The sequence below is a fragment of the Corynebacterium sp. KPL2895 genome (genome assembly GCF_040225815.1).
In the GTDB taxonomy this organism is placed as follows: domain Bacteria; phylum Actinomycetota; class Actinomycetes; order Mycobacteriales; family Mycobacteriaceae; genus Corynebacterium; species Corynebacterium rhinophilum.
This window is the reverse complement of the sequence record NZ_JBEHFY010000016.1, coordinates 1-57,671: the sequence shown is the minus strand read 5'-3', so window position 1 is coordinate 57,671 and position 57,671 is coordinate 1. Positions and strand designations below refer to the sequence as shown.

The window sequence follows — 57,671 nt, the reverse complement described above, 5'->3', positions numbered from 1 at the left end:
CATAGTGTCCATAATAGAGGGCATGTGCGGAAGATTCGTTCTTTTTACTGAGTCCCTCCTCGATGAGGTGGGTAATCTCCCGGGAATCCAGGACGTCCACGCCCCACAGGGCACGCCCGGGCCGCGATATAACATTGCCCCGACCCAGCCCATTCCCATCGTGCGCGTGCGCGAAGAACTGGCGGAAGTCGATCCCGCGCGGTGGGCGCTCTTGCCGCAGTGGAAGAAAGACCTAGATGGCCCGCCGCTTTTTAATGCCCGGGCAGAAACGGTGGCGAGCAAGCCATCTTTTCGCACCGCCTTTAAAATCCAGCGCTGCCTTATCCCCATGAACGGCTATTACGAGTGGCACAAGGATGGCTCCACCAAGACGCCGTACTACGTCCACCCAGACCAGGGACTGCTGTGGGCCGCGGGGCTCTGGGATACCGGGTTGGATCGGCTCTCTGCCACCGTCGTGACCACCGCGGCTACCGAAGAGATGGAGTGGCTGCACCACAGGTTGCCGCGATTTTTGGCGCCGGAGGAGATGCACACCTGGCTCGAGGGTAGCGCCGAGGAGGCCAAGGAGCTGCTAGCGCCCACGGGCCTGCGAGGGTTTGAGTACCACGCTGTGGACAAGGCCGTGGGGACTGTCTCTAATGACTATCCGGAGCTACTCATCCGCCAGTAGATCGGTAAAGTCAGCCCCGCACAAGCGCGCGAGGTCTTCTGCGTTGAGCTCAATATCTAGGCCGCGGCGGCCGCCGGAGATAAAGACAGTATCGAAAAGCACCGCGGATTCCTCGATCACCGTGGGCAGCGGGTTCTTTTGTCCGAGCGGGGAAATACCGCCATGCACGTAGCCTGAGGATTTCTCGGCATCGTGCACCTGCGCCATGGCGGCCTTAGATACGCCAAGGGCAGCGGCGGCCTTCTTGAGGCTTAAATGGTGCGTGGTGGGAATCACGCACACCGCCAACTCGCGGCGCGGACCTTTGCCCGCGGTGAGATCAATGATGAGCGTTTTCAGCACGCGTTCGGGTTCTACGTCTAAGGCCGCCGCGGCGTGATCACCAAAGTGATCCTTGCCCGCCTCGAAGGTGGATATGGAGTGTTTGACTCCGGCATCTTCGATGACTTTCAGCGCCGGGGTAGCGGCATGCGGGGACTTTTTGGCCATATAGGAATTTTAGCGTGAGACGTTAGGATAGATTGTGTGGTTAAAGAAACAGTGAGCGAGAAGGAGCTGCAGCGCCGCTTTGAAAAGGAAGCGCTCCCGCTGCTCGATCAGCTCTATGGCGGCGCGCTGCGCATGACGCGAAACCCGCAAGACGCGGAAGACTTGGTGCAAGAGACCTATCTGAAGGCCTATAAGTCCTTTCATTCCTTTAAGCAGGGAACGAACCTGAAGGCATGGCTTTATCGCATCATGACCAATAACTACATCAACTCCTATCGCAAGGCGAAGCGGCGTCCTACCGAGTCTTCTGCCGATGATCTGAGTGATTTTCAGCTCTATACCACCGCAGGGCACGATTCCACCGGGTTGGAATCCGCTGAGGTGGCAGCGCTTAAAGAGATGCCAGATAGGTCCATCTCGCAGGCCATTAATGACCTGCCGGAGGATTACCGGATGGTGGTCTACTACTCCGATGTGGAGGGCTTAGCGTACAAGGAAATCGCCGAAATCATGGATACTCCATTGGGAACGGTGATGTCTCGCCTGCACCGTGGAAGAAAAATGCTCCGGAAGGCGTTGAAGGACGTAGCACGTGAACAAGGAATTGGATTAGAACACCCGGACATGGAGGAGAAGTAATGGAAGGCGCAACCGGAAAGAACTGTGGTGCGTGTAGCTCCACTGAGGTACACAACCTATTTTGCGAGCTTCTCGATGAATCCACGACCTACGCCCGCGCTTTAGCCATCCGCGAGCACATCGCCCAATGTGATTTTTGCCAGCAACGACTAGAGCGCGAAGAGCTCGTCCGCTCCCTCGTGCGCAATTGCTGTGCCGGCCAAGCTAAGGCACCGCAATCGCTGCGCCGCCGCATCTCGATAGAAATTACGGAGATCGAATCCCGCTGGTAAAAGTGTCATTTAGAACTGAGAACGCCTCGCAACAAGAGTCGAGGCATTTCGTACTGCTGTATTTCCTCTTCCAGTTCAGAAGCATACATACCGTCAGGCGCCCTCTGCCGAAGCGGTGCTGTAGAAAAAATTTCCATAGGATCTCACTCGCAGCGGTCAACCCGCGAGTCAAACCCTACCCACACGCCCTGGGGCGTAATGCGAGTGGATAGGCAAATAGTAGGGGCCTAACACTGACGTGTCCATTTTCTGGGGTCATGTCCAGCCCTGACTGGTAAATACGCATCCTGCGAATAGTTGAAGAACGGGTTCTGTTTTTGGGCTGGTACCTCTCTGGTGGTACCAGCGCTAGTTTTTCTGAATTCGCTGGCGGTAGTAATCACGATTGTCTTCTTGCATGTGAGCAAATTCCATGAGTACGCCCGGCCAGATGGGATACGTATCGATAAGGTTTTCTGCGATGTTTAGCAACGGTGAAAAAGCGATCTCGCCCCATCTGATGCCTATGCCGACTCTTTCGGAGTAGGCCGTGCTATTTAAAGGGCCAAGTGCCCACTGACTCCCTGACATCGCATTCATCCATGTGCCGTTGATAGCGAGGATGCGGGATACTTTCTCTTCATAGCTGTGTTTAGAGTTTAAGATTTCGAGTACGATCTCGAAGGGAAACTCTTTTGTGCCATCGGTGACCTGCTTGCGCTGAAGAGGCGTCAACTCTGCAAGTGTCGTGGGGACTGTTGTTGAAAGGAAGTCTTCCAGCCTATTTCCGAATTGTTGATGATATCCGTCAAGCCACATTAGGTTCCTTTCGGGCTATGCAGGGCGTATAACCCAAGCCCCTGAATATTGATTTAAAGTCTTGTCGAAAAGCAGGTTGCGGATATAGCCCAGTCCCCAGTTTTGCTGTCTTCTTAGACGATTGAGTGTATTCCAGCATTCACTTTTCTACAAGGAAGATTTGGCTGTTGTGTCCTGAGGATTCAAGATTCGGCTCTGTGGGGTGCAGCAGAGACGTTGTCGAAGTGCAGAAGGCGAGAATCGCTGCCCCGAGGATAATTATGCGCCTAAATCGGTTTCTGGTGTCAGCAAGATTTAGCATGTCTCTATTCCATCAATTTGGGCGTAGTGAGGAGCGATGTTTGTGCGGGTTCCGGCTACTACCAGTTTGCACGGTGAGTCTCGGGCTAGTCCGGCATACTCGTCGTCGTCAAGTGTCTTTCGCCTTGAGGAGGTAGTTGAGGCGAACAGCTTACGGACGATGGGCACCCATATGTAACAGGGGCCACCATCGCCGATCGCTATACCTGCTAACGGAAGCCGGCAAAAGGAAACCACGAAATGAGTTCAATTAGTGCACTTCGGGGAAGCTATGACCGATGTCCCGATATGGACCAGTAGTATCAACCCAAAATGAGCGCCCTGGTCGCTACTGCTCCGAGAGTCGGATTTCTAATAGAAAGATTAAAAACCCGGCCGTACGAGTTCTTAAGGTGAACTGGTACGAAACCGGGCTTTATAATATGTGCTGTACGTTATGCGCCAGGACGCTTGCCGTGATTAGCGGCCTTCTTGCGGCGATCCTTGCGCTTGCGACCACGCTTGCTCATTGCGCACTCCTTCGTTGAGGGTTTCTGAACTTTATTCAACTGTAGCGGCTAAGGGCGCCGAAACGAAAATTGGGGCGGGGGTTAGGTTCCCCGGGTCCGCGCTTTTAGGCGGAAACGCGGGAACGGCCGCGGCCGCGGTTGCGGCGACGCTTGAGGGCGCGGCGCTCCTCTTCAGACAGGCCGCCCCAGACGCCGGCGTCGAGGCCAGACTCGAGTGCCCAGTTGAGGCAGGAAGAAGCGACGGGGCAGCGGTTGCAGACCAGCTTGGCCTTAGCGATCTGGGTAAGGGCAGGGCCGGAGTTACCTACTGGGAAGAACAGCTCTGGGTCTTCGTCGCGGCAAACGGCTTCGTGGCGCCAATCCATGATTGATATCTCCTAACAAATTTTTGACAGCAGTAAATACGAGCGCAATCCGTGCGGGACAGGAAAGCACCTTGATTTTTAGGTGGTGTGTGAACTGGTCTGCTAGCAGTGGGGCCCGGTCTCGAGGTCGGGCCAGCGTCGCCGCCGCCTATGGTTCACGGTGTTGTTACCTGAAGTTTCCTCCAGGTTAAGAAGAGGTTTACGCCCTCTTTCTTTTTGCTACTAGAGAATCATGACATGTTTACCCGATCGCCGCTAGGGGTACAGGCTAAATTGTGGTTAACATCACGTTAATAGGCGCGGTGTGGGGGCCATAAATGCCAAAATCAAATTTTAAAGAATCCTGTGAGAATCGCTGTGAGCTGCAGCTATAGGTGCTATGTGGTGAGTGTGGTGAGGGAGAGACCGTCAAATCTCCCAGTTCAGCCCTCTGCCCCCGCGCTACTGCAGGCAACATCGAGGCCCCGCCGTGGGTGGCACAGAAAAAATCCGCGCCGCATTAGTAGACTGGGGATTTGTGTCTAAGCAGAACAAACGCCACGTAAATAAGCAGCAGCGAGATAAGTCGGCAGCGCCAGCGGCAGCACCGGATAGTGCCCCGCAGTCGGTGCTTATAGGCGCAGGCATTGCCACGGTGCAATCCATCGCGGTTATTTGTTTTGGCATATTCCTCATCGTGCGCGAAGCGGTGGGCGCGGAAAATGACTCGATGGTTTCTGATTCCGGTTCGGGAAGCTTTGTGGGGCTTGGCACCGCCATCTTTATCTTCATTGTCTTTGGGTTTGTCATCGCAGGCTCCTGGGCCATGGTGAAAGGAAAGCGATGGGGAAGAGGCGCCGTGGTCCTCGTAGAGCTCATCTTGGGTGCGAGCGCGTTTCAAATGTATAGCGGTGGATCACCGGTACTGGGGACTATCACCCTGTTAAGCGCGGTCGCGGTGCTTTATCTCTTGATGTTTAGACGCGAGTCCTCAGAGTGGGCCGCCTCGAATTTCTAAGGGCCACTCGCGTTTGGGCCACTCGCGCGGGGCCCACGAGTGGCACTCGCTTAGTCGCTGCTGAGGCCAACGACGGTATCGCCGCGGGTTTCTACAATGGTCTCGCCCGCCAACGTGAGGTGGACAGGACCGCAGTAATCTCCGCGGTCGACGGCAATTTCGCGCAGTACCTTACCGGTAGACCAGTCCACGACAGCTATGCCCTTTTCGGTGGGCATCAGCATGCGCCCAGCCACTGAAATCGGGGTGCCGATGGCGCCGTCGATAACGTGATCGACGCGCAAATCACTGGGGGTTAGGAGGTAGAGGCGCTGCCCATCAAACCACGTCATATGGTGCGGGAGATCCGCAACGGCCGGGGCGAAAGGGCTTGTGCCGGAATCGATGGCGTCGGAAGGCTTTACGGGGGTAGAAGAAAGCTTTTCGCCTTGGTTGTTATAAGACTCAATGCGGGGTTCTGGGCCAGGGATATAGACCGCGGCGGCGTCTTGGCCCACCGCGATAAGCCGAGCTCCATCGCGATCGATGGAGACATCGGCGTCCATTTCTGGTTCCCGGGAGTCCTCCGGGGTGGTGGTTTGAAACCTTAACCAGGTGGTGTGAGGTTCCTCAGGGCACGATTCCGTCAGTGCGAGGTTCTCGGTACGCGTGAGCGCCGAAGAAATGGTGCACTCCTCGTGCGGTTGCTTCTGCGCCTCCTGCTTGGCCTCTATGTCGCCGTATTCCACGGTACGCACGAGATCTGAGCGCCATAGATCGATTCGCCCGGCAGAAACGGTCCCTGCCCGGTCATTGGATTGCACAGGTATAACGTCCGGGGAATTGATAGCGCTGCGGGTGGAGTCATATTCGCCCGTCGCGGCGTTGATGGCCACCGTATCCCCGCAGCCCACGCCCGTGCGATAGGTGGCAACCACCTTGCCCCAGGCAGTCGATAGCGAGCAGAGTTCGGCATCGCTGCGGGTATAGGTCCAGGCCGTGGAGCCATCGGCATTGGTGGCAGTGAGCACATCGCCATCGTGGCTAATGCTCAACCCGTAGGCGGAAATGGCGCGGTATTGGCCGGGTACGGGCTGGTTGGGAAGGCTGTAGGCAGTGGTGAGGGTGGAGGGGACATCGGCAAGCACAGCGGCATCGCCTTCCCCAGGAACCGCCTCTTGGTGCAGGTCCGCCTGGTGGATATTGGCGGTGGCGACCGCGCCGCCCACCGCGATGGCGCAGATAGCGCCGATGATGCCGGTGGCCTTCCAATCCGCCGCGGTTGCCCGCAAGATGGGGGCCTTAGTCATCGGCGCCCTCCTCGGGGCGTGCCATTACCGCGCCGAGACCCGCCCCGGGACCGCGATTGGGCTTGTCCCGCGGACCGCTTATGCGCCGGAAGTTGGCCAATCACGCTGGTGGCAGGCCCCACCTTTTCCTGCACGCCAGCGGGGATGGACAGCGCCTGGGCAAGCTCCGGGGAGGTGGAAAACCACTGCGGCGGCGTGGCCGAATCTAGGCCTAGCTCATCGTTGATGACCTGCCATTTGGCCAGCTCATCGTAGCCCACGAGGGTAACGGCGGTGCCGGTATGCCCAGCGCGGCCAGTGCGCCCGATGCGGTGGATAAACGTCATGGGATCATCGGGAACTTGGTAGTTGATGACGTGGGTGACATCGTCGACGTCGATGCCACGCGCGGCGATATCGGTGGCGACGAGGATGTCCACCTCGCCCGAGCGGAAGGCCTGCAGGGACTTTTCCCGGGACTTTTGCCCCAAGTCACCGTGCACGGCGCCGACGCGGAAGCCGCGCTCAGCAAGGTCATCGGCCAATTGCGCCGCCGAGCGTTTGGAGCGGGTAAAGATTATGCTGCGACCCCGGCCCTGGGCCTGCAGGATATGTGCGATGACCGGCACCTTATCCATGCGGTGGGCTTGGAAGGTGACCTTGCGGGTGGTTTCGTGCGTGACTTCATCCGCCTCCGATTCGGCCCGGATGTGTACGGGCTTATTCATGAACTGCCGCGATAAGTTCAAAATGGCGCCCGGCATGGTGGCAGAAAACAGCATTGTTTGGTGCGCATTGCCATCGAGCGCTTCCAAAATGGCCTCTATGGAGGGCAAAAAGCCCAGGTCCAGCATCTCATCGGCCTCATCGAGCACCACGATAGCGACGTGGCGCAGAACCAGATCGCCGCGCTCGTGCAGATCGAGCAGGCGGCCTGGCGTGCCGATGACCACATCAACGCCGCGCTGGAGGAGCTTAATCTGCTCCTCGTAGGGGCGCCCGCCGTAGATGGAGGCGAGGCGGACAGGCAGGTGCGCGGCCGCGTCCTGCAGATCCGCGGTGACCTGCTGGGCGAGCTCGCGGGTGGGCACGACGATAAGTGCCCGCGGCGTCCCATCCAGTGGGGCAATATCCGCGTCATCAAAAACGCGATCGAGCAGCGGCACACCAAAGCCAAAGGTCTTGCCCATGCCGGTGCGTGCCTGGCCAATGAGGTCTTGGCCATTGAGCGCAATGGGCAGGGTTAATTCCTGGATTGCAAAGGTTCGCGCGATGCCACGGTCAGCGAGCCCATCGCAGATTTCGGCGGCGACGCCGAGTTCCGCGAAGGTCGGTGGCTGGGGTTTTATGACAGACACACCTTGATAGTAGCCGGGATGGTTATAGTGGGGCCATTGGCATGTAAAACTCTCGTTAAAGGAGGATACTTTTTATGGATATCAAGTTTGGTTTTGCAGATACCCCGCGCGAGCTGATTATTAGCACCAGTGGCGAGCAGGCGGAGCTGACGCAAAAGATTAATAGCGCCCTGGCGGAAAACTCCACGTTGGAGCTAGAAGATGACAAGGGTCGCAAGTACCTCGTGCGCACGGACCGCGTGGTGTACGTCGAGGTTGGCGCCGCTAAGAAGCAGTCCGTCGGATTCGCCGGCGCCTAAGCTTGGGGCTTTCTGAAGGTTTGCTAATTCAGTTTTTGAATAGGCAACCGGGTACCCTCAATGCCTATGGAAAGTAGGCAGAATCGCAAGGCTCACCAGAGCCATGGGCGAATCCCGGATCACCCGAACCCGGTGGTCCGGTTCGCCCGCCGCTACGGCTGGTGGCGTGTAGTGGCTATCCCCGTGATGGTGCTGCTTACCATCTGGGTGATTGTGGATATCGCGTCCGGCTCTTCGACCGATGATAACGGCGATGCATCCAGCGCGGAGACCACCGCAGCCGCCACCCCTACCCACGAGGATCTCACCGGCCCCGACCCCGCGAATGCGGAGGCGGTAGAGCGCGAGATTAGTGAGATGCCCCCAGGAAGTGACTTCACCAAAAAAGGAAAGGGCACGTTCCACGCAATCGGCCGCCCCGGCGCCGTAGCCGGCGAGGGTGGCGAGAAGAAGGTGCGCTACTCCATCGAGGTGGAAGATGGGCTCAATACCGCTCCCTACGGCGGTGATGATGCCTTTGCCGCAATGGTGGAGGCAACCCTTGCGGATCCACGCGGGTGGACTGCCCAAGGTGATTTCGAATTCGAGCACGTTGCCTCCGCTGATAATCCCGATACCCGCATCCAGCTGACCTCATTAGGTACGGCCGCGGAGCGGTGTGGCGAGAAGATCGAAACGGAAACCTCTTGCCACACAAAGTTCACCGGCGAATCCACCACCATCATTAATGAAGCGCGGTGGGTGCGCGGGGCCACACCCTTTGAGGGCGATTTGGGCAATTACCGCCAGTACGTCATCAACCACGAATTGGGCCACGCCATTGGCTATGCCTCCCACCAGCAGTGCGGCGGCGAGGGCAAATTGGCCCCGGTAATGATGCAGCAGACGCTGAGTTTGAACAATAAAAAATTGCATGACCGCAATCCCAAGGAGGTCTATCCTGATGAGGATGTGACCTGCGAGCCTAACCCGTGGCCATATCCCAATCCGGAGCAAAAGGATCCCCACCAACCCCAATAAGGAGTACTGGATGCCGCTTCCCCCAGAGCATGTTTTAAGCGCCTTCCACGCAGAAACCGGTGCGACAGGGTCGCGCCGGGCCCAAGGCGATCAGCTGGGCCCAGTATGGGATAACGGCATCAAGGTGGGCGATGTGGTCTACTCCCAGGCCGGCCCCTTCGCGGCGTGGTCTGCCAAGGTGCGCGAAAAGCTCAGCGTACCGGGCGCGCGGGTATCGCGGCCGGTTCTCGCGAGCGACGGGCGCCATACCGCGGCCGGGTGGAAGGCGACGCAGTTCCTTCCCGGCGAGGTCACCGGGCGTATCGATGAAGCGGCGCAGACGGCCTTGCGCTTGGACGATGCCATGGCTAATGCACCAGCACCTCCGGGTACGCACCGCGATGATGCCTTCGCCCGCGCGGAGCGCACCGCCTGGGCGGAGACGGGGGAGGCCTACGATAAGGCCGCGCTTGCCGGTGTCCCCATGGTCACCGCCCATACCGCCCTGCTGACCACCACGGTCTTTTATGGCGCGCACCCACCGGGAATCGTGGATCTCGTGCCGAGTCAATCCGCGCGCCCAGCCGGGTGGAGCGCTGCGCTCGTGATCGTGGATGGGTTGATCGCGCAAGTGGTAGATGATCATATCTGCCAGCGGTTTGGTCACGTGCCGGGTATGCAGGAGCTTTTGCTGCGGGCTGTGTCCTACCGCCGGCATATCAATGATTTGAATCCGCGGTCACGCTCGAATGTGCGTTCTAATATTGAGCGGGTGGAACAGTTTCTTGTGTCTAGGGCATCTGCGATACTGGGGCGGTGACTTACAATCCCCATTCCACCGCCCGCGCGGGAGTGGTCCTACCGCCGTCGCCAGAGGTACGACTCATCGCCCGCACCCCGTCCGCACACGCTCGTTCCTGGCCCGTTGAGCTGCCGGAAACCGGTACCTGGAAGGTAACCGGCACCGCCGGAACCGGCGTATCCAGTTTTCTTATCGATACCGTCATTCATGCCCTCGACCGCGCCCAGGAGACGGGGGCAGATCCCTCCGGCATCCTCGTTGTTGCCGCCTCCAAGGAATCCGGCGCCCGCCTGCGCCGTGAGCTTTCAGAGCGCCTCGAAGATTATGCGGCGCAATCCTCCATGGTCCGCTCCATCCACTCCTTGGCCTTTGCCCTCCTGCGCAGTGCAAGCGACGAGGAATTGCGCCTTATCACCGGCGCGGAACAAGATGCCGTTATCCGGGAATTGCTCGAAGGCCACGCTGAATCCGGCCACGGCGAATGGCCGGAGGAAGTTCGCCCCGCCCTAGAGTATGTAGGCTTTGCCCGCCAATTGCGCGATTTTCTTTTGCGCTCCATCGAACGTGGCTTAAGCCCCGCGGATTTGGAGAGCCTCGGGGCTAAGTACGGCCGTGGAATGTGGGTTGCCGCCGGTATGTTCCTGCGCGAATACGAACGCGTCCAAGCACTTTCCGGTGCGCATTCTTATTCCGCGGCCGAGCTAGTCAACCAAGTCTTGCTGCGCCCAGAACTTACGAATTCACACCCGTGGCACACCATCGTGGTTGATGACGCCCAGCTATTGGATCCCACCGCGGGCAAGCTCATCTCCCGCTTGGCCCCCGATGCACAATTGCTGGTCATCGGCGGTGATGCGGACCAATCCGTCTTTGCCTTCCGCGGTGCTAATTCGCAATTCCTTGAAGAATTTCCCGCGGAACACTCCGTGGAGCTTTCGCAGCCGCACCGCAACGGATCCCCGGCCTGCGTTTCCATCGTGGATTCTGAGGGCCGCCTGCGCGATGTGGTGGCCGATACCGTGCGTCGCCGCCATTTGGACGATGGCGTGCAGTGGCGCGATATCGCCGTCATCGTCCGCTCGACGGCGGATATAGGCCAGATGCGCCGCACCTTGCTGGCCGCCGGCGTACCCGTACACATCAGCCCGACCGACGTGATTTTGGCAGAACAACGCCTAGTATCTGCCATGCTCCTCGCCCTGCGCGCCTTGGAAGAAGACCTCAGCAATGTGGAGCTCGAGGAATTGCTGACCGGTCCAGTGGGAGGGGCGGATCCCGTCACCCTGCGCCGCCTGATTCGCGGTCTGCGCCGGTGGGCGCCCGATGCGCGCGGCATGGATAGCCTGCGCGAGCTCTTGCAGGGCGAGCTGCCGGACTTCAATGGCCAACTCACCGAACGCGAATTTTCCATCCTAGAGCGCGTGCGCGCAGTACTTTCCGCGGGCAGGCAGGCCGTGCAAGCCCAGGCTTCTGTGGAAGAAATCCTGTGGGAGGTATGGAGCGCTACCGAGCTGGATATGCGCCTGCAGGCATCCGCCTTGCGCGGCGGCGCCACCGGCTCGCAGGCGGATCGTGACCTCGATGCCATGATGGCGCTTTTTGATGCTGCCGGTGATTACTCCGAGCGCCGACCCGGCTCCTCGCTGCAGTCCTTTTTAACTCACATCACCGAACAAGAACTGCCCACCGGCGTGCGCGACCGCCGTACCGCCATCCCGCAGGCCGTGGAGATCATCACCGCCCACGGCGCCGTCGGCCGCGAATGGGATACCGTCATCGTCGTAGGAGCACAAGAAGGCGCGTGGCCCTCGCTGGGGGAGACCGGGTCCATTTTTGGCCAAGAAGATCTCATCGATCTCCTGGACCGCGATATTGAGCCTGATACCCCTGTTAGCCACATTGCCTCCCGTCTGGCCGAAGAGCGCCGGCTCTTCCACGTCGCCACCACGCGCCACCGGAACCGGTTACTCATCGCTGCGGTGGAAAATCCCAACGAGGATGCCTTTGCAGAACCTTCCCGCTTCATCGCGGAATTTACCGGGCGCGGGGTAGATGTGCCCGGGACAATGGCGCGCCGGGAAGCCAGCCGCGCCTTGCGCGCCACCCAATTCCCCCGCGAGCTGGGCTTGGACGTTCCCGAGCCGGCACCGGTGTCCCTGCGCGATGGACTCGAGGTCGATCCCCTCGACGTGGCGGTACTGTCCGTTCCTTCCTTTGTGGCGCAATTGCGCCGCGTGGTCACGAATCCAGATTCTGGCGAGGCGGAGCGGCGCCAAGCGGCCCGGCAGCTGGCGCGCTTAGCGCAGGCGGAAATCCCAGGCGCCCATCCAGACCAGTGGTTTTCCGCGCGCTCTGTGGCATCGCATACGCAGCTGCGCGGTAGCAAGAGCCTATCGCCATCCCGGGTCGAAGCCCTGCTCAACTGCCCGCTCAAGGCGATTGTGGGAAACTTGGCCGAAGATTCCAGCGGCGCCGAGCACCTTTTGCGCGGCACCATGGCACACGCCTTCTTGGAGGCCATCGGCCGCGGCATGGATGCGGAAAAGGCCCGCCTGCTCGTCATGGAAGCCTATGAGCTCATCCTGGATGTTCCGCAGTGGCAACTACAGAGCAAGTTGGAAGAATTCTCCCGCCTGCTGGAGCGCACGCAGCAATGGGCACAGCAATCCGAGGTCAAAAATGAACTCGCCGGGGTAGAAGTACCCGTCTACGTCGAGGTCGCCCCGGATATCCGGGTTGGCGGCTTCATGGACCGCTTGATGCAGGATGGAGACGGAAATTACCTGGTCGTGGATCTCAAGACCGGTAAATCTGCAGCGACGCAGGCAGAGGCGGAAGAAAACCGCCAGCTAATGACCTACCAATTGGCCTTGTCCCGGGGAAGCTTTGACGGGCAGCGCGTGCGCGATGGCGAAGGGATGCCGCGCGCAGGCGGAGTTCTTGTCTATCCCGGAAAAGATTCCAGCAAAATCACCACGCGCACACAAAGCCAGCTCACCGCAGAGGCGCTGGAAGAATTTTCCGCACTTTTGCCACCACTGGCAGCGGAACTGCGTGGTCCGCAACTTACCGCGCGCACCAATAAAGATTGCGATAAGTGCCCCATTCGTACCATCTGCCCGGTGCAGGAGGAAGGAAAGATGACCATCCATGCCTAAGCAGAATTTTTCCCCGGAAGAAATAGCCCAAGCACTGGGCAAGGATTACCCACCTACTGAGGAACAAGCCCACGTCATCGAGGGTCCTTTTGGCCCCAAGCTCGTGGTGGCCGGCGCGGGTGCAGGTAAGACGGAAACCATGGCCTCCCGCGTGGTCTATTTGGTGGCCAATGGCTACGTGCGCCCAGAAGAAGTACTGGGGCTAACCTTTACGCGCAAGGCGGCCCAGCAACTAGAACAGCGCATTCGCCGCCAACTGATTCAGCTGCGCGATTCCGGCCTCATCGTCCCCGGTAGCCCTGCCGCAGAGGCGCTTAACAATATCGCACCCACCGTGGCCACCTATGACTCGTATGCCGGCGAGCTCGTGCGCGAATACGGCCTTTTGGTCCCGGTCGAGCCCTCGGCGCGAATTATCACGGAGGCGGAGCGCTTTGCCATTGCCTATGACGTGGTGAAAAATTACGGCGGTAAATTATCGGATGAAAAGACCTTGGGTTCCATCACGGAAACCCTGCTCAAGATCACTTCCGATATGGACAATTCCTTGAAGGATCCGGATGATATTGCCGAGTTCGCACGGGATTTCCGCGCTGATATTGACAACCTGGAAAAGGCGCCGAGGACGAAGGGCGAGTATTCCAAGAAACTGCAGGACCACATCAATGTCCAGGATCTGCGCGTGCAGTACGTGCCATTGATCGAGGAACTCAAGCGCGCGCAGGCAGAACAGCAGGTCATCACTTTTGGCGAGCAGATGTCTGTGGCAGCGCGCCTCGCGCAATCGCACCCAGCGGTGGGCAAGCAACAGGCGCAGCGCTACCGCGTGGTCATGCTGGATGAATATCAGGACACGTCTTATGCCCAGCGAGTATTATTGCGCAGCCTTTTTGGCGGGGAGCAGAAAGACATTTCCGTGACAGCGGTGGGCGATCCCATGCAGGCCATCTATGGCTGGCGTGGGGCTACCTCAGAAAACCTCACCGCATTCGTGGAGGATTTCCCGCAAGCAGATGGCGCCCCTGCTCCCAAGGATCAGCTGACTACCTCGTGGCGCAACCCGTCGGGTGCCTTGGAGCTGGCTAACTCGGTGGCGGCCGGGGTCTTTGCGGGCGGCCCGCGCCCCGTCGATGAGCTGCATGCGGCCCCGCACAAGGGAGAAGGCGAGATTGAGCTGGGCTATTTCGCCAGCGAGGACGAGGAACACGATTTTATTGCCCAGAAAGTAAGGCAGCAGTGGGAAGCGCGCGAGGGAGATGGTTTTCGCGCAGCGGTATTGGTGCGCACCAACCGGCAAACCGCAGCCATTGCAGCTGCCCTGGATGCCGTCGATGTGCCCAATGAAATCAATGGTCTAGGTGGATTGCTGTGGCAACCGGAAATCCAGGACCTCGTAGCGCTGGCAACCATGTTGGTGCGGCCGGAAGATGCTCAAGCGGCCCTCCGCATTTTCGCCGGGCCCATTTGCGGGCTGGGCATGGGCGATATCCAAGCCCTTGCCGCGCGGCAAAACAACTTGGCGGGGGCGAAGCAAGAGCGCCTGCAATGGGAAGAGGGCATGGATCCAGAGGAGTATCTGCGCGCCCAATTGGCGCAGCTTACGGCCGAGGGCCCAGATCAGACGGTGGGGCTTGCCGATGCCCTGGCAGACCTCGGCGAGCGCGATCGCTATACTCCGGAGGGCTTAGCGCGCATGGAAGAGGTATCTGCCAAGCTGCGCTACCTGCGCACTTACTCGCTGTCCAAGCCTTTAAGCGATCTCTTCGCTGACATCGAGGCCATCTTCAATATCCGTACCGAGGTTCTTGCCCGCGGCAGCGCCGGGGGAGCCACCCACCTGGATAAATTCGCCGATATCGTCGCCGGATTCCATGGGGATTCCCTGTATGCGCTCCTAGATTATTTGGAGCTCGCTCGCGAACATGAAGATGGCCTTGGGCTTGGGGAAGTTCCTGCTTCCACGGATCGCGTACAAATCATGACCGTGCATAAAGCCAAGGGCCTGGAGTGGGAGCACGTCTATGTCGTGCGCGCGGATTCTTCAAGCTATAAGGCACAGGCAGAGACCTTTTTGTCCAAGATTGAAAAGGTACCCGGTGAAGATGACTACATTGAGGTATCACCAGATGCGGTCACTCGCTCCGAATTCGAAAAGGCCTGCAAGGCATTCTTGGATGATGACCGCGCGCATAATGCGGAGGAAGCGGCTCGCCTGTTTTATGTGGCCTTGACCAGAACCGAGTCCACGTTGACTGTTACCGGCTCCGGTACTAATAACCGGTCGGGCAAGGCCAAGAAGGGCCCGTATGAGTACCTCGAAAGGCTAAAAGAATCTTTCCCCCAGTACGTGGGGGAGTGGACTGTGCCCGAAGAGCCGGTGGAAACGTCGGCTAATGCGGCAGAAAGCGGGCTCTTCCCCGCCCTTGAAGCCGATCCGGATTCCCTGGCTGGCGCGGATGCGGTGCTAGCGGCCATGGAGGACCTTCCTGAGTTAAGCCACGGCGAGACCTTCGAGTTGTGGGAACAGGATGCGGGCGCGCTCATTGAGGAATACAAGTCTCTGCAACAACCGGTAGTGGATGTGGAACTTCCCAGCGAGCTTACCGCCTCTGACATGGTGGCCTTGGGCAGTGATCCGCTACAGTTTGCGCGCCGGCAACGCCGCCCGGTGCCGTTTAAGCCCAATTCTTATGCCAAGCGGGGCACCGCCTTCCACGCATGGCTGGAAGAGCGCTTTGGCAGCCCCGCGCTGCTAGGAGAAGAGGAATTGCCGGGCATCGATGAGCCGGAGGACTTCGACCTGGAAGAACTCAAGGAATCCTTCCTGAACTCCGAATGGGCGGAGCGCCAGCCGGACTTTGTGGAGGCGCCGTTCGAAATCACCATCGGCAGCGCTGTGGTGCGCGGGCGAATGGATGCCGTCTTCCGCTTGGCAGATGGCGCGTGGATGGTGGTGGACTGGAAGACTGGCCGGCCACCGAAGGGGGCGGCTATGGAAGCGGCGAAGATCCAGTTGGCGGTCTATGCCGAAGCCTGGCGGCGCATCCACGGCGGCGATAAAATCCGCGCCGCTTTCCATTACGTTCACGATGGTTATACTTTTGAGCCAGATACTTTAGCCCAAGGTGAGGAGCTGCGTAGCCTGCTTGAATCGTCAGTAGCAGGCCACTAGGGCTAAGGTATGGGGACGGAATGCGGACGATGAATGGATAGTTGCGTCCCCGTATAACCGGCGGAATGAAAAATCGATCCAGAAAAGAAGGCTGGGCCAGTGGCCAGAAAACGTGCGAAGGTGTTCAAAGGGCGTATTAAACAGCGCTTTTTGCCCCAAGTCGAGTTGTCCTCGCAACCTGATCACGCGCTCCTTGATGTCATCACTGTGCCCAAGGATCAAAATGCCAGCCCGTGGCGCCAGTTGGCCAAACGCGCGCTGTGGGCATTTGGCATACTCATCTTCGTCACCGTCGTGGTGTACTTGGACGGCGAGGGCTATAGCGAGGACATGTCGCTTTTGGATTCCTCCTACTATGCCGCCGTCACGCTGACCACAGTGGGGTATGGCGATATCGTTCCCGTTACGGAGCAATCGCGGTTTATTAACCTCGTACTTATCACCCCGGCCCGCCTCGTCTTCCTTGTGCTGTTGGTTGGTGCGACGCTCTCCGTGCTGACGGACAAGGCCCGCCGCACCTTTGAAATCCAGAACTGGAGAAAACAATTGCGTAACCACACCGTCGTTATTGGCTATGGAACGAAGGGCGCCGGGGCAGTCGCCGCGCTCTTGGCAGATGACGTACCCACCTCCCAGATCGTGGTCATCGATAATAACCGCGCGTCGCTGGCGCATGCGGAGCACCACGGCCTGGTCACCATCTTTGGTTCGGGAACCAAGCAGGACGTGCTTAAGGTGGCCGGGGTGGAGCACGCGAGCTCCATAGTGGTCACCCCGTCCTCGGACGATACCGCGGTGCTGTGCTGCCTATCGGTGCGCGAGCTTGCCCCCAAGGCCAAGATTGTGGCCTCGGTGCGCGAGTCCGAAAACCGCCACCTTCTGCGCCAATCTGGTGCCGATTCCGTGGTGACGTCCGCAGAGACCGCCGGCCGCCTGCTGGGGCTTGCCACCGTGACCCCCACCGTGGTGGAAATGATGGAAGACCTGCTTTCTCCTAATGAGGGCTTTTCGGTATCTGAGCGCGCCGTGCGCGAGTTCGAGGTCGGGTCCAACCCGCGCCACCTGGCGGATATCGTGCTCGCGGTGCTGCGCAATAACGAACTCCACCGCGTCGATACTGCTGATGCCTCCGCACTGAAACCGGGCGACCGCCTGCTGTATATCAAGCACGATCTGGAACAACCCGTGGAAGTGCAAGATGATGACGAGGAGGATTAATTGTATTTGCCCGTAACGCACACGGGACTAGTGCCCGCCACCGCGAGTGGGGACGCGGCGTTGGTGGAGGAATTGCCGGAAGGTGTGGGAACTCCGGAGATGGTGGACATCGGCACGCTGCACGTTTTTGCCTGCCCGGAAGCAATTGCACGGGGGATAGGGCAGCTGCAACCTGCGACCTTTTTCGCCGATAATTCCCTTATCATGCAGGCGATTGCCTTGATCCGCAACAGGTTGGAGCAACGCTTCGATCCACGCACAGGCCAACCGTTGGACTATCCAACGCCGGGTATCGTTGGCCGCGATCCGCAGGATTCGCGCCGCATGGTATTCCCGCGCTTGGACCCCGCGGTCATTGGCCTTATTGAGCTCAAGGGCGAGGAGAAGATTTTGCTGGCGCGCAATCGCGGGCGCAATAACTTCTTTTCTTTGATTGCTGGATACGTGGAGCCGGGCGAGACCATTGAGGACGCCTTTGCCCGCGAAACCATGGAGGAAACTGGGCGGCGCATTGAGAATCTTCGTTACTGGGGATCCCAGCCGTGGCCGCCGAGTGGCTCGCTTATGCTGGGCTTTCACGCAGAGACATCGGATGTCCAGGCCACCTGCCATACTGATGGGGAACTGGAAGAAATTCGTTGGGTGACCCGCGCCGAGCTGCCTAAGCTTCCGCTGGCCACCGCGGGTTCTATCGCACACACGATGATTATGGAGTGGTATCACGGTGAGTAAGCCGGATTTGTCCCTGCTGGATGAGGATCAGCGCCGCGCGGCCACCGCCCCGCGCGGACCGGTGTGCATTTTGGCGGGCGCGGGCACCGGTAAGACCCGCACCATTACCTATCGCATCGCCAACATGGTGGATCAAGGGTTCGTAAACCCCCAGCGAGTTTTGGCCGTGACCTTTACCGCGCGTGCGGCGGGAGAAATGCGGGATCGCCTGCGCATGATGGGTGTTGCTGGCGTGCAGGCCCAAACCTTTCACGCGGCCGCGCGGCGGCAGCTGAAGTATTTCTGGCCGCAGGTCGCAGGCGATCTGCCATGGACGCTTTTGGATAATAAATTCCCGTTGGTAGCCCGCGCGGTGCGCTCGGTGGGGCTGGATAATTCCAAAGACATGATCCGTGACGTGCTGGCGGAAATCGAATGGGCGAAATCCGCACTGGTCAGCGCGGAGGACTATGAGAGCGTCATCGCGGAAACGGATCGCACCGCCCCGGCTGATGCCGCCAAGGTGGCCGAGGCCTTCCGGCGTTACGAAAAGGCCAAAGCCACGCCGGATATGATGCATCTGGACTTCGATGACCTGCTCATGCACATCGCGGGCGCCATCGAAAACGTCCCAGCCATTGCGGAGACCTTCCGCGAGCAATACCGCACCTTCGTCGTTGACGAGTACCAGGACGTCACGCCCCTGCAGCAGCGCGTGCTGAACGCCTGGCTGGGTGATCGCGATGATCTCACCGTGGTGGGCGATGCCAACCAGACCATCTATTCCTTCAATGGCGCATCTCCGGAGTACCTGCTGAATTTTTCGCGCAGCTATCCGGACGGGACCATCGTCAAGCTGCAGCGCGACTATCGTTCCACGCCGCAGGTAACGGATTTGGCGAACCGGGTCATCGGCAAGGCTACGGGGCGCGCGGCGGGCACCCGCTTGGAGCTGCAGGGCATGCGCGAGCCCGGGCCGGAGCCGACGTTCAAGGCCTACGAGTCCGAGGAAAATGAGGCGCAGGAGGTGGCTGGGCAGGTGCTGACACTGCTCAATCAGGGTGTGCCGGCTTCAGAAATTGCCATCTTGTACCGCATTAACGCCCAGTCGGAACAGTTCGAGCAGGCGCTTGCCGATGCCGGAGTGGTCTACCAAGTCCGCGGCGGTGAAGGTTTCTTCCGCCGCCCGGAGATTCTGGAGGCCATTCGCGTGCTCATCGCCGCCACGCGCCGCGATGATTTGCCGGAGGACCCCGTGGCGATTGCGCGGGCCGCCTTCGTGGAGCTTGGGCTCAGCGCCACCGAACCGCAGGGTGCGCAGGCCCGCGAGCGGTGGCAATCGCTGAACGCGCTGGTGGGCTTGATCGAAAAGATCGTGGAATCCACCCCGGGTATCGATCTCAATGGGGTGCTGGGTGAGCTGCGGCGCCGCTCCACCGATAAGCAAGCCCCCGCCATGGAGGGCGTGACCCTCGCTACGGTGCACGCGGCGAAGGGCTTGGAATGGGACGCCGTCTTCCTCGTCGGGCTGAGCGAAAAACTCATGCCCATCAACCACGCCATTAAGGCGGGCGATGAGCAGATTGAGGAAGAACGCCGCCTGTTTTATGTAGGCATTACCCGCGCCCGCGAGCACCTGGCCCTGTCGTGGGCATTGGCGAAGACCGCCGGTTCGCGAGCCTCCCGGGAACGCACCCGGTTCCTCGACGGCATCGCGCCCGGCGTGGAATCTTCTGCAGGGAGTGGCCGCTCCCGCCGCCCGAAACGCTGCCGCGTATGCAGCGGGGTTTTAGAGACCCCGGCGGAAAAGGTCATTGGCCGGCATGAAGACTGTGAGGGCAATGGCGATGACGAGGTCTTTTCCGCCCTGCGCTCGTGGCGCGCGCAGGTGGCCCGTGAGGAAAAGGTTCCGGCCTATGTCATCTTTACGGATGCCACGCTGCAAGCCATCTCGGAAGAGCTGCCGGCAGATGAGGCGGAGCTGCTGTCCATTTCCGGAATAGGGCCCAATAAGTTGGAGCGCTACGGCGAGCAAATCCTGGAGGTCATTCGCTCTGTGCGGCTGTAGCCAGGTTGACCTTGCCGCCGAAGCACACCGGGCATCGCGGATGGGCGATCGCCGTGCGTTGCTGGTGGCGGCCGTAGACGTCTACCTCCCATTGCTGCCCAGGCCGTGGGAAGGCCGTGGGCGCGCCTGGTGGTAAGGGGCGCTTGCTTAAGCGGCGAATCACCACCTGTGCTTGGGCCGCTACAGCATCGATGACTAGTTTTTCTGGCTGCCTGCGCACGCTGGTGAGCTGGGAGGCAATGGTGCTCCACTGTGGATCCGCATCCACGCGGAATAAGTGAATGCACAGTGGGCAGGGGCCTTGCCCTTTTACGCGCAGGGGCCCGATGATGCCGCGGTTATCCAGTAAAGAAATGGGCAGCCAGGTCGTCGGCGTGCCGGCAAGCGCATTGGCGCAATCGATGGGGCAGTGGAGCTGGTCGATGCCAAGGACCGTAAAAAGCCCATCGAGGTCGTGGATATAGGAAAAGATATTGTCCTCATCCAGGGGGATGCGCACCGTGTATCCATCTGCCGTCAAACGGGCGCGTAGCTCCACAGCGAGCGGGGACTCACCCAGCATGATGATGGTTTCAGGCTTCTTGGGATGCGGTGGCAGGGGCCAGAGGATGCCATAGGCTAGGGCATCATCGATAAGGCTGCTGGCGGCAGCGCGATCCAAGCCGGCCGCTTCCAACCGCGCCGCCAAGTCGGAAGAGTCGACCGGCTGATGGGCGGTGGCAAAAGCACGCGCTATACCCGGCGCATTGCCCGTTTCCGCCACCGCCACCCGGGTGGCATCCATCCCAAATTGCACCACGGAATCCTCGCGGCAAAATACGCCACACCCTGGCGCCAACGTCACAAGTTGAGTCGTGCCTTGTGAGGCAGTCATTGCTTCCCCCGAATCCCCTCGATCACCCCAAATACGGCTTAGCGCCGCATGTGGGTCCATTGCACCACAGGTACAATGGCCTGTCATGTCGAGCACGCAACCACCAGGAAGTAACCACCCTGAGGTCAAGGTTATCCGTTCTGCGCGGCGGCGAAAGTCGGTGCAGGCGCGCATGGTGGCCGGGGTATTGGAAGTGCGCATTCCTGCCTGGATGTCCGCCCGTGAGGAAAACGAGGCGGTACAGGACATGCTCGCGCGCTTAGAAAAGAAAACCGGTGGTGCGGCGAAGACCGATGCGGCGCTCCTTCAGCGCGCCGAACAGCTCAACGCACAGTACCTGGAAGGGCGAGCCTGGATTGGGTCCATCCGGTGGGTGAGCAATCAAAATACGCGGTGGGGTAGTTGTACTACCTCCACCGCGGATATCCGGCTGAGCAACCGGCTACAGCAGGTGCCGGATTATGTGTTGGATTCGGTCATCATCCATGAGCTGGCCCATACCTTCATCCCGCGCCATGGGCGCGAATTCTGGCAGTGGGCCGATAGGGCACCCCACGCCGAGCGGGCCAAGGGCTACCTCGAGGCCTACCAGCGCTGGGGCGGTTAACGCGAGCTACTTATCCTCGCTGCCGTTGTCCTTATCGGTGCTCTCGTCGCTGTCGGCACCGTCGTCGCTGCCCTTGGAATCCTGGTCCTCTGCAGAATCCTTGTCCTCTTCGAATTTGTTTTCGGAGTCCTCGCCGTTTTTGAGCATCTCTTCGAGCTTGGCAAATTCTTCCTCGAAACCCTCATCCGGCTCGTCATCCAAGAGGGAATCGATGAAGGCAGCCGGGTTATCGAGGTGCTCTGCGGTGGGCAGGAAGTCTGGGTGGTCCCAGGCCTTATCGCGCTTCTCTGCACCCACGGCAACGGTGGCGCGGCGCCACAGCTCGGCGGCCTCGGTCACCTTGGGGGCGTTGAGCTCGATGCCCACGACCTTGCTGAAAGCCTGCTCGGCAGACCCGCCGGTGCTGCGGCGGTGCGCCCAGGCTTCAGTGAGCTTGGAGGTAGAGGGGATGCGATCGCCCAAGGCCTCGCTTACGACGTGCTCGGCCCAGCCCTCAACCAAGGCCAGCAGGGTTTCTAGCCTTGATGCGGCAGCGGTGTTCTTGGAGGTAATGCGCGGGGAGAGGTCCATTCCCTGCAGCTTGCTCATTGCCTCTTGAATGGCCTGCGGATCGCCGGATTCTAGGTTGAGCTCGCGGGCAAGCTCTTCAATGTGGGAGGTATCAATGACCAAACCGATGGCGTATTCCTCCACGGAGGAGACGATGCGCTCTACCAACCACGGCACGTGCTTGAACAAGCGCTGGCGGGCGGCCTCGCGCGCGGCAATGTACACCAGTACTTCTTGGCCAGGAACGTTGAGCTCGCGCGCGACTTTCTGAATGGTATGCGGCAAAAGCGCCACCGTATTGGCCGGGGCGATGGGCAGGCCAAAGTCGGAGCCGGTTAGTGCCTGGCTGGCCAGATCGCCCAAGGCGTGGCCTAGCTGCATACCGAAATTCATGCTGGACATTTGGCCCATCATCTTAGTCATTGGACCCATCATTTCGCGGGCCTCTTCCGGCATGGACTCCAGCTGGGCATCGTTCATGTGCTGGGCCACCGGGGTGACCATGCGCTCCCAAGCGGGCATGGTTTCTTCCAACCACTGCTTGGAATCCCATGCCTGCGTGGCACCGGAAGCGGTGGGGAGAATGGAGGCATCGTCAAGCCACAGCTCCGCCAAGCGCACCGATTCCTCTACTGCCTTGGAATCTTCCGCGCTGATGCTCTTTGACTTGGGGATCTGCTGAAGGGCGATGCGCTTGGCCATGTCGTAATTGACCGGCCCGGAGTTCTGGGGCGAGTTCATGGACGAGCCCATGCCGGATAGCATCTGACCGAACTGGTTCAGCATGTCTCCGAGGCCGCCACCATTACCGCCGCCGAATGCGCCGAACGGGTTCTGGTCACGACGGCCGTCATTATCGTCGTCATCGTTATTTGGGAAAGAAAAACCGAATCCGTTGCTCATGCGCTCCAATCTACCGGCACCGTGCGGAAAGTTTCCATGATCACAGCAACGCTGACAGCGAACAGTACGCCAAAGGTTGTAGGCTATTGCTTCGTGAATTCTCCTGCTAGCCGTCGCGTCCGCACCATCGCCTGGGGTGCCATCCCCGTTGTGCTTACCGGTGCGTTGGTATCGCTTGACCATATCCCGGGCACCGATGTCTCGCTGACCGTTCCTTATGCCGCCGAAGGCCCTGGCCCTACCGTGGATACGCTGGGCGAGGTTGATGGCACCCAAGTTGTTGATGTGCAGGCGCCGAAGACCTATGAGCCCAGTGGTCACCTCAATATGACCACTGTGTCCGTGCGCACCAATATGACCTTGGCGCAGGCGCTGGGGCGCTGGGCGCTTACCGATGACACTTTGGTGCCCATCGATACCGTCATTCCGCAGAATATGACCGATGAAGAGGTCCAAGAATCCAATAAGCAGGCCTTTACCCAATCTGAATCCGCAGCCACCATTGCGGCGATGGACTATTTGCACCTGCCGGTCAAAATCACCGTGGCCGAGGTCATCGAGGACGGCGCCGCCGCGGAACACCTTAAAAAGGACGATGTCATCACCGCCGTCGATGGCACCGAGGTCACCGAGCCGAGCGAGGTCCAAGACATCATCAAGGACAAAAGCCCTGGCGATAAGGTAAAAATCAGCGTCACTCGTGGGGACAAAGACCTCAGCGAAGAGATTGAATTGGGCGAAAACCCGCACGATAAGGGCAAGGCGCTGCTGGGAGTAGCCATGCTATCGCAGCCCAAGGACGATATTTCGGTGAACTATAACCTGCAGGATATCGGCGGGCCGTCAGCGGGCATGATGTTTACCCTGGCGGTCATCGATAAGCTCAGCGATGAAGACTTAACCGGCGGTACCTTCGTGGCCGGCACCGGTACCATTCAGGCCGATAGCAAGGTTGGGCCAATTGGTGGCATCGAGCATAAAATCGCCGCCGCGCACGAGGCAGGCGCCGAGCTCTTCTTGGCGCCTAAGGACAACTGTTCAGCGGCGGCCGGCAGCGACCACGGCGATATGACCATTGCGCAGGTAGAAAACCTCGACGATGCCGTGGCGGCTATGAAGGACTTTGCAGCGGGCAAAGACGTCAAGGAATGCAGCTAATAAAAGCTAATAAGGCCGAGGCCTAGTCCTTTACTAGGCCCAATTCCTTGATCTTTTCCTCCGGGTCCACTTGGTCAGAAGAAATCATCTGTTGCATGACCAAGCCTTCCTTATTATCCACCACGGTGATAACCGCGGTGGTGCCCAACGTAGACCAGCCGACGACGCGATCGCCATCGTCCTCGATGGCATGGGAGCTGCGCAACTCCGTAAGGACTTGGGTGGTCTGGGAGGCCTTGGAGTGGGACTTAAAGAATTGGAATTGCCCCACCTTAGGGCCGGAGCAATTGTAGGAAGAATCCCCGCCGGTGGAATCGCAGCGCTCAAACTGGGCGAATAGGTCCTTGGGCGCCAGCGACTTATAAACGTCATAGACCTTGGCCACCGACTTATCCAGCTCACTGCTAGCGCTCGGCTCGCGGGTGGTGCTTTCTTCGGAAGCCTCGTCCTCATCCTTGGCTGCTGATTCTGACTCCGTAGAGGATTCGGTGCTCGATGCCGCGGACTCCTCGTCGTTCTCAGAGGCTGTGGTGGTGGCCGCAGAGGTGGTCTCTACGGGGGCATCGTCAGGCGCATCGGCACCGGAGGAACAACTTGCCGCAGCCACGCTGAGCCCTAGTAGCGCCGCCGCGGTAGCGGTACGGGCAGAAGAACGGCGGGAGAAGGAAAGGCGTCGCACTGTATAGAACTCCTTGGTTGCGGGCTTAATTGCCACTTAGTCTAGTTCATCCGGATCCTGGTTGAGGCCATAGCGCAAAGCGGCGATCACGCCAGGGGCCACCTGCGGGCCGCCGCGGAGCTGAATATCGTCCTCAGCAAAGGGACCTGCTGCCTCTAGCTCTTCTTCGGTGGGCCGCAGCTGCAGCAAGGTGGTCTCAATTCCTTCCTCGCGCAGGGCACCCGAATACAGGCGCGCCGGGCGAGGGGAGGGGTCCTCGCTGGAGGTATCCCGGAATTTGATCTCCTGGGCCAAGATGGCGCCTGCGACCTCGCGCGGCCAGGCCAAGCGGGAGACGTAATCAGCCAATTCCTCGGAGCCTGGCTCGATGTTTTCCGGGACGTTGTCTTGCACGATAAGGGTCAGCGGGGACGCGGTTTCCTCATCCATGGCCGCTAGCTGGTCCGCCACTAGGTGGGTGGGAACAAGCGCGAAGATGGTGGGGCGGGCGTCCCAACCTTCAGCGTGGACGAAATCCACGGCCTCCGTCATAGCGCGGTTTAAAGCTGGCTGTGATAATTCGGGGGAACTCATAGGCATCCTTATTCGTTATCTGGGTATTGATTCCTTAAACTGGGAAAAGTCTACATGTTTAATATTCGCACTATTTGATTGGAGCTGGCGTTGTCCCTAGGGTCATCCACACCAGCCGCCCCATTGAAGCGGCCTCCTAAGGTCGCGGCAATTATTGCGGCCATCATTGCCGTCCTCTTATTCTTCGGCCCCATGCTCGTGGGCATGTACACGGATTGGAGGTGGTTTGGCTCCATTGATTACCGCAGCGTATTTACCACTGCGATTATTGCGCGCATAGTCCTCTTTATCATCTTCGGACTCGTTGCAGCCGCAGTGGTGTGGGCAGCCGGGTTCTTTGCCTGGCGCGGACGCCCCGATTCCCTGGATGTGGGGGATCTGAATTCGCCGGTCTATCAGTACCGCCAGTCCATTGAGAAATCCATGGGCGTGCTTTTCGAGGTCATCCCGGCCATCGTGGGTATAATCGCAGGCTTTATTGGCCAATCCCACTGGCGCGATGTGATGCTATTCCTCAACGGCCAGGACTTTGGCGTACAGGACCCCCAATTCCACCACGACTTGGGCTTTTATGCCTTTAGCCTGCCCGTGCTGCAGATGGTGGTTAACACCCTGTCCATCCTGCTCGTGCTCGCCTTCCTCATTGCCCTATTCGGCCACTACATCTTGGGCGGAATCCGCATTGGCAATAAGGCCGCGGGCGTGCGCGGTTCCATCTCCCGCGCGGCGCGCCTGCAGCTTGCCATTACGGCCGGGCTGTGGATGGTGGCCCAGGTCGCCGGCTACTGGCTGGAGCGCTACGGGCTGCTGTATTCGGAGCACGACCTGTTTACCGGTGGTTCCTACACGGATATCCACGCCTACCTGCCCGCCAAGATCATTTTGATGATCATCGGCGTCTTCGTCGCTATTGCGCTCTTTATGGCCATCGTCATCAAGGACCTGCGCATCCCTGGCCTCGCCGTCGTGCTCATGCTCGCGTCCTCCCTGATCATCGGTCAGGCATGGCCGCTGCTGATGGAGCGCTTCTCGGTGCAGCCAAACCGCCAGGCCAAGGAAAACGAGTCCATCGCCCGCAACATTGAGGCTACGCGGTATGCCTATGGGCTTACAGATGACCACGTGACCTACAAGGAAAACTGGGGCGGCGATAACGTATCGGATGACAAGGTTGCCTCCGATAACGCCACCATCAATAACCTGCGCCTGCTGGATCCAGAGATTTTGTCGCCGACGTTTACCCAGATGCAGCAGCTGAAGAACTTCTACGGTTTCCCAGAAACGCTGTCCATGGATCGCTACGAAATCGATGGCAAGATGCGCGACTTCGTCGTTGCGGCGCGCGAGTTGGACCCGAATGAGCTGCGCGAAAACCAGTCCGACTGGATCAACCGCCACACTGTGTATACCCACGGCAATGGTTTCGTGGCCGCGCAGGCCAATACCGTCGACGAGGTTGCCCGCGATGCCGGTTCCGCCCGCGGTGGTTACCCCATCTTCACCGTCTCTGACCTACAGACCCAGGCCGGCGAGTCCGAGGGTGAGGGCGAGACCCAAGATGCCGAGAAGTCCTTGGGCATCAAGGTAGACCAGCCACGCATTTACTACGGCCCGGTCATCGCTAGTGCCGCAGATAACTTGGACTACGCCATTACCGGTACCACCGGCGAGAACCCAGTGGAGTACGACACCGATAGCACCAACTACACCTATGACGGTGAGGGCGGCGTTGAGATTGGCAATCTCTTTGACCGCACCATGTATGCCGCCAAGTACCGCGAGCTGAACTTCCTGCTTTCGGACCGCGTGGGCAGCGAATCCAAGCTGCTTTATGACCGCGACCCCCGCGAGCGCGTGGAGAAGGTTGCCCCATGGCTGACCACCGATTCCGCTACCTACCCGGCCGTTATTGATGGTCATCTGAAGTGGATCGTCGATGGTTACACCACCCTGGACTCCCTGCCGTACTCGCAGCGCGCTTCGCTTTCCGATGCCACCCAGGACGCCCTCAACCCCGATGGCACAACCCAGCGCTTGGTCAATGACCGGGTGGGCTATATCCGCAACTCCGTGAAGGCGACCGTGGATGCCTATGACGGCAGCGTGGACCTCTACGAGTTCGACAAGGAAGACCCCGTTCTCAAGGCCTGGGAAGGTGTCTTCCCGGATGTGGTGAAGCCGGAATCCGAGATCTCCGATGAGCTGCGCGAGCACTTCCGCTACCCAGAGGACATGTTCAAGGTGCAGCGTGACCTCTTGGCCCGCTACCACGTTGATGACCCGAACGTCTTCTTCAATAACGACGCCTTCTGGTCCGTACCGAATGACCCGACCGCAGAGGAATCCCGTGACCTGAACCAGCCGCCGTACTACGTGATGGCTGCCGATCCGGAAACCGGCGACCCGAGCTTCCAGCTGACCACCTCGTACCGTGGTCTGAACCGTGAGTTCCTGTCCGCACACATGGCGGTATCTTCCGATCCGGATACCTACGGCGATATCACCGTGCGCGTGCTGCCAACCAATACGCAGACCCAGGGTCCGAAGCAGGCACAGGACGCCATGATGTCTTCTGACCAGGTTGCCCGCGACCGCACCCTGTGGGAAGGCACCAACGATCTGCACAACGGTAACCTGCTGGCCTTGCCGGTCGGCGGCGGCGAGATCCTCTACCTCGAGCCGATTTACTCGCAGCGCAAGGATCAGGCATCCGCCTTCCCGAAGCTGCTGCGTGTGCTCGTGTCCTACAAGGGCCGCGTGGGCTACGCACCGACTATCGGTGATGCCCTTGAGCAGGTGGGAATCGACGCCAAGTCCGCCCAGGACATCGAAGAGATCGAGGGCGACTCCGGCGACGACGATGCCGATAAGGACAGCTCTTCTGCGGACAAGAAGGACGAGAAGAAGGAATCTACTGAGGAATCCGCTCCGGCTTCGGCCCCTCGTTCCTCCGATGAAGCAGGCGCTATCGAGGACATCAACAAGGCCCTGAAGGGCCTGGAGGATGCCCGCAATGGCTCCTTTGAAGAGTACGGCCGCGCCCTAGATGAGTTGGATAAGGCCGTCGAGTCCTACCAGAAGTCCGAAGGCTAAAACCTCCAACTTCTTACACTCGAAACTCAGGAAATAAGGCACCTACCCAGGGGATTTGGGTAGGTGCCTTCCTGTCTGTATAGTTACAGAAGTCGCCGGGACAGAGCGAATACATTAAGTATTAATGAACTGTTCAAGCGCAGATGATGGAAGTCATCTCGACGCGGGGTGGAGCAGCTCGGTAGCTCGCTGGGCTCATAACCCAGAGGTCGTAGGTTCGAATCCTGCCCCCGCTACCAACTTCCAGGCCCTGACCAGATTAAGTTCTGGTCAGGGCTTTTATTTATGCCTTGTGGAGCTGAATGCGGCCTAGACGACAGGGTTAAACGAGAAAACGTGTTGTTTTGTGTTGTGTCATCGGCTGGGCACCTTTTGTCATTTCATGGGTCCTTTTCTGATTCCTATGAAGTGTGAGTATTCGGTTGGGAAACCGTTGCCAAAGAAGGCTGGTGGACCGAGGGCGGGTCTGCAGATTCCTCAGAAGCTACCGAAACTACATCAGCCGTTTTGGCGGGCTACAGGTACATGTGGGACCGATGCATATGATTTGGATCTCGCGACTGGATTTGGGAATTAAAATGAGAGTAAAAGTGCGGTAACTTCCTACCAGAAACTCCCAAATTGTAATGTTGCAGTCTCCAGTAGTGATAGATCGCACTTATATTGAAAATAAATTATTTATTCTGGAGTTTCGTGAGAAGCGCGAGTGAAAATACTAATGGATTGAGATAAAAGTATGAAAGTATGCATCCACTGGGCGGGTTCGCTATAGTTATAGCCGTAAACATGTTCGCCGATGGGTGCTATTTATAAATTGTGTATATCGATGCCAATGACACTCTTAATACGAACAGTTATCTATCGGACGGCTAGAAAAGTAACTCATTTTTTGATTGAAAGGGAACGCAAATATGCGCCTTGTGAGCAAATACATTGCTGCAGCTTGCGGAGCAGTCATGCTCGCTACAGGTCTTTCCGGTGTCGCGTCAGCCGCACCGACCGGTAATCTCGTTACGCTCGGAGACTCCTACTCCGCCAACCCTGACCAAGTCCGAAATACCTTCCGCGGGGTTCCTGGCGCAACCGATAATTACCCCCAGCGCGAGGGGTGCCTTCAGGCGCCTAATAACTGGCCGCGGAAGCTAGCCGCAAAGACGAATCGACCACTGGCTGATTGGTCCTGCACCGCTCAGACGTCCAATACCATGAATCAACGCTTGGACCGGGCTATTGCCAATGGCGACATCCGCAATGACTCCACCGTCGTCATCGCTGTAGGAATGAATGACTACGGTCCGTATAACTTCGATGTGTTGAAGAGGTCTCCGGATGTCCCGAAAAACGTCCACGATAACTATGTGAACCGTCTGCGGGAAGCTGGCGATAAGATTCACCGCGCAGCACCGGGAGCAAAGATCGTTGTATCGGGCGCACTACCTACCGTGGATCGTGAACACGCAACGCTCTGCGCGGTCAATGTGATCCCGAACCGCCCGGGCGGTATTTACGTCCCAATCCTGCGGGATGTCGAAAATTGGAACCGTGATAACCAAATTGAGGCAGCTAATTCAATTGGGGCAACCTACGTTGACATGATTGATGGCGCTCGCGGCCATGATACGTGTGCTCCAGATGCCGAGCGTTGGGTCGCCGGCTTGATTGATACCACGACGCCGAACTACAACATGAGTATTCATCCGTCGGATGCAGGCTCCGAGTACATTGCTAACACTCTTTTGGCTCACGTATAAGTATTCGAAGCTCCTTTAATTGGAGGCAGTGGTTTCCAACTCAGCTTTTGTCTCCAATTTTTAGACCTTCACCAGTGGAAAGCACGGGTGAAGGTCTTTTTATATTTTCGATCTAAGCCCGCCGCGAATTGTAGGCGTGCATGGGGGTGCGGCGTAGCTAGATATTAGCGCCAGAGGGGACAACGAGTGGGCCTCCTGTAACCGGATCTTCAATAACTAAGGCGTTTAAGTTGAATGCGGTGAGAAGTAATTGAGGAGAAATGATCTCCTTGGGGGTCCCAGTTATAAGAATCTTACCTTGGCTCATTGCAATCAAATGGTCGCTATATCGAATAGCCAAGTTGAGGTCATGCAAAACCATAACGATGCTGCGCCCCAGCTTAGTTCGCAGCGAACGAATGAGCTCGAGAATTTCGATGGACGTCGCCAAATCTAAGTATGTTGTGGGCTCGTCGAGGAACATAATCTCTGTGTCTTGAGCTAGAACCATGGAAATCCACACTCGTTGGCGTTGGCCACCGGAAAGCTCATTAATGGAGCGTTCAGCAAATTGCAGGGAGCCGGTTTGTGTGAGCGCGGAATAAACCTCCTGCTCATCCGATGCTGACCATTGGCGCAGCCATGATTGATGTGGATGGCGCCCGCGAGCGACAAGATCGGATACAAGTAAACCCTCTGGCGCAATGGGAGCCTGTGGCAGCACACTAATTTTTGTGGCCACATCCTTTCGGCGAAGCTCAGTGATATCGCGCTCACCTAACATTACGGTGCCACTTTCTATGGGTAACAGCCTTGCGAGGCTGCGTAAGAGGGTTGATTTTCCGCACCCGTTGGGACCAACAATCGTAGTAACTTTGCCTTTGGGGAGCTCTACATCAATATTTTCAAGGATCGGAGTGTTGCGCGCGTATCCTACAGTGAGGTTTGATGCCGTAATTGCTGTGCGCGAAGTGATTAATGGGTCAGACATTAAACTGATTGGACCTTCCGATTTTGCTGGACGAGTAAATAGAGTAAAAACAGGCCCCCAATTATCGAAGTAACGATTCCAACAGGAAGCTCGATCCCCAACAGAGCATGAATGACGACGTCTGCGCCGAGTAAAAGAATCGCTCCAGTAAAGGCGGAGGCTAGCAGCGGTGGTGTTGCGGTACGGCAGATACGAAGTGCTAATTGGGGAGCGACAAAGGCTACAAAGCCAATGGGGCCTGCTGCGGAGACCGCAACGGCAGTTAATGCTACGGCGAGTATAAGTACGGAGAATTGCACCGCATTGACACGAGAACCGAGTGCCTGTGCCATGTCTGTGCCGAGCGCCGTGGGCAGTAGTTGGTAACTAACCCATCCGAGCAATGGCGCAGACATTATTATTGCAATGGCTACTGGAAAAGTAGTCGTCCAATTTGCTCGTTCTAGTGAGCCAGTCAGCCAAAATTGAGCGACGGAGGCATCGTGCAATTGGGCACGAATCATGGCGAAGCTGATGTAACCAGACAACAGCGAGGTAATGATTATGCCCGAGAGCACGAGCCTGAATGGGTTTGCGTCTCCTTTCCAGGAAAGAATCCACACGACGACGCTTGTACTGACTGCTCCGATAAAAGCGGCCAATGGGACTCCGATGCCGGCCAACCAGCCTATGATGCCGGTACCCGAGCCGAAGACGATAACCGTAACCGCCATTGCTGAGGCGCCGGCGGTTATGCCTAAAATGTCAGGACTGGCGAGCGGATTTCTGGTTACCGATTGTGTTAAAGCTCCAGCGAGACCAAGAGCACAACCTACTGTAAGCGCAGTGAGAGCACGCGGCATTCGCCATTCGAAGACTACTAGTTTCTCCAGTCGAGTGCCTTGGCCGCTGACAATAACTTCCAGTATTCGGCCGAAAGAGATCGGATAATCTCCCAGCATGATAGAAAAAGGCACAAGAAGTAGAGCCAGTATAGCCAGAATGAAAGTGGTAGATAATTGCCACGGGCGCCAAACAACTGAGAGTTCTAATAGTTTTGTGCCAATGCGGAAGGCAGGGCGGCCGGGGACGGAATTGCGGTCACTACTCATAGCGCTACCCCCTTCCGGTGGAAGACGAGCACGAAGAATAAAGGGGCGCCGATAAAAGCGACGACGATTCCTACCGGTAACTCGCCTGGACGTGCGATGATTCGGCCAATGACATCAGCAAGTACCATCAACGTGGCACCTAATAGGGCGGAATACGGCAAAATCCACCGATAGTCAGGACCTGTGATGGCACGAACCAAATGCGGCACTATCAAGCCAATGAACCCAACTGGTCCTGCCATAGCGGTCGCAGCCCCCGCAAGCAAAGAGATTAGGACCATACCGAAGAGGCGAGCCCGATCGGTTCGAACACCGAGACATTGAGCTACATCGTCTCCTAGGTTAAGTAAGTTTAGAGCTGGGGCTGAAGCAAAGGCTAAGACGATGCCCAAGACTGCGAATGGAAGTACTCCCCAAAAGACATCTAGACCTCGACCCGCTACCGAACCTACGGTCCAAAAACGCATACGGTCCAGGTTGGCTTCTTCTGCCAGAATGAGGCCTGTAGTGATCGAATTCAACACGGCAGACAAGGCTGCGCCACTAAGTGTAAGAGTGAGCGGACTAGCATTGCCTCCATTGATGCGTCCCAGGCCGAAGACAATGATGGTTGCACTTACCGCGCCCAAGAAGGCAGCCACAGTTGTTGCAAACATACTGATCGATCCAAAGACTGCGAAAGTGGAAACTACTGCTAAGGCGGCACCAGCGTTGACCCCAAGAATGCCTGGATCGGCGAGCGGGTTTCGGGTGTGGCCTTGAATTAAAGCGCCAGCTACTCCGAGAGAAGCGCCCACTACGATTGCGATCAAGGTCCTCGGCACACGGAGCTCGAAGAGTACGCGCTGTTCAAAGTTTAGAGCAGTTGCACGGTGCGAAGGAACTTCTCTGAGAGCAGATATGACATCGGTTAGCGGAATACTTCTAGCTCCGACAGCGATACTCAAACAAACTCCGAGGACGAGCAGCACCAAACACAGTATGAGTCCCGCAACGCGTCGCGAATAGGTGCGGCTTCGAGGTAGTTGGGTGCCGTTAATGCTGAAACTGGAATGAATATCCATAGTGGTCAGTAGGAAAATCCTGTTCTGTGCGGTGAGACCTGTGTTGTTTAGAACCGGACCGGCTTGTCTAGGAGTCAGGTCCATAAAACGAAGAGGCGATAGTTTCAGGCGATTGGCTTGCTGTTGAAGTCCTCCCGTTTCTTCAAAGAAAACACTTGTTCCCATTTGTGTCCCACGCTGAGCTAGCGACTGAATTTTCGCAGTTGAACGTCATTGACAACTTGCGAAGTGTTAGGTGAGACACAAATATATGTGCCGCAAGTTAGGTTAGTCAACCCTAATGTTATTGACATATTGAATGCTGGGCATTTTAGGAATGGAGAAGTGGTCATAGAAGAGCTTTTTGCCCTTGGATTGCAGATGGGAAAGAAGTTCAATCTCTACGGGGATGGTTTTCCGTCTAGACAAGGCTGGTTAATGGAATTTTGTACCGATTTGCAGCGGAGCACTATTGCAATGTGGTGTAGGTAAAGCTAACCTAACCTAAAAGTTGCCTGTGGGTCTTTGGGAAATCCAGTGGAAGACGTTGAGGACAACTTCAGGAAACCGACTTTAAGGAAAAAGGATGTCAGTAAAGAGGAGAGCGCGGTCAACTATCGCAGCCGCAATCTGTGCCGGATTGGTTTTGTCAGGATGCTCGTCGAACGATTCAACCGATGAAGCGGCAACTTCCAAAGTTGCAGAAGACGTGACCATTGAGCATGCACGGGGTACGGATACGTATCCGGCCAATCCACAAAATGTGGTTGCCGTGGGGCCGGCTGTTGATAACCTGCTGGAACTTGGAATTAAACCAGCAGCCGTCGTGCAGAATGCAAAAGATAAGAACTCACCCTGGCGCGAGGGGAAGCTCGATGGTGTCAAGGTGATCGATCAGGCAGATTTCAAAACTCTGCCACAAGAACAAATTGCGGCAATCGAACCTGACTTCATCGTTGGTGACTATTGGACAATATCTGAAGATAATTACAAAGAATTGTCAGCCATCGCACCGACCCTCGGCGGCATCTCCAATAAAGGGGAGGGGATTGGCTGGGAGGCACAGCTAGAAGCTTTGGGCAAGATATTCAATAAGGAGTCCGAAGCGAAGAAAGCCATTGATGAGGATCAGAAGCGTTTCGCTGATGTGAAGGAAAAACTGCCAAACCTCTCTGGTAAAACCGGCATTGTTTCTCAATTCGCCCAGGGATCCTTTGGTGCCGTTGCAGACCCTGAGGATCCGGGTGCATCCTTCATCTACGACCTGGGTATGAAGTTTCCGGATAAGCTGACTGACGGATCGGTCCCAGTTGATAAAGGCCGCGTCACGCTTTCTCCGGAAAACGTATCTTACCTGGCCGCTGATTTTATGGTCATTTATAACCGCACCGGCTCAATCGAAGAAGTTGAAAATACTCCGGGATACAAAGATTTGCCGCAGGTAAAATCCGGTGCGACTCTCGCTGGTGATGAGGCGGTCGTCGCTGGACTCAACACCCCAACGAGCCTGAGCCGAGCTTGGGTCCTGGACAAGACGATGCCGACGCTGGAAAAGGTTGGAAAGTAGTCAAGGTTTGCTCAACTCCGACGCCTGCTAGATGGGGCTCAGATCGTTGCAGCAGGTAGTCGTCAACGCCTTTCGATTTATCGGAAGGCGTTCTCTCTAAAAGACTGTATCCAAGGCAGTGGTGCGTCCGTTCTTGCCTTTCCGGCAACGAAAACCGACGTCAGGCTTTCCGCATATTCACCCATCGGCGCAGCACGATGGCCGCGTTAAAAGGTCTCTAGGTGAGCTGGAAATGCTTGGTGTTGGGAAAGGTGTTCAAAGCGTTAGTAACAACTTAATAAGAAAATTTAGGCCATCGAACAAAGTGAATTAAAAGCCATCAAAACCGAGAGGGGAATGGTCTCAAAATGCCAAGGAACAGCCGGAGCAGGGAAATTTATCCAATTTCTTACCGGGAATTATACGTGGAAGATATCGAAGATATATCGCCATCCATGCGGCGAATTACGTTCAGCGGGGAACAGCTCCAGGAGCATGAACGCGATGGCATTTCCGTTCCTTCATTGTTAAGCCATGGTTTTGATGACGACGTTCGGCTCATCTTCCCAGATCCGGAAACTGGAGAGCGGCCGCACCCAATCGCCCAAAACGATGGCAACCTCCTGTGGCCAGAAACTGTTAAAAATCTCTTCCGCACATACACGGTTCGCTACTTTGACGCTGTTAACGGGCGGTTAGCAATTGATTTCGCTCGCCATGGCGTGGGCTTGGCTGAAAACTGGTCACAGAATGTCCGGATCGGTGACGCTATTTTTGTGGCAGGTCCAAAGTCGTGTGCGCAGTTACCCACGCATACCGATTGGCTTTTCTTGGCGGGAGACGAGACCGCGCTCCCAGCCATCGGCCGCTGCCTGGAATCACTTCCGACAGGGCATGATGTGGTTGCGGTGATAGAGGTTCCGACGAGCGCTGATATTCAAGACTTAGACATTCCAGATTCAGTTCACGTCCACTGGGCGATACGTGACCAGGGCGACGACTTCATAGCAAAGACTAGTGCGCTTTTTGAAGAGACTGCTGATTCACGATTGCCTAGTGGTGAAGCATACGTATGGGCGGCGGGGGAGGCGTCCCGGCTGAAAACACTGCGGCGTTTGTTCAAAGCTTCCGGAATTGCCCCTGAGCATCAGGAAATTACAGGCTACTGGCGGCGTACTAGCCGGAAAGACGGCAAAGAAAGTGCGACGAACAGTAGTAATAGTGTTTTGCACAATATCCATGATTTGGGTGAGTTGAATTCAGCCTTTGCGCTTCGCACTGCCGTACGTTTAGGGCTCTTTCAAGAGATCGATGCGGGTGCCAAAACAGTTCCTGCCCTTGCTGCTGCGACAGAACTTCACGAGGAGGCGTTGCGGAGGTTTATCCGCTACCTAGCTGCTCTTGAACTCGTCGAAGTCAGCGAGTCCACCTTCACCTTGACCGCAATGGGACTGGAACTGGCGGACCCGGATTCAAAGGTGGTGCGTTGGCTAAGCGGGCCTGCGCATCTTGAGGCGATGGCACTGATGCGCCTTGAACACAGCCTTCGTACCGGTGAGGCGGCTCCGCAAGGCGAGAGGGGATTGCCGTGGTCAGAATATCTTGGCCAGGACCCGCAACTGGCAGCCGAACGCTTTGAGCAAAAGAATGTGAGCGCTGGGTGGACTGCTCCTTCCGCGGCAAAGGAACTGCAGCATTATCTCGATGAAAGGGCTCGCGTCCTTATCGTTGGGCAGGGCAGTGCAGTATATGCAGATGAAATTCTCCGGCGATGTGAGCATGCTCAGAGCAGGGTTATCACCGATGCTTCCTCGGAAGCAGTGCTACGGGAAATCGCAGGAGCTTCTCGTGAACGGTGCGAAACGAGTGGCGATGGAACTGGCTTTAATCCCACTGATGCGGACTATGCGTGGGCAACTGATGTAGTCTTCATTGATCCCTGGAGTGTCTTTGGCAACGCAGAGGTGACTGCCCAATTAGACCGCGCCGCTCACGGAGATGCGTTCCATCGGGCTTATATCCTTTCCGAGGTTCTGGAGGAAACCGGGGGCGATGAGCATTCCTATGAAGAGGACTTGGTGAGGCTTTCCATGTTCGGCACGAAGGTGCCGACACAAGAAGATGTCAGCGCTGTTGTCGCTGATAGCGGCGCTCTAATTTCTTCTGCCACGGCTGTTGGCTGGGGTAAACACCTTTTCGTCCTGGAGGCAGAACCGAATTCCTAAAGAGGAGCCTCGGTGGGACAAACGCCTCGAGCTTCACCATTTATTTCCGGACTACGGTTCCACGCGGGAGCCGGGTGGCCGTTACAGCCATAAGTGTGGTGAACACGGTGAAGTAGGCGAAGGTCGTCCAGCCGACCCCGTGGGTAAGGGTCATCAGCACCGTGCAGACTGACACACCGAGTGCGCTGCCAAGTTGGGTCGCTATGCGGCCTGCAGCGCTGGCATGGACGACTTCATCTTTGGTTAAGCCGTGGTAGGTCGCGGACATCGTGAGCACCGTAAGGGCTCCGATGCCGCCGCCGCGCACGAATAGCCCGCAGCCTTGAAGGATGAGCCAGCCTGCCGCCTGGCCGGTGGGAAAAGCGAAAGGTAGCGTTCCGATAATAGTGGCGACAATGCACACGTAGACAGTCTTCCGCGTACCCCATCGGGCGATGAATTTTTTCGATGCCGAGCGGCTGAAATAGGCGCCCACGCTTTGTAGGGCCAGCAGAAGTCCCGCATGCAGTGCGGTGTAGGCGTAGTTGCTCTGGTAGTGCAACGGAATGAGAAACAGTCCGCCATAAAACACGGTGCTTGCAATGGCCAGTGTTGCCCACGCTGAGGAAAAGGAAGCGTGGGTAAATAAGCGGACATCGATAAGCGGCGAAGGCGCCCGGAGCGCATGTAGCACAAAATATCCAATCAGCCCCGCGCTGGCGATGAGGAGAATTCCGCTTGCCCAGGAGCTCATGTGCCCGATGGTGGTAAAGCCATAGACCGCCGTGAGCAAACCGGGGGCGAGCAAGAGGTATCCCGTGCGGTCAAGCTGGGCTGTAGGGTCTGCTGGGGTTCGTTCTAGATAGTGCACGGCAAGGGCAATCGCGGTGATGCCGATGGGAACGTTGATGAGGAAGATGGCGCGCCAGCCGATGGCATCGACAAGCAGCCCGCCCAGTAGTGGGGCAATAGCGGGTGCGATAACCGCCGGTAGCCCGATTGCGGTGATAGCGCGTGTGGCCTGGTCCTTCCCGGCATTAGTGACAATGAGCGTCTGCATCACCGCCACCGAGAAGCCCGCCGCGAATCCCTGCAGGATGCGGAAGGCGATAAGCATGTCTATATGTGTAGAGACCGCGCACAGGATTGAAGCGACGGTGAAGACTGCCAGCGCGGTAATCCAGAGATTTTTGGCGCCGAAGCGGCGCGTTGCCCAGCCGCTGAGTGGAATGGCCATAGTAGAGGCCAACTCGTAGCCGGTGATGACCCATTGGGCGAGAACTATCGGTGCGTTGAAAGCCTCGCCAATGGAATGAATAGCGACGTTGACGATGCTGATATCTAGCAGCGGCAAAATTGAGCCGAAGACTAGGGCGATGACGACCCGCCTAGTCTGGGGATCGAGTTTTTCTTCTTCCTGCATGAGGGGTTCCCTTCGGAGTGTGTGCGCGTGCGCACATGGCGTGGTGAGGTGTGGTCATGATGGAGATAGTGATGGAGGTGTGTGGGTTAAGGGGTGAATGGTCCGTCGTGGGTGAGGGCGGTGAGCATTTCCGCGAATTGTTGTTGCGCGGGCTCCGGCCAGCGGGCGAGGAATTCTTCCAATTTTTGGGTCAGGCGTGAGCGCATTACGGCGACGTTGTCTTGGCCCAGTGGGGTTAGCGACAGTTGTATCCACCGCGCGTCGCGGGGATCGGTAGCGCGCGTGATGAGCCCGGCTTTTTCTAAGACCGAGGCGTGGCGGGATACCACCGAGCGGTCTAAGCCGATAACGGTGGCGAGCTCTTTTGGGGTGGAGGGACCACAGCGGTCTAGGCCGCTGAGTACCAAATACGTAGATTCATTGATTTCTTCACCGAGCCCCTGGGTGAGGTAGGCGTACATGCGTCGGCGGAGGCTGCGCTGGGAAAGGAGTCCCAGTGCGTCGGCGACTTGTTTGCTTGGAGTGTCCATGCCAGCAGAATACATGCAGAGTACACGCGTGTCTAGTGCACGCGTGCCTATTGCACGCTAATTTTGGCGAGATGATCGCGGTGGAGAGCGGAAAGCGTATAAAACAACCGCGTTTGTCCATTTTTCGGCCCGATTTTTGGCGAAACGCGGTTGTTTTGGACAGCCTGACGCTCAGCCGTACCTCTATCTGCTGGGATGGGCACTTAAATCGCGCAAAAGAGCCTTCCGGTTTTCCAATACCGGTTCCCCGTGCATGCACCTTAACTTTCTGGAACGCTAGGATAGGAAAGAATAGATCTAGTTAAGGAGTACAAAGCAATGGCTAAAGAAACTGCACGCGCCCTTGGGCACGAAGTAGACGTGGACCGCGAGAAGTTTACTTACCTGGCATCGACTGATGCCGAGGGCAACAAGATTGAATCCGGCAAGGTTGCTGCAGCGGGAGCCGGTGTCGCGGGAGCCGCAGCTGCTGCCGGTGCCGCTGCAGCGGCGAACGCGGATGAGCAGAACGATTCCGTGACCCAGAGTGATTACGAGCCGAAGAACCACGTCGTTACTGGTGCTGAGGAAGAACACGTCGCCGCCGCGTCCGAGCAACCGGACCTGCAGGAACAGCTGGATGAGGACAACGCGGACTATGAGCCCTCACAGCATGTGGTGGGCGAGGCCGAGGAAGAACACATCGGCACCGCACCAGAGCAGCCGCAAGAGGATGTGGCAGATGATGAACGCGATGACTTCGATGACTTGAAGGACAAGGTCACCGAGGCCGGCAATGTCGTTGAAGAAGCCATCAACCGCGCTAAGGACTTCGTGGAAGACAAAGCACAGGAATACCAGGACGGATCCGGCAAGAAGGGCGGTTTCTTTGACCGCGTGAAAGACGTTGTGCGCGAGGCTCGCGATAACCTCGATGAGAAGCATAAGTAGTTAACTACGCGTAGGCCGCTGCTTTTCCGGTAGGGGGAGGGGCAGCGGCCTTTTGTGCTGTCGTGCTAGTCCAGCGCGTGCAGGTAGAACCGGCGGATGAGGAGGTGGCGGGGGATATCGACAAGCGGGCGCAAGAAGGGCAGGAAGGGCTCGGAGGTGGCATCGATAAGCAGCAGCGTCCGCCCATCGCGCAGGCGCTCTAGGGTAAAGGTTTCCTCGCCGCGCTCGAGGTGTCCGGGCAAGGTGCCGTAGGTAAAGCCGCAGCGGCCATCGTCGGCGAAGGTCTCGACCACGCGGCAGCGGAAATCAAACGGGCCAAGGCCCATGGTGACCTCGGCGCCTTCTTGTACGACTGGGTGGGTGGGGCTCACGCGGAATAGGCCGCTGCGCTGGATGCCCCAGCGAAAGAGCCGGTGGGCTGCGGTATCGAAATCGGCGTCGATGACCCTGCTCATGTGCAGCTGCGGAAATCCGGCGGTATCGGAATAAGAAAGCGGCTCTGGCATCTTAAGTCTCAGCGCTAATCTGTGGGGACCTCATGGGGTGAAGAATAGGGCATCGAAAAGTTTTTGGGTACGGATTAATAGTGTGATCACCCCCGAAACCTGAAAGAACGGTAACGGCTTGGAAACAGTCACAGGACTGAGCTGCTTTCACACGAGATTCATGTCAGGATTTAGCTAGCACGATCTTGACAACTGAAAGAAGGTACTTTGATGCTTCGCATTCCGCACCTAAAGAAAGTCCTGGTGGGCTCGGCTTTCGCTGGTGCGTTTTTCTTGGGCTCCCCGGCAGCAGGCGCCCAAGAATTGCCCCAACCGGATATTGACTCGGCAGGGTTAATCAACCACGTGCGCGAAGGTCTCGCGGACTTTGGCATTGAGACCCCAGAGGTGGATAAGCAGGTCACCGATACCGTAGATTCCGCGGTGCAGAACGCGCACGATACGGTGGCGAATAAGGTCCAGCAGGGGGCTCAGTATGCGGAGCCGGCCACGACCCCGAATCCCTTCGGGCTGCTGGAACAAGCTACCCAGGTAGAGCAAAAGCCACTGGGTAATAATCCCAACTACCAGTGGAAAAATGATGGATTTTCCAAGGTAGCCGCAGGCAAGCCCGATGCAGATTTTGTTCTGCACCGCGTGCCGGGGTCCTTGTTCGATGCCCCGCGCATTCCTGAGGAATCCGATGTTGCCATGAACCAAGGCAAGTCCCTCTATGGCCCTGGAACTCCCATCTACATCAATGGTGACACCATGTGCACCTTGAGCGTTGCCGGTCATGACGATGCTGGCCGCAAGGTGGGGCTGACCGCGGGGCACTGCGGCAATGAGGGCGATGCCATTATTTCGGCCGATTCCGATCACATTGGCCCGACGGGCACCATCGTGTCCAAGAACGACGAGCTAGATTATTCGGTTATCGAATTCGGCTCTAACGCAGAGGTCACCCGCACCTACAACGGGGTTACCGTTAACTCCCTGGGCGGGACCGTAAACCCGGGTGAGACCGTGTGCAAGCAGGGTGTTGCCACCGGCAAGACCTGCGGTATGACCTATCAGCAGGCACAAAGCATCCATGTCAACCAGGTCTGTGCCATGATGGGCGATTCCGGTGCGCCATTGCTCGCCGGTGACCGCCTCGTCGGTTCCATCTCCGGCGGCTTCCTGCCGGTGAACTTCCCGTGTCGCACCCCGCTGCAAGGTGCGGTTCACAACCCCACCGCCGCTACCAACATGGACACCGTGTTGGCGGATATGAACCGCCGCGGTGGCGTTGGCGCAGGGTTTACCCTGCCCGAAGCATAAGCGCGAAGCAGACAGCGCCCCGTTCAGCCTTGAGAGCCGCACGGGGCGCTTTTTCATGCGCAATTTCTATGGGCATATAACGCGCATGCGTCCCGCCAAAGTGGGGGAAGCGCAGGATAGCCTTGCCTGCGTAATCGCCATAAACTGAGGTGAGACTTACCTATTGTCTGTTTAGGAATAGTCAATATCTGCTGTGGCTAACGCTTCCGCAGCGAAATTTGAACCGAGGTTTCCCCATGCACCAAACCCATTCCACCCCACCAGAAACCGGTCCCATGCGCGCGGATCAGGCACCCGCCGATGCCGTGGTGGAACTGTCCGCTGATTGCCTGCACAACGCGATAGAGACCCAACCAGCACTGGCCGTACGGCTGCGCGAGCTGGGCTTTCGCCCAGGCACCCGCGTGCAGATTGGCCGCACCGTCGCCGGCGGTGCGCGCGTGGTCACCGTGGGCACGGCCCGCTACGCGGTGGATGCGCACACGCTGCGCCAACTCGAAGTCATTCCGCTGGAGGCATAAGCCATGGCACATAACTCCACGGCCCCAGCAAGCTGCCACAGTACCTCTAGTATGCGGATAGCGGCGGAAGGCACGCCAGTCCTGGCACTGGTGGGCGCGCCCAACTCCGGAAAATCCACCCTCTTTAACGCCTTGACCGGCGCGAAGGTCCAGACTGGCAACTGGCCGGGCACCTCCGTCGAGGTCAGCCGCGGGCTCTGGAATGCGCAGCCAGAGGCTTTCGACATCATCGACCTGCCCGGCGCCTATTCCCTGGACCCCATGAGCCCGGACGAGGCCTTTACCAAGCAGATGCTCATTGACTGCCCAGCGGACGAGCGCCCCGATGTCGTCGTGGTCCTCGTGGACGCAACGGCCCCGGCCCGCGGGCTCAACCTGGCGCTGCAAATCGCCGCCGAGCCGTACCGCGTCATCCTCGGCGTGACCAAGGAAGATATGGCCGAGCAGCAGGGCATTAGCATCGATACTGATGCGCTCTCCCGCGCTACCGGCATGCCAGTGGTCAGCGTTAATGGACGGCGCCGGCGCAACCTCGACGGGTTGGAAACCACCGTGGCGCAGGCCATGCGCGCCGAGCCAACCATCATCCGCCAGGATTCCGGCCTGGACCAGCGCTTTGCGGATCTCGATGCCGCCGAAAAAGCCGCGGTCCACCGCGTAGAGGTAGGTGAGACCCTCCCCCAACGCGTCGACCGCGTGGTGCTGCACCCGGTGGTGGGCCCACTGCTCTTCCTCGCGGTGATGTGGGCGGTCTTCTTCATCACCACCACGGTGGCAGGGCCCATGCAGGACGGGCTCGAGGACCTTATTACCGGTCCGGTCTCGGACGCGGCCCGCGCCGGGCTGGAAGCCATTGGCCTCGACCATTGGCTGATTACGGGCCTGCTTGTCGATGGCCTCATTGGCGGCGTCGGCATGGTCCTGACCTTCGCCCCGCTGCTGGCGCTGATGTTTCTGTGCCTGGCCGTGCTGGAGGATTCCGGCTACATGGCCCGCGCGGCGGTGGTCACCGATAGGGTGATGCGCTCGATTGGCCTGCCCGGCAAGGCCTTTATCCCCATCGTGGTGGGCTATGGCTGCAACGTGCCAGCGATTTCGGCCACGCGCGTGCTTGGCGATGTCCGCCACCGCATCCTTACCTGCCTGCTCATCCCGTTTACTTCGTGCTCGGCGCGGCTCATCGTCTTTATGATGCTGGCGCAGGTCTTCTTCCCCGATCACGCCGGATCGGCCGTCTTTGGCATGTACGTCTTATCCATCGCCTTGGTGGTTGCCGTGGGCCTGACGCTGCGGAAAACGGTCTGGCGCGCCATGCCGTCCGAGGCGCTCGTAATTGACCTTCCTTCGTATCAGCTGCCCACGCTCAAACTATCGGTCTCGGTTATGTGGGTGCGCTTGAAGGGATTTCTTCACACCGCAGGCGGCATCATCGTGGCCACGGTGGTGGTCATTTGGCTGCTCATGTCCATCCCAGTTACCGGTGGGCATTCCTTTGACGAGGAAGCCGTCCCGCCGGAGGACTCGGCGTATGGCGCGGTTTCAAAGGCGATATCCCCGGCCTTCGCGCCGGCAGGCTTCGATTCATGGTCCCTGACCGGCCCGCTGGTTACCGGCTTCGTGGCGAAGGAAACGCTGATTTCCACCTGGGCGCAGACCTACGCCGTCGATGACGTCACGGATGCTGATCCTGAGGAGCAGGCCGAGTCTTCGCTGGCCGATCACATCCGCAGCGATTTCGATGCCGCCTCCGGTGGGCACGGGCTGGCCGCGGTGTGGGCGTATATGGTCTTTCTCTTGGCCTATACCCCGTGCGTGGCTACGGTGGCCGCGCAGCGGCGCGAAATCGGCTGGAAGTGGACGCTCATCGGCTTTGTACTGCAGCTCGTCACGGCTTGGGTCTTGGCAGTCGGCGTCTTCCAGGTGCTGAGGTTATTCCTATGAGCCCTACAGACAAGGTAAAAGAAGCGATCCGCGGCGGTCACTCCACCCCCGCGGATATCGCCCGCGCGACGGGATTAGGGCAGGGGACGGTGGAAGTAATCCTCGCACATTTGGAGCACAGCGCGCAGCTCGTGCGCGAATCGCTGTCCTCGTGCCCCACGGGCGGTTGCGGAAGCTGCTCGCACAGTGACGGCTGCTCCGGCGCCGAGGGCGGGCGCCGTGAACCGGTCCTATTGAAGCTTTCGGCCCGCCCTTAATCCTGCAGCATCTGCAAAGCGGCCTTGTGCAGGCGGCCATTGGAGGCAATGGCTGATCCGCCGTGCGGGCCAGGATTGCCGGAAAGATCCGTAAACGTGCCGCCTGCCTCGGTCACCAGCAGGGAAGGGGCGGCGAGATCCCAGAGGGAGACCTCCGGCTCGGTGGCGATATCGACGGCGCCTTCTGCCACGAGGCAGTAGGACCAGAAATCGCCGTAGCCGCGCAGGCGCCACGTCTTATCCGTGAGGTTGAGGAATTTATCGCGCAACCCTCGCTCGGACCAGCCGGTCAACGAGCTCATGGCTAGGGAAGCATCCCCAAGTTTTTCGATCTGGGAGACGTGCAGGCGCTTTGGCTCGCCGCCAAAGACACGGTAGGCACCGGCGCCCTTAGCCGCATACCAGCGCCGGCGCAGGGCAGGGGCGGAGACCACGGAGACGACCGGTTCGCCGTCCTCGAGCAGGGAAATAAGCGTGGCCCATACCGGCACGCCGCGCACGAAGTTCTTTGTGCCATCGATGGGATCGATGACCCACTGGCGGCCTTCGTAGCAGGCCTGGCCGCCGAATTCTTCGCCTAAAACCTCATCGCGCGGGCGGGAGCGCTTCAGCGAATCGCGGATGTGCTTCTCGCAGTTCAGATCCGCATCCGACACCGGGGTCAGGTCCGGCTTTTCCTTCACGGAAAGGTCGGTGGCTTCGAAACGGTGCATCGTGACCACATCGGCGTGACCGGCTAACTCGAGCGCGAGACCTAAGTCTTCTTTGAATTTACCCACGGAGCCATTCCTCCATTTGTTGAACTACTTGTTTATTTCCGGCCAAGCACCACTCGACGCCACCGGCTTCTATCTTGCGGGCCGCACCACCGGCGGCCTCAATGAGAGCCTTGCCGGGGAACCAATCCCAATCTGCTATCGAGTGCTGCATCCAAGCGCCCCACGTACCTTCTGCCACGGAGGCCAAGTCCACCGAACCGGCACCAAGCATACGGACTGTAGCAAAGTTTTCGGTTACCCGCTGCCATGCAGCACGAATTTCTGGATCCGCGAGCGACGTGGGGTGCAGGTAGGACGAGAGCGAGATCTCCTCCGCGGGCTTATCTGCCAGCTTGGCGACGTCCTTGCCATCCAGCGAGGTGGGGTAGTCGCGCCCGCCAAACCAGGTATAGCCCATGGCGGGGCGGTGGACGGCGCCGAGGGCGACCCCGGAGGCATCGGTAAGCGCGAGCGCTGAGCACCAATAATCGGAGCCGGAGGTGAAATTATAGGTGCCATCGACCGGATCGATGACCCAATTGCGCCCGGACTGGGACTCGCGGGCGGTGCCTTCTTCCCCCACCAAGCCGTCCTCGGGGCGCACGGCCTCTAGCACGCCGGCGACGAAGCGCTCGGCGGCGCGGTCAGCATCCGTGACCACATCAGAAATAGAGGTTTTCTGCTCAACCGAGACGCCCATCTCGCGCAAGCGCCAAGCCAAGCGTCCGGCGTTATACACAAGCGCCTGCGCCAAATGGGCATCCCCATCGTCTGCATGCGCGACAATAAACGTTTTGATGACCGCATCGATCATCTCCTGCAAGCTTGGCTTTTGATCCATGCACACCATTGTCACCCTAAATCCCACCAATGGCTAATTCTGTGGGGTAGGTGGGTAAGATTGGGCCCTATGCGTCCCGAAGTAATCACACGGCTCAAGCAATTGGACACCACCCTGACCACTATTGAAAAGGTCATGGATCCGGAAGCCTTGGCTGCGCGCATTCGGGAATTAGAAGCCCAAGCTGGGGATCCCTCGCTGTGGGATGACCCCGAGCACGCACAGAAGGTCACCTCTGAGCTATCAAGCGCGCTAGCAAAGGTCCGCAAACTGGAGTCTTTGCGCGGGCGCTTAGATGATATGCCGGTGATGTACGAGCTCGCGGAGGAAGAAGGCACCGTCTCCGTTGCCGATGAAGACCTCGCTGAGCTGGAAAGCGCCATCGAATCCCTCGAGGTAACCACCATGCTCTCCGGGGAATATGACCCGCGCGAGGCCGTGATCAATATTCGCTCCGGAGCCGGCGGGGTAGACGCTGCCGATTGGGCGGAGATGCTCATGCGCATGTACACCCGCTGGGCTGGAAAGCACGACCATAAGGTGGATATTTACGATATTTCCTATGCCGAAGAAGCGGGCATTAAATCCGCCACCTTTGTAGTGCATGGGGAATACATGTACGGCCAACTTTCCGTGGAACAGGGCGCGCACCGCCTCGTGCGCCTTTCGCCCTTTGATAACCAGGGCCGGCGCCAAACCTCCTTTGCAGAGGTTGAGGTCCTTCCCGTGGTGGAGCAAACGGACCACATCGACGTGCCAGATAACGAGGTGCGCGTGGATGTGTACCGTTCCTCTGGCCCCGGTGGACAGTCAGTCAATACCACCGATTCCGCGGTGCGCCTGACCCATATCCCCACCGGCATCGTGGTCACCTGCCAGAACGAGAAGTCGCAGATCCAAAACAAGGCTTCTGCCATGCGGGTTTTGCAGGCAAAGCTTCTGGAACGCAAGCGCCAGGAGGAGCGGGCGGAGCTCGATGCGCTCGGCGCCGGCGGCAATGCCTCCTGGGGCAACCAGATGCGCTCTTATGTTTTGCACCCGTACCAAATGGTCAAAGACCTGCGCACCAATTTTGAAATGGGCGATCCCTCCAAGGTGCTCGATGGGGACATCGATGGTTTCTTGGAAGCCGGCATCCGGTGGCGGATACAACAAGAGCGCGGCGAGGATTAAACTCAACCGCGCTCTGCAGGCTTAAGCCGGGTAGTGCATCGGGGCGCCCGGCCCGAGCGGGATACCCAGCAGGTACCACACGATAAAGAAGATGAACCAGCCAACAATCATGGCGATGGAATACGGCAGCGCCAGTGACATCAGCGTGCCAACGCCCGCCGGCTTGTAGTAGCGCTGCAGGAAGGTCAGTGCCAAGGCGAAGTACGGCGACATCGGGGTGATGATATTTGTCGGCGAGTCACCGATACGGAAGAGCATCTGGGAAACCTCCGGGGAGATGCCCACGTACATCATCATCGGGACGATCACCGGCGCCATCAGTGCCCACTGCGCGGAACCTGAGGTAATGAACAGGTTGAGAACTGCCACCATGGCCACGAGCGCGGCGAACATCAAGATGGGCGGCAGCGACCAAGCCTGCAGCAGCTCAGAGCCCTTAATCGCGGTCCAGACACCGAGGTTGGACCACTGGAACCACGCCAAGAACTGGGCGACGGCGAAAAAGAGCACCAGCATGGGAACCAAGGCCTTAATGCCTTTAGCCATGAAATCTGGCACGTCCGAGGCGGACTTTAGCGTGCCGGCGTAGATGCCGTAGACGATGCCGCAGACCAAAAAGGCCAGGGCAATGGGAACCGCAATCGCGCTAATCAGCGGCGATTCCATGAAGCTATCTTCTTGGCTAGCGAGCGGGGAGCCCGGGATGAAGAGCAGGGCGAAGAATCCCGCGAGGAAGATAAGTAACGCGATACCAGAGGCGGCCAAGCCCTTTTGCTCCTCCGGCTTTACCCGCAGCTCTTCTTCTTCCTCGAAATCAACGTCGCTTTCCTCGCCGTCCTCGTCTGCGTCGTTATCGGCACCGGCGGCCTGGGAGAAGGAGACTTCCTCGTAATTAATCTTGTCGTGGTTGACCAGATCGCGGGCCTTTTTCACCATGAACCATTCCGTAACGGCGGTGATGATAAGGGACAGCACGATGGCGGATGGGATGACAAAGAAGATATTGGCCAGCGGGCTGACTTCATAAGCCTCATCCACAAACTGTGCGGCAGGAGTGGAAATACCGGCCAGCAGGAGGTCAGTGATGTTGAGGATCAGCGAGGCGTTGAAGCCTGCCGAGGACGCTGCAAAGGCCACCATGGCACCCACGATGGGGGAGCGGCCCACCGAGTGGAAGGCCATCGCGCCCAGCGGGATGAGGATGACATAAATGGCATCCGAAGCCACGGAACCAGTCACGCCGGCCAGCGCGACGATGAAGGTAAGGAACTTTGGGCTGACCTTGGTCACCATGGCGCGCACGAGCGCGGACAAGAGCCCAGACTGCTCGGCGACGGCCACACCCAGCATCACGGCAAGGATGACGCCCAATGGTGGGAAGCTCGTGAAATTTTCCACCGCATCCGTGACCATGCGCGAGATATTTTCGGTGGTCAGGAGGGATTCAACCTCGATGGTATCGCCGGATTTGGGATCCTCGGCGCTCATGCCAATCAGATGGCCAATCCAAGAGGTAATGGCGACGTTTATCGCGAGGATGACGAAGAGCCAGAAAGGATCGGGGAGTTTATTGCCGATCTTTTCTACGGTGCCTAAAAAGCCGCTAGCTTTCTCCGGTTTTTCTTTGGTTTTAGTCTCGGCCATAGTATCGGCACTTTCTGTCGATCGGGTCGGGCATCATTGCGCACCAGATTTTGTGTTCTAGACTACACTACTAAATAGCGTTCACAGGTTGCTGTCAACTTTGGTTGCTACAGTGGCGGGGTGATTACTTTCAATAACGTGACTAAGGTGTATTCCGCCCAGTCCCGCCCCGCGCTCGATGGGGTGTCTTTTGAGATTGCGGACGGTGAGTTTGCCTTCCTCATCGGCCCTTCAGGGTCCGGAAAGTCCACCTTTCTAGAGCTCATGGTGCGCTATAGCAATGTGACCTCAGGCGATATTTACTTCGGCGATTTTCACGTCAACGAGCTAAGCGGCAAGGATATCAACGCCCTGCGCCAATCCATTGGTTACGTATTCCAGGATTTTCGGCTGCTGCCCAAGCTGAACGTGTACCAGAATGTGGCGTTTGCCCTGGAGGTCATCGGCAAGAGCAAGCACCGCATCTCCACCGCGGTGCCGCAGGTACTGGAGATGGTGGGCCTAGAAAACCGTCATCACGCGATGCCACACGAGCTTTCCGGCGGTGAGCAGCAGCGCGTGGCCATCGCACGCGCCTTGGTTAATCGCCCGAAGCTGCTGCTTGCCGATGAACCCACGGGCAACCTCGATCCCGCCACCGCCGACGGGATCATGGACTTGCTGCTGCGCATCAACAAACGTGGCACCACCGTCGTGATGTCTACGCACAATTCCCGCGCCGTGGATAAGGCGAAGAGGCGCGTGCTGGAATTGCGCGATGGCACGCTCGTTCGCGATGAACACAACGCCGCCTATTCGGCGCAGGAGGAGCAGGCATGAAGCTAGGATTCATCTTCCGCGAGGCCAGCAAGGGCTTGGGTCGCAACCTGACGATGACCATCGCGATGATCATTACCACGGCCATTTCTGTCGGCGCCGTGGTTGCCGGCATTATGGTCACCAACCTCACCAAGGATACGAAGGAAATCTACTTGGACCGAGTGGAGGTTATGGTGCAGCTCAACGAGGATATTTCCGCCACGGATCCAAACTGCACCACTCCTGCCTGCGCGGATTTAAAGGAACAGCTGGAATCCGATAGTTCTGTAGAGTCCGTGGAATTTCGCAACCGGGAGGCCTCCTACGAGCGCTTCCGCGAGCTATTCCAGGACACCGACCCGGTGATGGTGGAACAAACCTCGCCGGATGCGCTTCCCGCAGCGTTGCACGTGCGCCTCGTTGACCCGGAGGAAGCCTCCGCCATCGATGCCGTGCAGGATAACCCGGCGGTAGAAGAGGTCGTGGATCAGCAAGAGGAGGTGCGTGAAGCGGCAAGCAACCTCGATTCCATCCGCGCCGCCACCTTCATCGTGGCCATCGTGATGTCCATTGCAGCTATCTTCTTGGTGGCCAATATGGTGCAAATCGCCGCCTTCCACCGCACCCGTGAGACCGAAATCATGCGCATGGTGGGCGCCTCGCGCTGGATGACGCAGGCGCCATTCGTGGTAGAAGCCGTGCTCGCCTCCCTTATCGGTGTGGTTCTTGGCGGCGCTGGGCTGCTCGTGGCGAAATCCCAAGTGATCGATCCTGCGCTACAGGGCCTGTATGAATCGCAGTTGCTGGCACCGATGAAGTCCAGCGATCTGTGGATTGCACTGCCGCTGGTGGGGCTGCTCGCTTTGGCGGTTACCGCTGCCACCGCGCAGATTACCCTGCGTTCTTATGTCCGCCGCTAAGCCGTTTGCCGGGTGTGGTAAACGAGCAGTACACTGAGGCAATTATGGCTAAAAAGGGCAAGAAGAATAAGAAGGCGGCTTCCGGGGACGCTACGCTTGCGACCAACCGCCGGGCCCGGCACGACTATAAGATCCTCGAAGAATTCGAGTGTGGCATCGTCCTGCTCGGCACGGAGATCAAATCCCTCCGGGAGGGCAAAATCTCGCTCAATGATGCCTTCGCCACCATTGATAATGGCGAGGTGTACCTGCGGAATTTACACATTCCGGAGTATTCGATGGGGTCCTGGACCAACCACAGCCCGCGGCGCACCCGCAAGCTCTTGCTGCACCGCCGGGAGATCGACAAGCTTTACGGGCAGGTGCGCAATGGCAATAAAACCCTGGTGCCGCTCAAGGTGTACCTCAAAAATGGGTACGCGAAGTTGTCGCTGGCGCTCGCGCAAGGTAAGCAGGATTATGACAAGCGCGAAGACATCAAGCGGCGCGACCAGAACCGCGAAATCACCCGCGAGCTCGGCCGCCGCGTGAAGGGGATTAATGCTTAAAACGGTAAAGGTTCACGATGCTGTCAAGGGTGAAGACTCCATTTCCGGGACGGGCGTTTTGGTAGACCGCCTGTGGCCGCGGGGCATCGCCAAGGCGGACCTGGACTATGACGAGTGGTTCAAGGACGTGGCCCCCAGCCCCGAGCTGCGCAAGTGGTGGAGCCATGACGCGGATTCCTTCGAGGAGTTTTCGCGCCGCTACCGCGCCGAGCTCGATGATCGCGAATCCGAAGAGCTCACCCAGTTGCTCTCCTTGGCAAAAGAGGGGGACCTGACGCTGCTCTTTGGCGCCGCCGACCGCAAGATTAACCACGCGGTGGTCTTAAAAGAGTGGCTGGAAGAGCACTTGGAGAAATAGAAGCGTCTGCGGTAGTGTTGGAACAACCGTAGGGAATGATGCACTATCCCGTCCCTACAGTGCTATGGGGTTGATTTGGTTTCGACTTCGTACACTGCGCCAGGGGAAGCGTGCCGGTGAAGGCTACCGACCACCGTTTAAGCGTCGTAGCAAACAAATAAACGCAGAGAAGAACTCTCAGCGTGACTACGCCCTCGCTGCCTAATTACAGCGACGCGTGTCTGTCAGCCTAGGTTTCGTTCCTGACCTAGAACCTGGCATCGACTAAGGAACTTGCCGTCTGGCTGTGTCATCAGGGCCAGATGGGACTCTTACTGGTGACTGGGCCCATCATCCGGTACGAGTTCGCCCGAACCGGAGGGCCGAGCAGAGATCATGTGCGAACTGCGCACGGAGAAGCCCTGGCAAGGTGACGAAGGACCCGGGTTCAAGTCCCGGCAACTCCACCGAGAGCCCCTCACCTGCATTTGCAGGTGAGGGGCTATTTTTATTCCGTATCAGTCATCGTGACTACTTGATCGGGGTACCAGATGAAAAACTTGTTAAACTCACGAACGTGAACACTTCCACGTTGTGTCAGCAGAGATAGGTTGCACGACCTCGACTAAGAGAAGGTGAAGCATGGAACCTTACGTAGGAATAGTGGTATTCGAGCTGTCTCGTGTCGGGACGCAAAAGAGCTATTTCCGTGAAGATTTTTATATCGTCTATGCAGATACGGACGAAGCTGCCTCGGAGCGTGTACAGGCGTTGGCGCATGCACAAGAAGACGAAGGAGACGCCGAACATGGCTCAGTAAAGGTTCGTCACATCGTAGATATTGCCCCTGCCTTGTATGGGACTGTGGAAAAGGACATTGACTTGTACTCTCGGCATTTCGCTTCACTCGAAGACTATAAGCGGTTCGAAATGAAGCTTGGAGGGACTAACCCCCTGAAAGATTAAATCAAGCTCAACGTCGAGGTTAGGCAGCTTTCTTAGCGAGTAGTGCTGGCTCCATTGCTTCGGCGATTGCTTCTAGGACGGGGAAGGGGGGGGATAGTTGACTTTTAGGCTAGTGCCATAGTCGACGGCTTGTACCCAATTGGATACTAAGCGTCCTTTACGTTAGTGAAATGTCCCAGATTCTCCCATCTATCCACACGGAACAAAATCTGGGACACTTCAGTACTAGGCTCAACTCTCGCCGCCCTGGTGTCCAGGTAAGTGACAGTTCGGCCAGTAACGTCCATGGCTTAGACGGGTTCAGTTCCCGGAAACTCCACCGAGAGCCCCAGCTGGATTCAGTTCTAGCTGGGGTTTTCTTATGAGAGTCCCCGCGCGCGGCTAGGGTAGTGGCCATGCAGCGAGTATTTGATTCCCACCTCCACATCATCGATTTTTCCCACCCCATTCAGGAAAATCAGGGCTATACGCCGCCGGAGTTTTTGGTTCCGGCCTATGACGTATGGCGCGAGAAGCTGCGCGGTGAGGGTTTTGATATCACCGCCGGCGCGGTCGTCTCCGGTTCCTTTCAGGGGTTTGACCAGGGGTATCTGGCAGAAGCCCTGGGGGAATTGGATAGCTTCGTAGGCGTGACACAGCTGCCTGCCGATGTCCCCGATGCCGAAATCCGCCGGTTGGATGGCTTGGGCGTGCGGGCGGTGCGCTTTAACTTGCGGCGCGGTGGCAGCGCAGCACGGGAGGACCTGGAGGAGCTCGCCTGGCGGATCTATGACCTGGCAGGTTGGCACGTGGAGCTTTATGTCGACGCGGCTACGCTGGGCGATATGGCCCCAGTGCTCAAGAAGCTGCCGGCCGTGAGCATCGACCACCTGGGCCTGAGCGCGCAGGGAGTAGACGGCCTCTTAGAACTTGTCGATGCCGGGGTAAAGGTCAAGGCCACCGGATTCGGGCGCGTAGACCTCGATCCGGGAGAGGTGGTGCGCCGCATTGTCGACGTTGATCCAACGGCGCTCATGGCGGGTACCGATTTGCCCTCGCAGCGGACGAGCCGGGTGTTTTCGGTGGACGATTTCCGGCTCATCGGGGAGGCGGCGGGGGTACATGCTGATGACGTTTTCTTCGCCAATGCAGCGCGTTTCTATGGGCTGGACGCTGTACTTTAGGAAAGGTTACCCTCAACCTTGATTGGTTAGGGTGACTTAAGATAAGTTAATGGGGCATTTGTTTCTCGTCTATAAGGAAAGCACAATGAAGAAAATTCATCGCGCTCTTTTGTCTGTCGTGGCTGTCGCCTCCTTGGCACTTACCGCATGTAGCACTGCGGAAGAAGAGGACCAGGGTTCGAATAAGGGGACATCGGAAAGCGCACTGCAGATCGAAGATAATAACGGCACCCACGAGCTGGACGTACCGTTCGAGCGCGTCGCGGTAACGGATAACCGCGCCTTCGAAATCCTAGCGGATTGGGACGTCAATATTGTCGCTGCCCCGCTTGGCATCGTCCCGGATACCCTCTCGGACAAGATCAATGAAGACACGATCGAGGCCAACCTGGGTATGCACCGCGAGCCCGACCTGGAAGCACTGGTTGCCGCAGAGCCGGACATCGTCATCAACGGTCAGCGCTTCACCCAGCACCAGGCCGATATTGAGGCTTTGATGGAAGATACCCCGGTTCTCGACTTCTCCCCGCGCGACGATAAGGACATGGCGGAAGAGCTCATCCGCCAGACCGAAGCACTGGGCAAGATCTTCGACCACGAAGATGAAGCAAAGAAGCTCGTTGATGACTTCAAGAAGGCCCTGGACCGCGCTAAGGACGCCTACGATTCTGAGAAGACCGTCATGGCCGTCAACACCTCCGGTGGCGACATCAACTACATCGCCCCAGGTAAGGGCCGCTTCTTTGGACCATTCTTTGACCTGCTGGGCATGAAGCCTTCCCTCGAGGTGGAAAACGCCAGCGATGACCACGAGGGCGATGACATCTCCGTCGAGGCAATTGCTGATTCCAACCCTGACTACATCCTCATCATGGACCGCGATGGTGCCGTGGCCAAGGATGAAGCAGGCTACACCCCAGGTAAGAAGCTGGTAGAGGATTCCGCGGCACTCAAGAACGTGACTGCCGTTAAGGAAGGCAAGATCGTTTCCGCTCCGCAGGATACCTACACCAATGAAAACATCATTACCTTCACGGAGACGCTCAACGCGATGGCAGACGCGTTTGAAAAGAACTAGCCACCACTAAAAACCGGAAACCGGAGGGATTTTGTGCCCTCCGGTTTTCAGGTGCGTAAAGGATAGTTATGGAAACCACCACCCGCACAAAGGTCTGGGATTGGAAGCTGGGCCTTGGCATACTCATCGTCGCCGCGTTGCTCGTTACCTCTTTGTTGACCGGGCAGTACGACGTTTTTGGCGCTGATGATGGCGCCGCCATGTTCGGCATTACCCGCTTACCGCGCACCATTGCCTTGGTGCTTGCCGGCGCGGCCATGGCCGTCAGCGGCCTGGTCATGCAGCTGCTTACCCAAAACCGCTTCGTTGAACCATCTACCACCGGCACCACGGAGTGGGCCGGACTGGGCCTGCTCTTCGTCATGGTCGTCGCACCCACGTCCTCGATTCTGGTGAAGATGATAGGTGCGGTGATCTTTTCCTTCCTGGGTACGGTGGTATTCTTCCTCTTCCTGCGCCGGGTGACCCTGCGCTCTTCGCTCATCGTGCCGATCATCGGCATCATGTTGGGCGCCGTGGTTTCTGCAATTTCGACGTTTTTCGCCCTGATGACCGATATGCTCCAGCAATTGGGAATCTGGTTCATGGGCTCATTTACCGCTGTATACAAGGGCCAATACGAGGTTTTGTGGATCGTCCTCTTGGTGCTGGTGGCGGTGTATATCTTCGCCGACCGCCTTACGGTCGTTGGCTTGGGCGAGGACGTGGCTACCAACGTCGGGCTGAACTATAATCGCATGTTGTTGCTGGGAACTGGTCTTATCGCCATTGCTACGGGCGTGGTCACCGTCGTTGTGGGGTCCCTGCCATTCTTGGGTCTTATCGTGCCCAATATTGTCTCCATGATGCGCGGCGACGACCTGCGTTCCAACGTTCCCTGGGTCTGCCTGCTGGGCATCGGCATCGTCACGGTGTGTGACCTGGTGGGGCGCGTCATCATCGCCCCATTCGAGATGCCGGTTTCGGTCATCCTTGGCGTCATCGGCGCCATCGTCTTCATCATCATGATTGTGAGGTCGACCCGTGCTAACTAAGATGTCCGCCCCGCCCAAGAAGTACTGGATCACCCTGGCCTGCGTATGGATCCTGGCTGCATCTTTGGCTTTTGCATACCTGGCCTATGGCAACCCGATGGAATTTGGTACGCGCAAGTTTTGGCTCATCGCCCAGCGCCGCGCCGATGCCCTCATCGCCATGGCGATCGTCGCTGTGTGCCAAGCCATGGCTACGGTGTCTTTTCATACCGTGACGAATAACCGCATCTTGACTCCATCCATCATGGGCTTTGAGTCGCTGTACGTTGCCATCAATACCGCGACCATTTTCTTCCTGGGGGCTAGTGGGCTTAACGATGCCCGCACCGTACCCACCTTCCTCATGCAAATGGCCGTCATGGTGGGGCTATCCCTGGTGCTCTATTCGTGGCTGCTGACTAATAGGAAGCAGAATATGCATGCGATGCTGCTGGTCGGCGTGGTCATCGGCGGTGGCTTAGGCTCGCTATCGACCTTCATGCAGCGCATGCTTACCCCTAGCGAGTTCGACGTGCTGACCGCGCGCCTTTTTGGTTCCGTCAATAACGCCGAATCCGAGTACTATCCCATCGCCATTCCAATCGTGGCCATCGCCACCACGCTTTTGGTGCTCAATGCGCGCAAGCTCAACGTGATTTCCTTGGGCGCCGATGTCAGCACCAACCTGGGCGTGAACCACAAAGCACACGCAATTTACACGCTGGTGTTGGTCTCGCTGCTGATGGCGACGACCACCGCGCTGGTAGGTCCCATGACCTTCCTGGGCTTTTTGGTAGCTACGCTGGCCTATCAATTCGCCGATACCTACGATCACCGCTACATCTTCCCGATGGCGGTGGGCTTAGCATTCCTCGTGCTCATTGCGGCCTATTTCCTCATGCAGCACGTATTTTCCGCCCAAGGCGTGGTGTCCATCATCATTGAGCTGGTAGGTGGCTCCGTGTTCCTGTTTGTCATTATGCGAAAGGGCCGACTGTGATCGAATTAAAGAACGTTTCTAAAACCTATTCCGCCGAGACCGCTATTGGTCCGCTCAACCTGACCATTCCGCAGGGAGGCATCACCGCACTGGTGGGGCCGAATGGTGCGGGTAAGTCCACAATGCTCACCATGATCGGGCGCCTGCTCGACATGGATGAAGGCAGCATCGAAATCGCCGGCTATGACATCCAATACAGCAAGTCCGCCGACCTAGCGAAAATCGTGTCCATCTTGCGGCAGGAAAACCACTTCGTCACGAAACTCACCGTGCGCCAGCTCGTGGGCTTTGGCCGCTTTCCCTATACCAAGGGGCGGCTTAATAAACACGATGAAGAGGTCATTTCTAAGTACATTCACTTCCTGCACTTGGAAGAATTGCAGCACCGCTACCTTGACCAGCTTTCCGGTGGCCAGCGCCAGCGCGCGTACGTGGCCATGGTGCTGTGCCAGGAAACCGATTACGTGTTGCTGGATGAGCCGCTGAATAACCTGGACATTTCGCACTCGGTGGACATGATGCGTCACCTGCGCGAGGCCGCCCAGGAGTTGGGGCGCACGGTCATCGTGGTTCTGCACGACATCAACTTTGCCGCCCGCTACGCGGACTATATCTGTGCTTGCAAGGACGGGCAGATCGTCGAATTCGGCCCGGCCGAGGACATCATGCGCGACGATATCTTGACGCCCATCTTCAATACTCCGGTGCGCGTTATCGATGGGCCTGATGGAAAGATCGCGTGCTATCACTAAAAACCAACGTTGGCCTGCGAGTTTGCGTTGTGTTGTGGGGTGGTATAAATTTTAGCGAGTCGCCGAGAGGTAGCCGGTTGGTTACTTTTTAGTGACTTTTTGTACTGACTTGGTTCAAGGATTTGACTTGGTTC

The 57,671-nt window shown here is 58.0% G+C and carries 54 protein-coding genes, 1 tRNA gene and 1 other RNA gene (1 of these 56 running past the window's edge); 36 read left to right on the top strand and 20 right to left on the bottom strand.

The annotated features are described in order from the left end of the window. On the bottom strand, positions 1-24 hold the 5' portion of the coding sequence (gene aroA, locus ABRP95_RS08270; protein WP_284770017.1) for a 3-phosphoshikimate 1-carboxyvinyltransferase. The gene continues 1,278 nt to the left of window position 1, outside the view; 24 of the gene's 1,302 nt are visible here — the first part of the coding sequence; it begins with the start codon at positions 22-24; its stop codon lies beyond the left edge, outside the window. Between aroA and ABRP95_RS08265 the strand changes: the two genes are divergently transcribed. Then, entirely contained in the window at positions 23-673 is a 651-nt protein-coding gene (locus ABRP95_RS08265) for an SOS response-associated peptidase (RefSeq protein WP_349839212.1), read from the top strand. The genes aroA and ABRP95_RS08265 overlap by 2 nt on opposite strands. Here the strand turns inward: ABRP95_RS08265 and ybaK are convergent. Continuing rightward, the gene (ybaK, locus tag ABRP95_RS08260) at positions 656-1,162 is read right to left on the bottom strand and encodes a Cys-tRNA(Pro) deacylase (RefSeq protein ID WP_284770015.1); all 507 of its coding nucleotides are present in this window, start codon (positions 1,160-1,162) and stop codon (positions 656-658) included. The genes ABRP95_RS08265 and ybaK overlap by 18 nt on opposite strands. Positions 1,163-1,198: 36 nt before the next feature. On the opposite strand from ybaK, the gene ABRP95_RS08255 reads away from it, so the two are divergent. Together ABRP95_RS08255 and ABRP95_RS08250 are read left to right on the top strand one after the other, a co-directional pair. Beyond that, positions 1,199-1,801: a sigma-70 family RNA polymerase sigma factor gene (locus tag ABRP95_RS08255; protein WP_239269418.1), complete on the top strand. Its 603-nt coding sequence runs from the start codon at positions 1,199-1,201 to the stop codon at positions 1,799-1,801. Beyond that, positions 1,801-2,073, top strand: coding sequence for an anti-sigma factor (locus ABRP95_RS08250; RefSeq protein WP_239269419.1), 273 nt, complete (start codon positions 1,801-1,803; stop codon positions 2,071-2,073). Before ABRP95_RS08255 ends, ABRP95_RS08250 begins: the two co-directional genes overlap by 1 nt. 348 nt (positions 2,074-2,421) lie before the next feature. Here the strand turns inward: ABRP95_RS08250 and ABRP95_RS08245 are convergent, their stop codons facing one another. The 3 genes from ABRP95_RS08245 to ABRP95_RS08240 form a co-directional block, all read right to left on the bottom strand. Next, positions 2,422-2,871: a hypothetical protein gene (locus ABRP95_RS08245; RefSeq protein ID WP_284770014.1), complete on the bottom strand. Its 450-nt coding sequence runs from the start codon at positions 2,869-2,871 to the stop codon at positions 2,422-2,424. A 734-nt stretch (positions 2,872-3,605) separates the two neighbouring features. Next, positions 3,606-3,680, bottom strand: coding sequence for a 50S ribosomal protein bL37 (locus tag ABRP95_RS12095; RefSeq protein ID WP_369707509.1), 75 nt, complete (start codon positions 3,678-3,680; stop codon positions 3,606-3,608). A 104-nt stretch (positions 3,681-3,784) separates the two neighbouring features. Beyond that, on the bottom strand, positions 3,785-4,045 hold the full coding sequence (locus ABRP95_RS08240) for a WhiB family transcriptional regulator (protein WP_005277545.1): 261 nt from the start codon (positions 4,043-4,045) through the stop codon (positions 3,785-3,787). A 517-nt stretch (positions 4,046-4,562) separates the two neighbouring features. On the opposite strand from ABRP95_RS08240, the gene ABRP95_RS08235 reads away from it, so the two are divergent. Then, positions 4,563-5,042, top strand: coding sequence for a membrane protein (locus tag ABRP95_RS08235; protein WP_034658073.1), 480 nt, complete (start codon positions 4,563-4,565; stop codon positions 5,040-5,042). A 50-nt stretch (positions 5,043-5,092) separates the two neighbouring features. Here ABRP95_RS08235 and ABRP95_RS08230 read toward each other — a convergent pair whose 3' ends face one another. Then, positions 5,093-6,331: an Rv3212 family protein gene (locus ABRP95_RS08230; RefSeq protein ID WP_284781749.1), complete on the bottom strand. Its 1,239-nt coding sequence runs from the start codon at positions 6,329-6,331 to the stop codon at positions 5,093-5,095. Beyond that, positions 6,328-7,668, bottom strand: coding sequence for a DEAD/DEAH box helicase (locus tag ABRP95_RS08225; RefSeq protein WP_349839211.1), 1,341 nt, complete (start codon positions 7,666-7,668; stop codon positions 6,328-6,330). Before ABRP95_RS08225 ends, ABRP95_RS08230 begins: the two co-directional genes overlap by 4 nt. Positions 7,669-7,742: 74 nt before the next feature. Here ABRP95_RS08225 and ABRP95_RS08220 point away from each other — a divergent pair, with 74 nt between their 5' ends. The 8 genes from ABRP95_RS08220 (at position 7,743) to ABRP95_RS08185 (ending at position 20,095) form a co-directional block, all read left to right on the top strand. Further along, complete coding sequence (locus ABRP95_RS08220; RefSeq protein WP_239269424.1) at positions 7,743-7,967, top strand: DUF3107 domain-containing protein; 225 nt, start codon at positions 7,743-7,745, stop codon at positions 7,965-7,967. A gap of 66 nt (positions 7,968-8,033) precedes the next feature. Continuing rightward, positions 8,034-8,987: a DUF3152 domain-containing protein gene (locus tag ABRP95_RS08215; RefSeq protein WP_284849900.1), complete on the top strand. Its 954-nt coding sequence runs from the start codon at positions 8,034-8,036 to the stop codon at positions 8,985-8,987. A gap of 10 nt (positions 8,988-8,997) precedes the next feature. Further along, complete coding sequence (locus ABRP95_RS08210; protein WP_349839210.1) at positions 8,998-9,786, top strand: hypothetical protein; 789 nt, start codon at positions 8,998-9,000, stop codon at positions 9,784-9,786. Positions 9,787-9,818: 32 nt separating this feature from the next. Then, the gene (locus tag ABRP95_RS08205; RefSeq protein WP_284770099.1) at positions 9,819-12,926 is read left to right on the top strand and encodes an ATP-dependent helicase; all 3,108 of its coding nucleotides are present in this window, start codon (positions 9,819-9,821) and stop codon (positions 12,924-12,926) included. Further along, positions 12,919-16,098 carry an ATP-dependent helicase gene (locus ABRP95_RS08200; RefSeq protein WP_284770009.1) on the top strand — a complete coding sequence of 1,060 codons (3,180 nt, stop codon included), beginning with the start codon at positions 12,919-12,921 and terminating at the stop codon, positions 16,096-16,098. Before ABRP95_RS08205 ends, ABRP95_RS08200 begins: the two co-directional genes overlap by 8 nt. Before the next feature lie 99 nt (positions 16,099-16,197). Continuing rightward, positions 16,198-17,316 (top strand): potassium channel family protein, encoded by a 1,119-nt coding sequence (locus ABRP95_RS08195; RefSeq protein ID WP_284770008.1) that lies wholly within the window; start codon positions 16,198-16,200, stop codon positions 17,314-17,316. Next, entirely contained in the window at positions 17,317-18,048 is a 732-nt protein-coding gene (locus ABRP95_RS08190) for an NAD(+) diphosphatase (protein WP_284781742.1), read from the top strand. Beyond that, complete coding sequence (locus tag ABRP95_RS08185) at positions 18,041-20,095, top strand: ATP-dependent DNA helicase UvrD2 (RefSeq protein WP_284785024.1); 2,055 nt, start codon at positions 18,041-18,043, stop codon at positions 20,093-20,095. The genes ABRP95_RS08190 and ABRP95_RS08185 overlap by 8 nt, the downstream gene beginning before the upstream one ends. Here the strand turns inward: ABRP95_RS08185 and ABRP95_RS08180 are convergent. Further along, the gene (locus tag ABRP95_RS08180; protein WP_284849903.1) at positions 20,073-20,969 is read right to left on the bottom strand and encodes a hypothetical protein; all 897 of its coding nucleotides are present in this window, start codon (positions 20,967-20,969) and stop codon (positions 20,073-20,075) included. The two genes, ABRP95_RS08185 and ABRP95_RS08180, sit on opposite strands and share 23 nt — an antisense overlap. Before the next feature lie 85 nt (positions 20,970-21,054). Between ABRP95_RS08180 and ABRP95_RS08175 the strand changes: the two genes are divergently transcribed. Further along, a complete protein-coding gene (locus ABRP95_RS08175) occupies positions 21,055-21,576 on the top strand; it encodes a M48 family metallopeptidase (RefSeq protein WP_284796841.1) in 522 nt (173 codons plus the stop codon). A gap of 6 nt (positions 21,577-21,582) precedes the next feature. Here ABRP95_RS08175 and ABRP95_RS08170 read toward each other — a convergent pair whose 3' ends face one another. Continuing rightward, positions 21,583-23,028, bottom strand: coding sequence for a zinc-dependent metalloprotease (locus ABRP95_RS08170; protein WP_284770003.1), 1,446 nt, complete (start codon positions 23,026-23,028; stop codon positions 21,583-21,585). Between the two features lie 93 nt (positions 23,029-23,121). Between ABRP95_RS08170 and ABRP95_RS08165 the strand changes: the two genes are divergently transcribed. Then, entirely contained in the window at positions 23,122-24,186 is a 1,065-nt protein-coding gene (locus ABRP95_RS08165) for a YlbL family protein (RefSeq protein WP_284770002.1), read from the top strand. Positions 24,187-24,208: 22 nt separating this feature from the next. Here ABRP95_RS08165 and ABRP95_RS08160 read toward each other — a convergent pair whose 3' ends face one another. Beyond that, positions 24,209-24,865 (bottom strand): beta-N-acetylglucosaminidase, encoded by a 657-nt coding sequence (locus tag ABRP95_RS08160; RefSeq protein ID WP_284770001.1) that lies wholly within the window; start codon positions 24,863-24,865, stop codon positions 24,209-24,211. A gap of 36 nt (positions 24,866-24,901) precedes the next feature. Then, the gene (locus tag ABRP95_RS08155; RefSeq protein ID WP_284770000.1) at positions 24,902-25,438 is read right to left on the bottom strand and encodes a PPA1309 family protein; all 537 of its coding nucleotides are present in this window, start codon (positions 25,436-25,438) and stop codon (positions 24,902-24,904) included. A gap of 123 nt (positions 25,439-25,561) precedes the next feature. On the opposite strand from ABRP95_RS08155, the gene ABRP95_RS08150 reads away from it, so the two are divergent. From ABRP95_RS08150 to ABRP95_RS08140, 3 genes are all read left to right on the top strand, one after another. Next, complete coding sequence (locus tag ABRP95_RS08150; protein WP_284781739.1) at positions 25,562-28,531, top strand: UPF0182 family protein; 2,970 nt, start codon at positions 25,562-25,564, stop codon at positions 28,529-28,531. A 162-nt stretch (positions 28,532-28,693) separates the two neighbouring features. Beyond that, positions 28,694-28,770, top strand: a tRNA-Met gene (locus ABRP95_RS08145). A gap of 681 nt (positions 28,771-29,451) precedes the next feature. Further along, entirely contained in the window at positions 29,452-30,282 is an 831-nt protein-coding gene (locus ABRP95_RS08140; protein ID WP_284769998.1) for a GDSL-type esterase/lipase family protein, read from the top strand. Positions 30,283-30,439: 157 nt separating this feature from the next. Here ABRP95_RS08140 and ABRP95_RS08135 read toward each other — a convergent pair whose 3' ends face one another. Genes ABRP95_RS08135 through ABRP95_RS08125 form a run of 3 tightly spaced genes read right to left on the bottom strand, consistent with a single transcriptional unit; the run spans position 30,440 to position 33,407 of the window. After that, entirely contained in the window at positions 30,440-31,252 is an 813-nt protein-coding gene (locus ABRP95_RS08135) for an ABC transporter ATP-binding protein (protein WP_349839209.1), read from the bottom strand. Continuing rightward, entirely contained in the window at positions 31,252-32,343 is a 1,092-nt protein-coding gene (locus tag ABRP95_RS08130) for a FecCD family ABC transporter permease (RefSeq protein WP_284785013.1), read from the bottom strand. Before ABRP95_RS08130 ends, ABRP95_RS08135 begins: the two co-directional genes overlap by 1 nt. Then, complete coding sequence (locus ABRP95_RS08125; protein WP_284849905.1) at positions 32,340-33,407, bottom strand: FecCD family ABC transporter permease; 1,068 nt, start codon at positions 33,405-33,407, stop codon at positions 32,340-32,342. Before ABRP95_RS08125 ends, ABRP95_RS08130 begins: the two co-directional genes overlap by 4 nt. Positions 33,408-33,972: 565 nt before the next feature. On the opposite strand from ABRP95_RS08125, the gene ABRP95_RS08120 reads away from it, so the two are divergent. Beyond that, on the top strand, positions 33,973-34,953 hold the full coding sequence (locus ABRP95_RS08120; protein WP_284785011.1) for an ABC transporter substrate-binding protein: 981 nt from the start codon (positions 33,973-33,975) through the stop codon (positions 34,951-34,953). 404 nt (positions 34,954-35,357) lie between these two features. Continuing rightward, positions 35,358-37,157 carry a siderophore-interacting protein gene (locus ABRP95_RS08115; protein ID WP_284769995.1) on the top strand — a complete coding sequence of 600 codons (1,800 nt, stop codon included), beginning with the start codon at positions 35,358-35,360 and terminating at the stop codon, positions 37,155-37,157. A gap of 40 nt (positions 37,158-37,197) precedes the next feature. Here the strand turns inward: ABRP95_RS08115 and ABRP95_RS08110 are convergent, their stop codons facing one another. Both ABRP95_RS08110 and ABRP95_RS08105 read right to left on the bottom strand, forming a co-directional pair. Then, a complete protein-coding gene (locus ABRP95_RS08110; RefSeq protein ID WP_284785009.1) occupies positions 37,198-38,559 on the bottom strand; it encodes a DHA2 family efflux MFS transporter permease subunit in 1,362 nt (453 codons plus the stop codon). An 86-nt stretch (positions 38,560-38,645) separates the two neighbouring features. Continuing rightward, the gene (locus ABRP95_RS08105) at positions 38,646-39,089 is read right to left on the bottom strand and encodes a MarR family winged helix-turn-helix transcriptional regulator (protein WP_284785007.1); all 444 of its coding nucleotides are present in this window, start codon (positions 39,087-39,089) and stop codon (positions 38,646-38,648) included. Positions 39,090-39,407: 318 nt separating this feature from the next. Between ABRP95_RS08105 and ABRP95_RS08100 the strand changes: the two genes are divergently transcribed. Further along, positions 39,408-40,019: a kinesin gene (locus ABRP95_RS08100; protein WP_284769992.1), complete on the top strand. Its 612-nt coding sequence runs from the start codon at positions 39,408-39,410 to the stop codon at positions 40,017-40,019. 65 nt (positions 40,020-40,084) lie between these two features. On the opposite strand, the gene ABRP95_RS08095 is transcribed toward ABRP95_RS08100, so the two are convergent. Beyond that, entirely contained in the window at positions 40,085-40,525 is a 441-nt protein-coding gene (locus ABRP95_RS08095; RefSeq protein WP_284769991.1) for a DUF1990 family protein, read from the bottom strand. 210 nt (positions 40,526-40,735) lie between these two features. Here ABRP95_RS08095 and ABRP95_RS08090 point away from each other — a divergent pair, with 210 nt between their 5' ends. The 4 genes from ABRP95_RS08090 to ABRP95_RS08075 all read left to right on the top strand — a co-directional run bounded on the left by ABRP95_RS08090 (position 40,736) and on the right by ABRP95_RS08075 (position 44,546). Continuing rightward, positions 40,736-41,827, top strand: coding sequence for a S1 family peptidase (locus tag ABRP95_RS08090; RefSeq protein ID WP_284783655.1), 1,092 nt, complete (start codon positions 40,736-40,738; stop codon positions 41,825-41,827). Positions 41,828-42,063: 236 nt separating this feature from the next. After that, a complete protein-coding gene (locus ABRP95_RS08085; RefSeq protein WP_284783634.1) occupies positions 42,064-42,348 on the top strand; it encodes a FeoA family protein in 285 nt (94 codons plus the stop codon). A 3-nt stretch (positions 42,349-42,351) separates the two neighbouring features. After that, entirely contained in the window at positions 42,352-44,289 is a 1,938-nt protein-coding gene (gene feoB / locus ABRP95_RS08080) for a ferrous iron transport protein B (protein WP_284783633.1), read from the top strand. Next, positions 44,286-44,546 (top strand): hypothetical protein, encoded by a 261-nt coding sequence (locus tag ABRP95_RS08075; RefSeq protein ID WP_023016941.1) that lies wholly within the window; start codon positions 44,286-44,288, stop codon positions 44,544-44,546. Before feoB ends, ABRP95_RS08075 begins: the two co-directional genes overlap by 4 nt. Here the strand turns inward: ABRP95_RS08075 and hisN are convergent. Together hisN and ABRP95_RS08065 are read right to left on the bottom strand one after the other, a co-directional pair. Then, a complete protein-coding gene (gene hisN / locus ABRP95_RS08070; RefSeq protein WP_023025791.1) occupies positions 44,543-45,325 on the bottom strand; it encodes a histidinol-phosphatase in 783 nt (260 codons plus the stop codon). The two genes, ABRP95_RS08075 and hisN, sit on opposite strands and share 4 nt — an antisense overlap. Continuing rightward, entirely contained in the window at positions 45,318-46,154 is an 837-nt protein-coding gene (locus ABRP95_RS08065) for an inositol monophosphatase family protein (protein WP_284783631.1), read from the bottom strand. Before ABRP95_RS08065 ends, hisN begins: the two co-directional genes overlap by 8 nt. A gap of 60 nt (positions 46,155-46,214) precedes the next feature. Between ABRP95_RS08065 and prfB the strand changes: the two genes are divergently transcribed. Then, complete coding sequence (gene prfB / locus ABRP95_RS08060; RefSeq protein WP_284769985.1) at positions 46,215-47,318, top strand: peptide chain release factor 2; 1,104 nt, start codon at positions 46,215-46,217, stop codon at positions 47,316-47,318. A 21-nt stretch (positions 47,319-47,339) separates the two neighbouring features. Here the strand turns inward: prfB and ABRP95_RS08055 are convergent, their stop codons facing one another. Beyond that, the gene (locus ABRP95_RS08055) at positions 47,340-48,962 is read right to left on the bottom strand and encodes an AbgT family transporter (protein ID WP_349839208.1); all 1,623 of its coding nucleotides are present in this window, start codon (positions 48,960-48,962) and stop codon (positions 47,340-47,342) included. A gap of 120 nt (positions 48,963-49,082) precedes the next feature. Between ABRP95_RS08055 and ftsE the strand changes: the two genes are divergently transcribed. From ftsE to ABRP95_RS08000, 11 genes are all read left to right on the top strand, one after another. Next, a complete protein-coding gene (gene ftsE / locus ABRP95_RS08050) occupies positions 49,083-49,781 on the top strand; it encodes a cell division ATP-binding protein FtsE (RefSeq protein ID WP_023028469.1) in 699 nt (232 codons plus the stop codon). Then, entirely contained in the window at positions 49,778-50,680 is a 903-nt protein-coding gene (ftsX, locus tag ABRP95_RS08045) for a permease-like cell division protein FtsX (RefSeq protein WP_349839207.1), read from the top strand. Before ftsE ends, ftsX begins: the two co-directional genes overlap by 4 nt. Before the next feature lie 44 nt (positions 50,681-50,724). After that, the gene (smpB, locus tag ABRP95_RS08040; protein ID WP_023016945.1) at positions 50,725-51,228 is read left to right on the top strand and encodes an SsrA-binding protein SmpB; all 504 of its coding nucleotides are present in this window, start codon (positions 50,725-50,727) and stop codon (positions 51,226-51,228) included. Then, on the top strand, positions 51,221-51,586 hold the full coding sequence (locus ABRP95_RS08035) for a DUF488 domain-containing protein (protein ID WP_284769982.1): 366 nt from the start codon (positions 51,221-51,223) through the stop codon (positions 51,584-51,586). The genes smpB and ABRP95_RS08035 overlap by 8 nt, the downstream gene beginning before the upstream one ends. A gap of 66 nt (positions 51,587-51,652) precedes the next feature. Further along, positions 51,653-52,035, top strand: a transfer-messenger RNA (tmRNA) gene (gene ssrA, locus ABRP95_RS08030). Positions 52,036-52,207: 172 nt separating this feature from the next. Then, entirely contained in the window at positions 52,208-52,531 is a 324-nt protein-coding gene (locus tag ABRP95_RS08025) for a DUF4288 domain-containing protein (protein WP_023025804.1), read from the top strand. Between the two features lie 395 nt (positions 52,532-52,926). Beyond that, positions 52,927-53,694, top strand: a complete 768-nt coding sequence (locus ABRP95_RS08020) for an amidohydrolase family protein (protein ID WP_284785002.1) — start codon at positions 52,927-52,929, stop codon at positions 53,692-53,694. 85 nt (positions 53,695-53,779) lie between these two features. Then, on the top strand, positions 53,780-54,772 hold the full coding sequence (locus ABRP95_RS08015; RefSeq protein ID WP_410758117.1) for a siderophore ABC transporter substrate-binding protein: 993 nt from the start codon (positions 53,780-53,782) through the stop codon (positions 54,770-54,772). 68 nt (positions 54,773-54,840) lie between these two features. Further along, positions 54,841-55,806 carry an ABC transporter permease gene (locus tag ABRP95_RS08010; RefSeq protein ID WP_284769980.1) on the top strand — a complete coding sequence of 322 codons (966 nt, stop codon included), beginning with the start codon at positions 54,841-54,843 and terminating at the stop codon, positions 55,804-55,806. Between the two features lies 1 nt (position 55,807). After that, positions 55,808-56,785: an iron chelate uptake ABC transporter family permease subunit gene (locus ABRP95_RS08005; RefSeq protein ID WP_284770097.1), complete on the top strand. Its 978-nt coding sequence runs from the start codon at positions 55,808-55,810 to the stop codon at positions 56,783-56,785. Beyond that, positions 56,782-57,537 carry an iron ABC transporter ATP-binding protein gene (locus tag ABRP95_RS08000; protein ID WP_284769979.1) on the top strand — a complete coding sequence of 252 codons (756 nt, stop codon included), beginning with the start codon at positions 56,782-56,784 and terminating at the stop codon, positions 57,535-57,537. Before ABRP95_RS08005 ends, ABRP95_RS08000 begins: the two co-directional genes overlap by 4 nt. Positions 57,538-57,671 lie beyond the last annotated feature (134 nt).

Coding starts and splice junctions, on each gene's coding strand:
- ABRP95_RS08155 (WP_284770000.1), bottom strand. CDS start 25,438: ATGAGTTCCCCCGAATTATCACAGCCAGCTTTAAACCGCGCTATGACG.
- ABRP95_RS08210 (WP_349839210.1), top strand. CDS start 8,998: ATGCCGCTTCCCCCAGAGCATGTTTTAAGCGCCTTCCACGCAGAAACC.
- ABRP95_RS08075 (WP_023016941.1), top strand. CDS start 44,286: ATGAGCCCTACAGACAAGGTAAAAGAAGCGATCCGCGGCGGTCACTCC.
- ABRP95_RS08135 (WP_349839209.1), bottom strand. CDS start 31,252: ATGTCTGACCCATTAATCACTTCGCGCACAGCAATTACGGCATCAAAC.
- ybaK (WP_284770015.1), bottom strand. CDS start 1,162: ATGGCCAAAAAGTCCCCGCATGCCGCTACCCCGGCGCTGAAAGTCATC.
- ABRP95_RS08250 (WP_239269419.1), top strand. CDS start 1,801: ATGGAAGGCGCAACCGGAAAGAACTGTGGTGCGTGTAGCTCCACTGAG.
- ABRP95_RS08090 (WP_284783655.1), top strand. CDS start 40,736: ATGCTTCGCATTCCGCACCTAAAGAAAGTCCTGGTGGGCTCGGCTTTC.
- ABRP95_RS08095 (WP_284769991.1), bottom strand. CDS start 40,525: ATGCCAGAGCCGCTTTCTTATTCCGATACCGCCGGATTTCCGCAGCTG.
- ABRP95_RS08010 (WP_284769980.1), top strand. CDS start 54,841: ATGGAAACCACCACCCGCACAAAGGTCTGGGATTGGAAGCTGGGCCTT.
- ABRP95_RS08035 (WP_284769982.1), top strand. CDS start 51,221: ATGCTTAAAACGGTAAAGGTTCACGATGCTGTCAAGGGTGAAGACTCC.
- ABRP95_RS08055 (WP_349839208.1), bottom strand. CDS start 48,962: ATGGCCGAGACTAAAACCAAAGAAAAACCGGAGAAAGCTAGCGGCTTT.
- ABRP95_RS08005 (WP_284770097.1), top strand. CDS start 55,808: ATGTCCGCCCCGCCCAAGAAGTACTGGATCACCCTGGCCTGCGTATGG.
- ABRP95_RS08015 (WP_410758117.1), top strand. CDS start 53,780: ATGAAGAAAATTCATCGCGCTCTTTTGTCTGTCGTGGCTGTCGCCTCC.
- prfB (WP_284769985.1), top strand. CDS start 46,215: ATGCGTCCCGAAGTAATCACACGGCTCAAGCAATTGGACACCACCCTG.
- ABRP95_RS08120 (WP_284785011.1), top strand. CDS start 33,973: ATGTCAGTAAAGAGGAGAGCGCGGTCAACTATCGCAGCCGCAATCTGT.
- ABRP95_RS08170 (WP_284770003.1), bottom strand. CDS start 23,028: ATGAGCAACGGATTCGGTTTTTCTTTCCCAAATAACGATGACGACGAT.
- ABRP95_RS08105 (WP_284785007.1), bottom strand. CDS start 39,089: ATGGACACTCCAAGCAAACAAGTCGCCGACGCACTGGGACTCCTTTCC.
- ABRP95_RS08065 (WP_284783631.1), bottom strand. CDS start 46,154: ATGGTGTGCATGGATCAAAAGCCAAGCTTGCAGGAGATGATCGATGCG.
- ABRP95_RS08180 (WP_284849903.1), bottom strand. CDS start 20,969: ATGACTGCCTCACAAGGCACGACTCAACTTGTGACGTTGGCGCCAGGG.
- ftsX (WP_349839207.1), top strand. CDS start 49,778: ATGAAGCTAGGATTCATCTTCCGCGAGGCCAGCAAGGGCTTGGGTCGC.
- ABRP95_RS08240 (WP_005277545.1), bottom strand. CDS start 4,045: ATGGATTGGCGCCACGAAGCCGTTTGCCGCGACGAAGACCCAGAGCTG.
- ABRP95_RS08230 (WP_284781749.1), bottom strand. CDS start 6,331: ATGACTAAGGCCCCCATCTTGCGGGCAACCGCGGCGGATTGGAAGGCC.
- feoB (WP_284783633.1), top strand. CDS start 42,352: ATGGCACATAACTCCACGGCCCCAGCAAGCTGCCACAGTACCTCTAGT.
- ABRP95_RS08100 (WP_284769992.1), top strand. CDS start 39,408: ATGGCTAAAGAAACTGCACGCGCCCTTGGGCACGAAGTAGACGTGGAC.
- ABRP95_RS08220 (WP_239269424.1), top strand. CDS start 7,743: ATGGATATCAAGTTTGGTTTTGCAGATACCCCGCGCGAGCTGATTATT.
- ABRP95_RS08110 (WP_284785009.1), bottom strand. CDS start 38,559: ATGCAGGAAGAAGAAAAACTCGATCCCCAGACTAGGCGGGTCGTCATC.
- ABRP95_RS08265 (WP_349839212.1), top strand. CDS start 23: ATGTGCGGAAGATTCGTTCTTTTTACTGAGTCCCTCCTCGATGAGGTG.
- ABRP95_RS08125 (WP_284849905.1), bottom strand. CDS start 33,407: ATGGATATTCATTCCAGTTTCAGCATTAACGGCACCCAACTACCTCGA.
- ABRP95_RS08085 (WP_284783634.1), top strand. CDS start 42,064: ATGCACCAAACCCATTCCACCCCACCAGAAACCGGTCCCATGCGCGCG.
- ABRP95_RS08245 (WP_284770014.1), bottom strand. CDS start 2,871: ATGTGGCTTGACGGATATCATCAACAATTCGGAAATAGGCTGGAAGAC.
- ABRP95_RS08175 (WP_284796841.1), top strand. CDS start 21,055: ATGTCGAGCACGCAACCACCAGGAAGTAACCACCCTGAGGTCAAGGTT.
- ABRP95_RS08215 (WP_284849900.1), top strand. CDS start 8,034: ATGGAAAGTAGGCAGAATCGCAAGGCTCACCAGAGCCATGGGCGAATC.
- ABRP95_RS08025 (WP_023025804.1), top strand. CDS start 52,208: ATGGAACCTTACGTAGGAATAGTGGTATTCGAGCTGTCTCGTGTCGGG.
- ABRP95_RS08200 (WP_284770009.1), top strand. CDS start 12,919: ATGCCTAAGCAGAATTTTTCCCCGGAAGAAATAGCCCAAGCACTGGGC.
- smpB (WP_023016945.1), top strand. CDS start 50,725: ATGGCTAAAAAGGGCAAGAAGAATAAGAAGGCGGCTTCCGGGGACGCT.
- ABRP95_RS08020 (WP_284785002.1), top strand. CDS start 52,927: ATGCAGCGAGTATTTGATTCCCACCTCCACATCATCGATTTTTCCCAC.
- ABRP95_RS08130 (WP_284785013.1), bottom strand. CDS start 32,343: ATGAGTAGTGACCGCAATTCCGTCCCCGGCCGCCCTGCCTTCCGCATT.